The organism is Kribbella sp. NPDC043289 (assembly GCF_056436705.1).
This window is the reverse complement of sequence record NZ_JBWKCB010000008.1, coordinates 57,672-115,342: the sequence shown is the minus strand read 5'-3', so window position 1 is coordinate 115,342 and position 57,671 is coordinate 57,672. Positions and strand designations below refer to the sequence as shown.

The window sequence follows — 57,671 nt, the reverse complement described above, 5'->3', positions numbered from 1 at the left end:
GCTTCAGCACGAGCAACACGACCGGCCTGACCGCGGTGCGGCTGGACGCCGACGGCACCGGCACGTTCACGTTCGAGGACCTGCAGGGTGGGTCCCACGAGCTGGTCTGCGCGGCCGGCGACTGGCGCGAGCAGCGCGCGACAGGCCCGATCGACGACGCCGGTCCCGACACCGGTGAGCGGGTCCTGACCAGCGCGTACGGCGACGGCGACGCGTTCGTCGCGACGTTCCGCTGGGTCGAGACGCCGTTCGTGGCCCGCCTCGCCTGCCGGACCGACGGCGACACGATGACCATCGAGGGCGAACTGAACGTCTCGTTCGGTCCCACCAGCATCTCGCTGACGTCGGACAAGTGATCCACGTCATGTCACACAGCAGGGGGTGGGCCGTGTCCTCCGGGTCGTAATCACGGACGACGGAGGAATGACATGAAGGTCTTGGTGGCAGGGGCGACCGGCGGGATGGGCCGGTCGCTGGTACCGCAGCTGATCGCGGCCGGGCACGACGTGACCGGGATGACCCGGTCCGAGTCCGGCGCGGCCGGGGTGCGGGCGTTCGGCGCGGACGCCGTTCTCGCGGACGGTCTGGACGCCGCCGCGGTCCGCGCTGCCGTCGAGTCGGTGCGCCCGGAGGTCGTGGTCCACCAGATGACCGCGCTCAAGGGCGGGATCGACTTCAAGCACTTCGACGAGAGTTTCGCGACGACGAACCGGTTGCGGACCGAGGGCACCGACAACCTGCTCGCCGCGGCCCGAGCGGCCGGCGTACGACGGTTCGTCGTCCAGTCGTACGCCGGCTGGAACCTGCAGCACGGTGGATCCGCGACGAAGACCGAGGCGGACCCGCTGGACCCGAACCCGGTGCCCGCGCAGCGGGAGACGATGGCCGGTATCAAGCACCTCGAGTCGGCGGTCACAGAAGCCGACGACATCGAGGGCGTCGCGCTCCGGTACGGGAGCTTCTACGGCCCGACCGGTGACATCGGCAAGGGCGGCTCGATGGTGGAGCTGGTCCAGAAGCGCCGGCTGCCGGTGATCGGCAACGGCACCGGCGTCTGGTCGTTCATCCACTACGACGACGCGGCCGCGGCGACCGTGAAGGCGGTCGACAGCGACGTGACGGGCGTGTTCCAGGTCGCGGACGACGACCCGGCGCAGGTCGCGGTGTGGCTGCCGGAGCTCGCGAAGATCCTCGGAGCCAAGCCGCCGCGACACATCCCGACCTGGATCGGCCGGCTCGCGGTCGGCGATGTCGGGGTGGCGGCGTTCACCGAGATCCGCGGCGCCGACAACACGCTGGCCAAGCGCACGTTCGGATGGCAACCGCGGTACGCGTCCTGGCGCGAAGGCTTCCGTGACGGCCTCTGACTGACCCTAAGGTTGGTGGGCATGAGCCTGACACCCACCGAACAGCAGGTGCTGGACCGGATCGACGAGGAGTTGCTGGTCCGGATCACCACGGACCTGGTCCGGGCGACCGGGCAGAACCCGCCGGGTGAGGAGGCCGCCACGGTGGCTGTCCTCACCGCGGCGGCCCGCGACCTCGGCCTCGACGTCAAGACGGCGGCCGTCGAACCGGACCGGGACAACGTCTCGATCACGCTTGCCGGCGGCAACGACCCCGGGCTGTTGCTGCTCGGCCATACCGACGTCGTCCCGGTCGGCGACGGCTGGACGGTCGATCCGTTCGGCGGCCTGGTCCGGGACGGCCGGATCTACGGGCGCGGCGCGACCGACATGAAGGGCGGCCTGGCCGCGGCCCTCGCCGCGCTCGCCGCCCTCCGCGGCAGCGCACTCGCCGGACCGGTCGAGCTGGCCGCGGTGGTCGACGAGGAGGAGACCGGCAAGGGCATCCGCGCGTACATCGCGGGCAACCAGGGACGGTACGCCGGGTGCATCACCGCCGAGCCGACCGATCTGCAGACGATCGTCGCGGCCCGTGGTGATTCCTACCTGCAGGTCTCGGTGCACGGTCGCGCCGCGCACTCGGGCAACCCGAACGATGGCGTCAACGCGATCTACGGCGCGGCCGCGGTGGTCGCCGAGATCGAGCGTCTGCACGACGAACTGGCGAAGACCCCGCATCCCCTGCTCGGCCCGGCGACCTGGAGCGTCGGCCAGATCAACGGCGGCACCGGCGGTTCGATCGTCCCGGCCGACTGTGTCGTCGTCGCCGACAGGCGGCTGCTGCCCGGCGAGTCCCCCGCCGAGGTGCTCGCGGATCTCGGCCGCCGGGTCGCCGCGCTCCGCCTGGAAGACCGCGGCCTGACCGTCGAGCTCGCGATGCCGATGGAGATGCCCGCGTTCGAGACCGCCGAGGACGACGACCTGGTCCGCATCACCGAGGCGGCCCGGTTCGACGCCGGTGGTGAGCCGATGCCGTTGGCCGGCTGGTCCGCGGCGTGCGACGGCGGGTACGTCGCGCGCGATCTCGGCGTACCGGTGGTGGTCGTCGGCCCGGGCTCGGTCACGTCCCAGGCGCATCGTGCCGACGAGTCGGTCGCGATCGCCGAACTCGTCATCGCCGCCCGGACCTACGCCCTCACCGCGCTGCGGATGCTCGGGTGAGCCGCCGGCTCCTGCTCCGCGCGGGTTCGGTCCTCGACGTCGACTCCGGCGCGGTGCGGCCGGCGGACGTCGTACTGGAAGGCGCTCGGATCGTCGGCGTCGGGAGCGGGCTGGACGGTGACGACGCGATCGACTGCTCGGGCGGGCTGATACTGCCCGGCTTGATCGACTGTCACACGCACGTATGCATCACGCAGACGCGCCGCGATCCGTTCGGGCTGCCGCGATCGGTCCGGCCGTTGTCCGCCGTACCGGTGTTGCGGACGTTGCTGCGGCTCGGTGTCACGACCGTGCGGGACGCGTGGGGCGCGGATGCCGGCGTACGGATGGCTGTGGAGAAGGGCTGGATCGACGGGCCGCAGATCCTGCTCAGTCTTCGGCAGGTAGGTACGACGGGTGGCATCGGCGACCTGTGGGCGCCGCGGACCGGGCCGCTCGATTTCTTCGACGATCCCTCGCTCCCGGATCCGATCTTCGACGGGCCGGACGGAGCCCGAGCCGTGGTACGGCGGATGGTCCGGGCCGGCGCCGACTGGATCAAGGCGACCGCCACCGGATCGATGGCGATCGGGACCGGGGTTCACGACATCGAGCTGACCGCCGACGAGATGACCGCGCTGGTGGACGAGGCCCAGCGGCGCGGCGGGCGCAAGGTGATGATCCACGCGCACGGAGCGCGGGCCGCCGAGTTGGCCGCCCGTGCCGGCGCCGGAAGCATCGAGCACGGGACATACCTCGACGAGACCGCGGTACGGGCGATGGCGGAATCCGGAACCTGGTTCGTGCCGACGCTCTCCGTCACGCAGTCGGATCCGGAGCACGCACCAGACGGTGCGGCCGAGGCGCACCGGGAGTCGATGCGGCTCGCCATCGACGCGGGCGTGCGGATCGCGATGGGCACCGACAACCCGGTCCGGCCGCACACCGAGGTGCTCTGGGAACTCCGGCACCTGTCCGACGCCGGGCTGGGCGACGCGGGCGCCCTGCGCGCGGCGACGATCGAGGCGGCCAGGCTGCTCGGGCTCGCCGACGACCGCGGCGAGATCGCGGTCGGTAAGCGCGCGGACCTCCTCGTGCTCGCGGGCACCGACCTGGATTGCGCCTCGATCGAGGAACGCATCCGACGGGTTTTCCACAACGGCATCGAGGTCGCGCCTTGACTCTCACACCATGTCAGACCGTAGACCGGAGGTATGACAACAGCGGAAGAGATCGCAGAGCGGATCCGCACCGGTCAGGTCACGTCGCGTGAGGTGACCGAGCAGTTGCTCGCGCGGATCGCGGCCGACACGGAACTGAACGCCGTGGTCGAGGTCCGGCCGGAGTACGCACTCGCCGCAGCCGATGCAGCCGACGCCCACGACCCGGTCGGCCCGCTGCACGGCGTACCGATGACGATCAAGGACTGCTTCGACGTCGCCGGTCTGCACACGACGTGGGGCAATCCTGCCTTCGCGGAGTACGTCGCCACGAGGGACGCGACCGTGGTCGAGCGGCTGCGACGGGCCGGCGCGATCATCGTCGGGAAGAGCAACGTGCACACGATGCTCGCCGACTTCGGCCAGACCACGAACAAGGTCTACGGCCGGACCAACAACCCGGCCGACCCGACCCGCACGCCAGGCGGCTCGGGTGGCGGCGCCGCGGCAGCCGTCGCCGCTGACCTGAGCTACCTGGAGTACGGCTCCGACCTGGTCGGTTCGATCCGCCTACCCGCTGCGTACTGCGGGGTCTACGGTCTCAAGCCCACCAACGGTCTGGTCCCGCAGCGCGGCTTCCAGGTGCCGTTCACGCCAGACGTACCGAGCGAGCTTCCGAACCTTTCCACCATCGGTCCGCTGGCGCGCTCCGCCGGTGATCTGCGCCTGGCTCTCCGCGTGACCGCCGGCCCCGAAGCGCCGTACTCCTGGGAGCTCCGGCCGCCGCGTCACCAGCAGTTGAAGGACTTCCGCGTCGGCGTCGTCACTGATCACCTGGCCGCGCGAGTGACCGGCGAGGTGGGCGACGTACTGTCCGGCACGATCGATCGCCTCGCCCGGAGCGGCGCGAAGATCGTCGAGGGCTGGCCGGACGGGGTCGATCCGGGTGCGCAGGCCGAGGAGTTCGGCCGTCAGGTCGAGCTGTTCTTCGCACTGTACGGCGGCTCTCACAGCGAGCTGACCCTTCACGACCTGCTCGAACGCGAGCGGCGCCGGCTGGAGGCGCGCGCGACGTGGCAGCGGTACTTCGCGGACGTCGACGTGTTCCTCTGCCCGACCAGCTTCACCGTCGCGTTCCCGCACGGCTCGACGACCATCGACGGGCAGCCCTACGAGGCGCAGGCGTTCTGGGTCTCGCACGCGTCGCTGACCGGTCACCCCGCGCTGAACATACCGATCGGGTCGACGCCGGGCGGTTTGCCGGTCGGTGCCCAGATGATCGGCCCCTGGCACGAGGACGACACCGCGATCACTTTCGCAGAACTCCTCGCTGGTTGACTGGCGGCATGTTCGCAATCGGCGAGTTCGCGCGGCACGGCCGGGTGTCCATCAGGATGCTGCGGCACTACGACGCGCTCGGTCTACTGCGGCCGGCGCACGTCGACCCCGCGACCGGCTACCGCAGCTACACGGCCGCGCAACTCGCCGATCTGAACCGGATCGTCGCGCTGAAGGATCTGGGTTTCTCGCTCGACCAGATCGGCACGATGATCGCCGACGACCTCGGCCCCGACGAGCTGCGGACCATGCTGAAGCTGCGGCAGGCCGAGCTGGAGACCTCGGTGGCCGAGAGCTACGCGCGGCTCGCGCAGGTCGAGTCCCGGCTACGCGGTCTGGAGAGCGATGCACCGGCCGCGGACGTGGTCGTGAAGGAGCTGCCCGCCGTACGGCTGGTCGGGCTGACCGCGACCGCGGCGAGCTTCACGCCCGACGACATCACTCCGGTGGTGCGACCGCTCTGCGCGGAGCTCGGCCGCCGGTTGCCGGACGCCGACGTCCGACCGTCCGGCCGGCTGACCTGTCTGTACGAACGGAACCACGCATCCGAGGAGGAGGACGAGGTCGTCGTCCGCGCGACCGTGCCGGCCGCGGTCGATGCCGGGGGCAACATCGAGGGACTCGAGGTGATCGACCTGCCGGTGATGCGGGCCGCGACGCTCGTGCACCGCGGCCCGATCGACCAGGTCCTACCGGCCTGGCAGGCGCTGGCCCGCTGGCTCGACGACAACGGGCGCCGAGCCGGCGAGCCCGCGCGCGAGCTCTACCTCGACACTCCCGACGACCCGAACGGCTGGGTCACCGAACTCCAGGAGCCGTTCACAGCCGACTGAACGACAGCGTCTCGCCGCGGGCGCCGCCCATCCACAGGTCCTGGCAGGCCGCCGCGAACTCGTCGAGGTTCTCGGTGATCGCCCCGAACACGTTGCCCGGCACCCAGCCCTGGTCGCCGTTGATCAGCAGGTTGTTCCGCCCGTAGAACACCGCGAGGTCGACGATCGCGCCGGTCGTCCCGGTCCCGGTCGTGTTCTCGTACCCGTACGCCGGGTTGCCCAGGTCGTCGGAGTCGAACGAGAACCAGCACAGGTCGCCCGGGATCGGCGTGATCGTGGTGTTCTCCTTCCCCGGGTCGGTCGGCGCGAACTCGGGCAGCAGCGTGTAGATCTCGTTCCGCGCGTACTTGCCGTGGAACACCGGTGCCGACAATGGCAACGCGTCCCACACGGCCGCGCAGGTCCGCGGCGCCACGTCGTCGAGCAACTTCGCGACGCAGCTCACGCCACGCTTGTCCAAGCTGACGGTGATGAACTTGCTCATCGGGCCTCCAAAGTCGGGGTACGGCGATGCCAGTCGGTCGCGGCCTGGTACGCCTGACCGACCCGCAGCGTCAGCGCGTCGGCGTGCCGCGGACCGACCACCTGCAGGCCAACCGGCAGTCCGGCCTTCGTGAACCCGCAGGGCACACTGAGCGCCGGCTGCTGGGTGAGGTTGAACGGATACGTGTACGGCGTCCAGTCGGTCCAGTCCGGCGACCTGGAGCCGTCCGGCACGTCCTGCCCGACCGGGAACGCCGTGATCGGCAGCGTCGGCGAGATCAGGACGTCGTACCGCTCGTGGAAGCGGCCCATCAGCGTCCCGAGTTCCATCCGAACGTTGGTGGCGTCGAGGAAGTCCGAGGCAGAGTACGCCGATCCGAGCTCGGCGACGCGGCGCAGTCCCGGGTCCACCCGGTCGTCGACGTCGTACGCCGAGAGCACCTTCGCGGCACCGGACCACCACAGCACGTTGAACGCGTCGATCGGATCCGCGAACCCGGGATCGACCTCGGTCACCTCGGCGCCGGCGTCGGCAAGGACACCGACCGCAGCGCGGACCAGCGCCTCCACCTCGGGGTCGTTGCGGACGAACCCAAAATCGGCCGAGAACCCGACCCGCAGCCCGGCGACACCGTCGTCGATGCCGTGCAGGAACGAGGTCGGCGGCGTCGGCATCGCGGACCAGTCGCGCGGGTCGAACCCGGTGACCACGTCCAGCAACGCGGCCGCGTCGCGCACCGTCCGCGTCATCGGTCCGGCGTGCGACAAGGTGCCGAACGCACTCGGCGGGAACAACGGGATCAGCCCGTACGTCGGTTTCAGCGCGACCGTACCGGTGAAGGCGGCCGGGATCCGGACGGACCCGCCACCGTCGGTGCCGAGCGACCACACGCCCATCCCCAGCCCGACCGCGGTCGCCGAACCACCACTCGATCCGCCGGAGGTCTTGCCCGGGTCCCACGGGTTGCCGGTGGCGCCGTACGTGGTGGAGTCGGTGACGCCCTTCCACGAGTACTCCGGGGTGGTCGTCTTACCCAGGAAGACGGCGCCGGTCTCCCGCAGTCGCGCGACGGACGGAGCGTCCTGGTCCCACGGCCCGGCGGGGTCGATCATCGTGCTGCCGCGCAGCGTCGGCCAGCCCTTGGTCCACAGCGCGTCCTTGATGGATGTCGGTACGCCGTCGCCGGGGCCCAGTGGCTCCCCTGAGTGCCACCGGGCCTCCGACTCCTTCGCCGCGGCCAGCGCACCCTCGGCGTCCACCAGCACGAACGCGTTCACCTGGCCGTCGTACCGCTCGATCGCGTCCAACGCCTCCTGCGTGGCCTCGACCGGCGAGATCTGCTTGGTCCGATACCCCTCGACCAACTCGGTTGCCTGCGTCATCGATCTCCTGTCGGGATGTAGCCGAGTTTCTTGTCCACCACGTTCACCAGCGGTTCGCCGGACAGCCAGCGCCGGACGTTGCCGGCGAACTGGGCCGCCAAGGTGTCGCGCCAGCCGATCACGTCACCGGACATGTGCGCCGTGACGGTCACGTTCGGCGCGTCCCACAGTGGGTGGTCCGGCGGCAGCGGTTCGCTGTCGAAGACGTCCAGCGTGGCCGCGATCCGGCCGTCGGCGACGGCCGCGAGCAGCGCCGTCTCGTCGACGATCGGACCACGGGCGACGTTGACGAGATGCGTGCCCGGCCGCATCGCCGCGAGGACGCCGGCGTCGACGAGGCCGCGGGTCGCGGCGGTCAGCGGGGCAGCGAGCACCAGGTGATCGGCCCACTCCACCTCGGCCGCCAGATTGCCGCTGGCAACGACCTCGCCGAAGTCCGGGTCGCCCGATCGCACCGTCCGGCCGGCGCCGCGCACCTCGAGGCCGGCCGCGCGCAGCAGCCGAGCGGTCTCCCGCCCGATCGCGCCAGTGCCGACGACGAGTGCTCTCGCGCCGTTTATGCTCCGGGTCTCGCGGTGCTGCCACTCGTGGCCGCGCTGCAGGTCGAAGCTGCGGAGGCTGTCCTTGGCGTGCGCGATCACCGCACCGAGCACGTACTCGGCGATCGGCCGGTCGAACACGCCGTGCGCGTTGGTGACCACGACCGCGGAGTCCCGCAGCTCGTCGAAGAGCAGGGTGTCGACACCCGCCGCGGTCACATGGATCCACTCCAACGACCCGGCGTCCGGCCAGACGTCCCGGACCGCCGTCGAGAAGAAGTCCCACAGCATCAGCGCCTGGGCACCTCGGACCGCCTCGGGCAGTCCATCGGCGGCGCAGTACCGGAAATCGACCGGCAGGTCGGCGAGGCCGGGTGGGCGGTCGGTCGCGCGCTCACAGAGGACCGCGATCACGGGGCGTTGAGGGGTGGCTGGCACGGCTTCGAGGCTAGGAACTCGCTAGTAGGATTGTCAACAATCCTTTGTGGGTCGCACACTGACCGCATGAGTTCGCGTCCTTCCACTCATCCCCTGCCGGCGGCGGTGCCGCCACTGCTCCAGACCGGCATCGGGATCGTCGCGCCGTACGACTTCGCGCTCGACCGGGAACTGTGGCGCTGGGTCCCCGATGACGTGACCCTGCACTTCACCCGACTGCCCTACGCACCGCTGGCGGCCACTGTCGAGATGGCCGTGCACATCTCGGACCCGGAGCTGGTCGCCCGGGCCACCTACGACGTCCTGGCGGTGGCCCCGCTCGCGGTCGTCTACGCCTGTACGTTCGGGAGCTTCGTGTCCGGGCTGGAGGGCGAGCTGCGGCTCGTCGACGCCATGGTCGGCGCCGGGGCTCCGGCCGCGGTCACCACCAGCGGCGCCCTGCTGCTCGCGCTGCGCCGGCTCGGGATCTCCCGGATCGCCATCGTCACGCCGTACACGAACGACCTGACCGCCGGGCTGGGCACGTTCCTCGCCGAGTCCGGTGTCGAGGTCGTCGCGACCGCCGGACTCGGCCTGATCGCGCAGATCTGGGCCGTCCCCTACGAGACCACCGTCGAACTCGTCCGGAGCGTCGACAGCGACGACGCCCAGGCGATCTTCATCAGCTGTACGAACCTTCCGACGTACGACGTCATCGCCGGGCTGGAGGCCACCTTGGGTAAACCTGTTCTGACCGCGAACCAGGTCACGATGTGGGCGGTGCTGGAACTCGCCGGCCACACCGGGATCGGGCCCGGGCAGCATCTGCTGAGTGCCGGATGAACGCCGCCGAGTACGCCGTCCGGCTGGCCAGGGTGCGCGCCATCCTGACCGAGCGCGGGCTCGGCGCGCTGGTGGTCAGCGACCCGGCGAACATCTTCTACCTGACCGGGTACGACGCCTGGTCGTTCTACACACCGCAATGTCTGCTGGTCCTCGCCGACGGTGACGCGCATCTGTTCGCGCGGGCGATGGACGCGGCCGGGGCGGCGTACACCTGCAACCTGGGGCCCGACCAGATCCACGGGTATCCCGAAGCGCTGGTGCACCGTCCGGACGTGCATCCGTTCGACTGGATCGCGAACGGCTGCCGGGAACTGCTCCCGGCGGGGGCCGACATCGCGGTCGAGACCGACGCGCACTTCTTCAGTGCTCGCGGTTACCTTGCCCTCAGCAAGGGTCTGCCCGGTCATCGCCTCGTCGACTCGGGTGAGCTGGTGAACTGGGTCCGGCTGGTCAAGTCGCCGTACGAGGTGGAGCAGTTGCGGATCGCCGGCACGATCGCCGAGCAGGCGATGCGGGTCGCGCTCGAGGAGCTCCGGCCGGGCCGCCGGCAGTGCGACCTGGTCGCCGAGATCCTCGCCGCGCAGGCCTCCGGCACCCCCGAGCACGGTGGTGACTATCCCGCCATCGTGCCGATGCTGCCGACCGGCGACGCGGCCGGTACGCCGCACCTGACCTGGACCGATCGCCCGTTCGTCAACAACGAGGCGACCACGATCGAACTGGCCGGCGTGTTCGGCCGGTACCACGCCCCACTCGCCCGCACCGCGATGCTCGGCGACCCGCCGCACCGGCTCCGGGAGACCGCCAAGATCGTTGCCGACGGCATGCAGGCGGCCCTGGCGGCGATCCGTCCCGGCGTCACCGGGAGCGGGGTGCACGCGGCGTTCAACGACGTGATCGCCGCGCACGGGATGGTGAAGGAGTCCCGGATCGGGTACTCGATCGGCATCGGGTACCCGCCGGACTGGGGGGAGCGCACCGTCAGCCTGCGCCCCGAGGAGACCACCGTGCTGACCGCGGGGATGGCGTTCCACGTCATCCTCGGGATGTGGATGGACGGCTGGGGATACGAGCTGTCCGAGCCCGTGGTGGTCACCACCGACGGAGTGGAACGTCTGACCGGACTGTCCCACGAACTGACGATCAGGAGGTAATCTCTTGCCGAGTTTCCCGTACGCCGCACGCGCCACCGGTCTGGTGGGTTCGGTGATCGACTCGAGCACATCCCTGCTGCACAAGCAGACCCACGACATCGTCCGCTTCGCGATGGGATCGCCGGCGGCCGAGGCGGTCCCCGCGAAGCTGCTGTCCGCGATCGCCGCCGACGAGCTCAGTCAGCCGGCCGCCTACGACTACGCGGCCACGGAAGGCGACCCACCGCTGCACGCCGCGCTGCTGGAGATGCTGCGCGGGACCAGTGACGAGACGACGCCGGAGCGCCTCACCGTCACCGCGGGCGGGATGCAGGGGCTCGACCTGTTCTGCAAGATCTTCGTCGACCCGGGTGATCTGGTCGTCGTCGAGTCCCCGACGTACACGAACGGCAGTGCGACCGCGCTCTCGTACGGGGCGGAACTGCTGGAGGTCCCGGTCGACGACGACGGGATGATGGTCGACGACCTGCCGCGACTGCTCGACGGCCGGACACCGAAGGCGATCTACACGATCCCGACCTTCCAGAACCCGTCCGGCGCGACGCTCTCGCTCGAGCGCCGGCACCGGCTGCTCGAGCTGGCCCGGTCCTGGGGTTCGATGGTGATCGACGACGACCCGTACGGGCTGCTGCGGTTCGCCGGCGACCCGCTGCCGACGCTGCGTGAGCTCGGCGCGGGCGATCCGTTGGTGTTCTCCGTACGGACCTTCTCGAAGATCGTCGCGCCTGGCCTGCGCGTCGGCTGGGTGGACGCGGACCCGGAGCTGCAGCAGCTGCTGATCAACGCGAAGCAGGCGATGGACACCTGCACCAACCTGCCCGCGCAGAAGCTGCTCGCCGGGTTCCTGACCGGCGGTCATCTCGAGGAGCACCTGGCCACCCAGCGGGCGGAGTACAAGCGCCGCAAGGAGGCGATGCACGCGGCGTTGACCGAGCACTTCGGTGACATCGCGCGGTGGACCGATCCGGAGGGCGGCTTCTTCCTCTGGGTGACGCTGGAGAACGGCGTGAACACCGAGGAACTGTTCGAGGTCGCACTGGCCGAAGGCGTCGCGTTCATCCCCGGCCCCGCCTTCTCCCCCACCGGCCGCTTCACCGACGCCTTCCGCGTCTGCTTCGCCTCGACCACGCCGGACCGGATCCAGGAAGGTGTCACCCGGCTCCGGCGGGCCGTCGACAAGCTCTCGTCCTAGGCCCAGCCACCACACCATCCGCCCGCCCGCCGAGGCGTACGCCGAACGGACGCCAGCGACGCACCGAGCCGTTCACGGTGGGGCGCCAAGCGACTACCCGCGGCTTGGGGAGGATCGACTGCCCGATACGGGACAGCGATCCTCCCCAACCACCGCGATGGGAGGCCGGCCGCCGCGATGGGAGGCCGGCCGCCACGGCAAGCGCCGACGTGCGGTTGGGCTACTGGGGTGGGGTGAGGGGTTGGTGTTGTAGGGCGGTGGCTAGGAGTTGGGCCAGGTGTTGGGGGCGGCGGGGGGTGGCTTGGGCGATCTGCGTGCGGCAGCTGAACCCGTCGGCGAGGACGGCGGTTGTCTCGGGCAACGACCGTACGGCGGGCAGCAGCGACTGCTCGCCGACGGCCTGGGACACCTCGTAGTGCCCCCGCTCGAACCCGAAGTTGCCGGCCAGTCCGCAGCAGCCCGGATCGGCGAGACCGGCGTCGATCCCGGCTGCCGACATCAGCTGCCGATCGGCTTCGAACCCGAGCACCGCGTGCTGGTGACAGTGCTGCTGCACGAAGGCCGCTCCCCCGACCTGCGGCGGCTTCCAGTCGGCCTCGACGAGCAGTTCGGAGAAGGTGCGCGTCGTCGAGGCGGCCGCGGCGGCGAGTGGGTTGCCGGCGAGCAGATCGGGTGCGTCGTGGCGCAGGGCCGCCGTACAGCTCGGTTCGAGGCTGACGATCGGCGTACCTGCGGTCAGGTGTGGCGCGAGCGTGTGCAGGGAGCGGTCCAGGACTCGGCGGGCGGTCGACAGCTGGCCGGTCGAGATCCAGGTCAGGCCGCAGCACACCGGCTTGTCGGGCAACACGACCTCGAAGCCGGCGGATTCCAGCACGGTGACCGCGGCGCGGCCGATCTCCGGCGCGAGGTAGTTCGTAAAGGTGTCCGGCCAGAGCACCACTTTCTGCCCGCTGGGTGATCCGCCGCGCTTCGAGAACCACTGGGTGAAGCTCTCCCTGGCGAACGCCGGTACGTCGCGCTCGACCGCGATCCCACCGAGCCGCTTCGTCAACTGCAACCCGGCGAACGCGTTCGCGACCTTCGGCGCCCGCGAGGCGAGCCGGGACCACAGCGGCAGCCAGCCCATCGACCAGTGCGACATCGGCCGGGCCCACGGCCGCCGCGCGTAGTGGTGATGCGTGAACTCGGCCTTGTACGTCGCCATGTCGACGTTCACCGGACAGTCGGACAGACAGCCCTTGCACGACAGACACAGATCGAGCCCGTCGCGTACTTCGGTCGATCGCCACCCGGCCGTGACCACATCGCCTTGGAGCATCTCCCACAACAGGTGCGCCCGGCCTCGCGTCGAATGCAATTCGTCGCGAGTGACCTGGTAACTCGGGCACATCACGCTGCCCGAGCTCTGCCGGCACTTCCCGATCCCGACGCACCGGCGTTGCGCCTGCGCGAAGTCGTGCCCGTCCTCCGGGTAGTCGAACATCGTCAGCAGCTTGCGGCCCTGCGCAGGACCGTTGTGCCGGATCGCCAGATCCATCGGCGGCGGGTCGACGATCATGCCCGGGTTCATCACCTCGGTCGGATCCCAGAGCCGCTTCAGCTCACCGAACAGCGCGACCCCGTCCGCGCCGTACATCTTGCTCAGCAGCTCGCCCCGAGCCCGCCCGTCACCGTGCTCGCCGGACACCGAACCGCCCAGCTCGACCACCAGATCCGCAGCCTGCTCGACGAAGTCCCGGTACGTCGTGAGCCCGCGCGAACTGAGCAGGTCGAAGTCGATCCGCATGTGCATGCAGCCCTCGCCGAAGTGCCCGTACGACGCCCCCGACAACCCGTGCCGCCCGAGCAACTCGTCGAGCCCCCGCAGGTACGCGCCCAACCGCTCCGGCGGTACGGCGGCGTCCTCCCACCCGCCCCACGCCTCGGCCCCGTCCGCGCGCCGTGTCGCCAGCCCCGCGGCGTCCGTACGGCAGCGCCACAACACGGCCTGCGCCTTCGGGTCGGTGACCAGCGAAGCGGTGGCGGGCGAACCGGAATCGCGCAGCTCCTCCAGCATCAAGCGGGCTGCCGACGCGGCGAGCGTCTCGTCCTCCCCGCCGATCTCGACGAGCAGCCACGCGTTCCCGGCCGGGAGACCGGCCCGGACCGCGGCGTCGCGAACCTCGGTCGGCAACCTGTCGACCAGCTCGCTGTTGATGGACTCCATCGTCAGCGGTCCGTGCCGGAGAACGACGGGCACACAGTCGGCCGACGTCACCGAGTCGACGAAGCCCAGCGCACACAGAACCTTTGCCTTGGGCAACTGCGTGAGCTGGACCGTCGCACGCAGCGTCGCGGCGAGACCGCCCTCGCTGCCGGAGAGCAGACCAGCGACGTTGTACCCGTTCTCGGGCAGCAAGCGGTGCAGCGCATAGCCCGAGATCTGCCGAGTGAACTGCCCGAACCGCCGCTGGATCAGCAGCTCGTTCCGATCGGTGAACGCCTGCAGCGCGCGGTGCAGCTCGCCCTCGCGGCCCGGGCGAGCGGCGGCTTCCGCGCGATCAGCCGCCGAGGCGACCGTCAGGCGCGTGCCGTCGGCGAGCACGACGTCGAGTGAGCGGAGGTTGTCGGCCGTCGTCCCCCAGGCGACCGAGTGGGCACCGCACGCGTTGTTGGCGATCATCCCGCCCAGCGTGGCCCGGCTCGCGGACGACGGATCGGCACCGAACGCCAGCCCGTGCGGTTTCGCGGCCGCCAGCAGATCCGTGAGTACGACGCCTGGCTCGACGACCGCGGTTCGGGACGCCGGGTCGAGGTCGAGGATCCGGTCCACGTGCCGGGACGCGTCGATGACGACCCCGCCGATCGCATTGCCGGCCATCGACGTACCGCCGCCGCGGACGACGACCGGCGCGCCGGCTGCCGCGGTCGACGCGACGGCGATCGCCAGCTCGTCGGCGTCCGCCGGGACCACGACCAGATCGGGGACAGCGCGGTAGTTCGAACCGTCGGTGGCGTAGAGCGCTCGGGTCCGCGTGTCGTCGGCCACCACGCCGTGGATTTCCCGGCGCAAGACGGCGGCCAGCCGCGGGAGGTCGTACGCGACGGATCCGGTGCCGGGGCGATCAGGGGTTAACATTGTCGACAATCTACCCATTTCGGTGTGCAACAAGCCAGGAGGCCCGATGGTCACGGTAGGACTGCTCTATCCCGGACACAGCGCGGAAGACGACTACCCGGCGCTCGAAGCGCGCCTGGACGGTTCCGTGAAGCTGCCCGTCGTCATCACCTCGGTCGGTGAGGACGCGCACCGGGTGGACGCCCTCCTCGACCTCGGCCGGGCCGAACGACTCGCCGAGGGCGCCGCCGAACTGGCGCCGTCGAGGCCGGACGCGGTCATGTGGGCCTGCACCTCGGGCAGCTTCGTCTTCGGGCGCGAGGGCGCGAACATCCAGGCGGCCGGCGTCGCGCAGGCGCTCGGCGTCCCGGCGTCGTCGACCTCGATCGCGTTCGTCGACGCCTGCCGGGAGCTCGGCATCCGGCGGGTCGCGGTCGCCGCGTCGTACCCGGAGGACGTCGCGCAGCACTTCGTCCGCTTCCTCACCGGCGGCGGCCTCGAGGTCGTGTCGATGGGCAGCAACGGGATCATCACCGCCGCGGAGGTCGGCACGCTCACCCCGGACCAGGTGGTCGCGATGGTGAAGGCCGCCGACCACCCGGACGCGGAGGCGATCCTGGTGCCGGACACCGCGATGCACACCCTCGCGATCGTCGACGAGTTGGAGACCGCGGTCGGGAAACCCATACTGACCGCGAACCAGGTGACGGTCTGGAAGGGCCTGCAACTGGCCGGGCCGGTACCGTCATTGCCAGGCCTGGGGACATTGTTCGCCGCAAGGGGGATGACGGAGTGACCAGTTACATCGAGCCGCTGGCGCAGGAGTCGACGCCGAGCATCATCGCCGACAAACTGCGCCAGGCCATCGGCCACGGGGAGCTGAAGCCCGGCGCGCAGCTCGGTGAGGCCGACCTGGCCCGCAAGCTCGGGGTCAGCCGCGGGCCGCTGCGGGAGGGCATGCAGCGGCTGACGCAGGAAGGCCTGCTGGTCTCGATCCGCAACCGCGGGCTGTTCGTCATCGACATGACGCCGGACGACGTCCGCGACATGTACCTGGCGCGCGAGGCCATCGAGCGGGCCGCGGCCCGGCAGATCCTCCGCGGCGACCCCGACGCGGCCGGTACGGCGCTGCTCGAGATCGTCGACCGGATGGCCGTCGCCGAGGGCAACCCGGCCGCGGTCGGCGAGCTCGACATCGCGTTCCACGAGCGGCTGGTGCAGCTGGCCGGCAGCCCGCGGCTGTCGCGGATGCACCGGACGTTCATCACCGAGACCCGGATGTGCATCCACGCCCTGGAGTCGACGTACTCCGCCGCCGACGTCCGCGTCCGCGAGCACTACGCGCTCGCGGACGCGATCCGCACCGGCAACGCCGAGTTCGCCGACCGGCTGCTGATCGCCCACATGGACGACGCGATCCTCCGCCTGATCAACCGCTGATTCAGCCGCTGAGTCAGACCGCGATCCCGATGTACTTGGTCTCCAGGAACTCGTCGATCCCGATCGCGCCGCCCTCGCGTCCGAGGCCGGACTGCTTGACCCCACCGAACGGCGCGGCCGGGTTCGACACCACGCCCTGGTTCAGTCCGACCATGCCGGTGTCGATCGACTCCGCCACCCGCAGCGCCCGCCGCAGGTCGTTGGTGAACACGTACGCGACCAGCCCGTACTCCGTGTCGTTGGCCGCCGCAACGACCTCGTCCTCGGTACTGAACGGCGTCAGCGGAGCCACCGGCCCGAAGATCTCCTGGTCGGCCATCGCAGCCTCCCGCGGTACGCCGGTCAGCACCGTCGGCGGGTAGAAGTACCCGTTCCCCGGCGCAACCTCTCCCCCGGTGAGCACGGTCGCGCCACGGCCGACGGCGTCCGCCACGAGCGAGCGCACCTTCTCCCGCCCGGCCTCGTCGATCAGCGGCCCGACGTTGACGTCCGGTTCGGTCCCCCGCCCGACGGTCAGCGCCGCCATCCGGTCCGCGAGCCGGCGACCGAAGTCGTCGATCACCGATGCGTGCACGAAGATCCGGTTGGCCGCCGTACAGGCCTCGCCCATGTTCCGCATCTTCGCCGCGATCGCGCCGGTCACGGCCTCGTCCAGGTCCGCGTCCTCGAAGACGATGAACGGCGCATTGCCACCGAGCTCGAGGGATGTCCGCAGCACCTTCTCCGCGCACTGCTCGAGCAGGATCCGCCCGACCTTCGTGGACCCGGTGAAGGACAGCTTCCGGGCCAGCCCGGACCGGATGAGCGGCTCCATCACGCCACCCGCGTCCATCGCGGTGACACAGTTCACCGCCCCCGCCGGGACGCCGGCCTCGGTCAGGATCCCCATCAGCGCGAGCATCGACAGCGGGGTCTGGTGCGCGGGCTTGATCACGCTCGTACAGCCGGCCGCGATGGCCGGCCCGAGCTTGCGGGTCCCCATCGCCATCGGGAAGTTCCACGGGGTGACCAGCAGGCACGGTCCGACCGGCCGCTTGGTGATCAGGAAGCGCGCGTTCCCGGCCGGAGCGGTCTGGTACCCGCCGTCGATCCGCAGCGCCTCCCCGGCGAAGTGCCGGAAGAACTCCGCCGCGTACGCGATCTCGCCACGGGCCTCAGGCAACGGTTTGCCCATCTCCAGCGTCATCAGCAGCGCGAGGTCGTCGACCCGCTCCATCAGCAGCTCGTACGCCGCCGTGAGCATGTCGGCCCGTTCGCGCGGTGAGGTCCGGGCGAAGTCCGGCTGCGCCGCGACCGCCGCTTCGAGCGCCGCACGCCCGTCGGCGGGTGACGCGTCGGCGACGGCGCACAGCACCTCGCCGGTCGACGGGTCGACGACGTCGAACGTCGCACCCCGCGTCGCGTCGGTCCACTTCCCTTCGATGAACAGCCGCTTCTCGACGGCCTCGATCACCCTGGACTCGTCGTGCACGCTCATTCGCACCCCTTCACCGGCCTCGACACGTGAGATACGCTGATTGTCAACAATCTACCATTCACCGCAGTGAGGGGAAGTCGTGGCCGAGCTCTCGCAGATCCTGAAACAGGCGACCGGCGTGGTCGCCGCGCGCGGTACGGGCGTACAGCTGTTCGACGAGGACGATCGCCGGTACCTGGACTTCACGGCCGGCATCGGCGTCACGTCGACCGGCCACTGCCACCCGCGCGTGGTGGCGGCCGCCCAGGAACAGGTCGGCCGGATCATCCACGCGCAGTACACGACCGTCATGCACCGGCCGCTGCTGAACCTGGTGGAGCGGCTCGGTGAGGTCCTGCCCCGCGGCCTCGACCGGATGTTCTTCGCGAACTCCGGCAGCGAGGCGATCGAGGCGGCGCTGCGCCTCACCCGGCAGGCGACCGGACGGCCGAACGTGATCGTCTTCCACGGCGGCTTCCACGGCCGGACCGTGGCCGCGGGTTCGATGACGACCTCCGGTACCAAGTTCCGCTCCGGCTTCAGCCCGCTGATGGCCGGCGTCCACGTCTCGCCGTTCCCCGACCCGGGCCACTTCGGCTGGCCGGTCGAGCAGGCGACCGACTTCGCGCTCAGCCAGCTGGACTACGTGCTGCAGACGCTGAGCTCGCCGGCCGACACCGCGGCGTTCTTCGTCGAGCCGGTCCTCGGTGAGGGCGGCTACGTCCCTGCCAACGAGCGGTTCTTCGCCGGGCTCCGCGAGCGCGCCGACAAGCACGGGATCCTGCTCGTGGTCGACGAGGTGCAGACCGGCTTCGGGCGGACCGGGAAGTTCTGGGGCGGCGACCACTTCGGCTCCCGTCCTGATGTCCTGGTCACCGCCAAGGGCCTCGCGTCCGGCTTCCCGCTGTCCGGGATCGCCGCGTCGTCGGAGCTGATGGAGAAGGCCTGGCCGGGCTCCCAGGGCGGCACGTACGGCGCGAACGCGGTGGCTTGCGCGGCCGCGCTGGCGACCCTCGACGTGATCCAGGACGAAGGCCTCGTCCAGAACTCCGCCGACCGCGGCGCACAGCTCAAGCAGTCGCTGCAGCTGGTCGCCGACAAGCACGAGCAGATCACCGACGTCCGCGGGCTCGGCCTGATGATCGGCAACGAGTTCCGCGACGCCGACGGCAAGCCCGACGGGGCGACCGCGAGCGCGGTCCAGCAGGAGGCCGCGCGCCGCGGTCTGCTGCTGCTCACCTGCGGCGCCTGGGGCCAGGTCGTCCGCTTCATCCCGGCCCTGGTCGTCTCCCCCGACGAGATTGACGAGGCCGCCGGGCTCTGGTCCGACGCGGTCACCGCAGTCATCGGCTGACACACAAACAACAGAAGGCCGGTCCGCGGGATCCGCGGACCGGCCTTCTGCTTGCGATTACGCCTTCGCCGCTTCAGGCTCCAGCGCGACCGGCGGCGGAGCCTCGTCGGTCCCCGGGATCTCGGTGCCGTTCAGCGGGCACCGCGTCGTCTCCGGGACCTTGGCCAGCGCGATCGCGCCGACCACACAGGCCGCCATCATGTAGTACGCCGGCACCAGCGAATCCCCGAGTTTCGCCGTCAGCCAGTCGTTGACCGCGGGCGCCGTACCACCGAACAGCGAGGTGGAGACGTTGTACGCGATCGCGAACCCGGCGTACCGGACGTGGGTCGGGAACATCGCCGGGAAGGTCGCCGAGATCGTCGCGAGCTGCGGGACGTAGAGCAGACCCAGGACCGCGAAGCCGATGATGGCCCCGGCCAGGTTCGTCCCCATCAGCAGGAACATCGGTACGCCGAACACGAACAGCCCGGCCAGCGATGCCCACCACAACGGTTTCCGCCCGACCCGGTCCGACATCCGGCCCGCGAACGGGACGAACACCATCATCGCCAGCATGCCGATGATCGGCACCACCAGTGACAGATCGGAACTCATCCCGATCTCCTTCTCCAGGTACGTCGGCATGTAGGTGAGCAGCGTGTAGTTCACCACGTTCAGCGCGATCACCATGCCACCGAGGCGCAGGATCGGACCCATGTAGCCGGACAGCAGATCCTTGAACTGCGCCGAGGTCTGCTCTTCCTTCTGGCCCTTCGCCTCGAGCTCCCGGAAGATCGGGGTGTCCTCGAGCTTGGACCGCAGGTAGACGCCGACCAGACCGAGCGGCGCGGCGACCAGGAACGGCAGCCGCCAGCCCCACGAATGCATGGCGTCGTCACCGAGCACCAGCGAGAAGAACAGCATCAGCAGCGCACCGAGCGAGAAGCCCGCCAGCGTCCCGAACTCCAGGAAGCTGCCGAGGAACCCGCGCTTGCGGCTCGGCGCGTACTCGGCCATGAAGGTCGCGGCACCGCCGTACTCACCACCGGTCGAGAAGCCCTGGACCATCCGGAGCAGCACCAGCAGCACCGGAGCCCAGTAGCCGATCGTGTCGAACGACGGCACGAGTCCGGCGAGCAGGGTCGCGCCGGACATCATGATGATGGTGATCGCCAGTACGTGCTTGCGGCCGAGCCGGTCGCCGAGCGGGCCCCAGACCAGGCCGCCGAGCGGCCGGACCAGGAACGAGACGGCGAACGTCATCAGTGCGAGCAGGGTCTGACTCTCGGTGTCGCCCGGGAAGATGGCGGCCGAGATATAGGTCACGCCGTAGGCGTAGATGCCGTAGTCGAACCACTCGGTGGCGTTCCCGATGGCCGAGGCGGCGATGGCTTTCTTGAGCACTCCGGGCGGCGGCTCCGTGTCGACAGAGGTCGCGGGCGGCCGGTCCTGCTGATGTCCACCTCCGGGTGGCTGATCGCTCACTGGCGGCTGGGTCTCGGAGTCCACATTTCCTCCTGGGTCGGATACGGCCTCACCCGTGTGCCCACCTCCACGTATTCAACACGCCGCGCGGGTCGGTCGTAGTTTTGTTGACAATCCGAAGGTTAACCATGTGCATTCGTGAACGGCAAGCGATGACTACCGGTGGATCAAGGTTTCCCGGAGAGTGCCGCCAGTCCCGCGGTGATCACGGCGATCCCGAAGCGGGCCCGGGAGGAGAGCGTCAGCCACGGCTGACGAACCCCTCCTTCACCAACCAATCCATGGCGACGTCGGCGGGCTCACGTCCGTCGACGTCGACCTGGGCGTTCAGCTCGATCAGCACCGGGTCGGTGAGCTTGTCCGAGACCGGCTGGAGCAGGTCCCGCAGCTGCGGGTACTTGTCCAGGACCTTCTTGCTGATCACCGGAGCCACGTTGTACGCCGGGAAGTACTTCTTGTCGTCCTGCAGCACCTGCAGATCGAGCGACTTGATCCGGCCGTCGGTGGTGAAGATCTCACCGAACCGGCAGTCCCCCTTGCTGGTCGCGGCGTACACCGCACCAGTGTCCAGGGTCCGGATGTTGTTCCGCGGTACGCCGCTCCCCAGCGGGATCCCGTAGTGCTTCAGCATCGGCTCGAAGCCGTCGTTGCGGTTCGCGAACTCGGACTCGACGCAGAACGTGCGTTCCTTCACCGGCAGCGACGCGATCTGCGACAGCTTGGTGACGTGCGTCTTCTCGGACTCCTTGCGGGTCATCGCGAAGCCGTAGCTGTTGTTCATCGGCGCCGGCTTCAGCCACACCAGGTTGTACTTCTCCAGGTCTTCCTTGGCGACCGCGTCGTACTGCTTCTGCTTGTCCGGGATGCCGGTGTCGTGGCCGAGGTACGAGATCCAGGCCGTTCCGGTGTACTCCCAGGCCATCTGGATCTGGCCGCCGAGCATCGCCTGCCGGGAGGTGTCACTGCCCGGCATGTTCGTGAGGTCCTGGACGTTCGCGCCGGCCGACCGCATCAGGATCGCGGCGATCTTGCCGAGGATCAGCTGCTCCTGGAAGCTCTTCGAGCCGATCCCGATGGTCAGCCCGTCGAGGCTCTTCACCGACTTCAGGTCACCCTGCAGCGCACCGGTCGGCACGAAGCCGCCGCTCGTACCCAGACCGCAGCCCGAGAGCAGCAGCGTGAGCGCCGCCGTTGTCGCTGTCAGACCTGCTACCAGCCGCTTCATCCGAGTCCTCTCGGTCGGGTCACTTCTTCGAGTACTCGGCCCGCCCAGTCGATCAGCAGCGCCAGCGCCGCGACCAGGATGGCGCCGCTGATCAGCACCGGGTAGCGCAGCAGGCGGATGCCGGTGGTGATCAGGCTGCCCAGTCCCCCGGCATCGATGAACGTGGCGAGGGTCGCCGTACCGACGACCAGGACGAGCGCGGTGCGGATACCGGCCATGATCACCGGCACCGCGAGCGGCAGCTCGATCCGGCCGAGGACGGCCAGGTTGGACATGCCCATGCCGCGACCGGCCTCGACCAGCGTCCGGTCGACACCCTGCAGGCCGACGATGGTGTTCCGTAGTACCGGCAGGATCGCGTACAGGCAGAGCGCGACGATCGCGGTCCAGAAGCCGAAGCCGAGCCAGATCGCGAGCAGCACGATCAGGCCGATCACCGGCGCGGCCTGGCCGGCGTTCGCGACCGCGACGACGACCGGGGCGGCCCGCCGGGCCCGCGGCCGGGTCAGCATGATGCCGAGCGGTACGGCGACCAGCAGCACGATGATCGTGGCGACCGCCGTGAGTTCGAGATGTTCCACGGTCAGCCGGCCGATCAGTTTCCAGTCCAGCTGACGTTGCTCGATCGAGTCGAGTTCGGCCTGCGAGCGCCAGATCGCCCAGACCAGGATGACCAGCGCGACGAACAGCGGCTGGCCGATCAGCAGGCCCCAGGACGGGCGCCGGGCGCGACTGGTCGCGAGGCCGGCCGCGGTCGCCTTCGCGTCGGCGAGATTCTCTTGTGGTTTCTTGGTGTCCGGTCCGGGATCGAGCGTGGTCACGGCGCGACCTCCGCCTCCGGGCCGGAACCGTTCGCCGTACCCTCCTGGATCCGCGCGAGCACCGACTGGAAGTCGACGACACCCAGGTACTCGTCGCGCCGGCCGGTGACGACCGCGCTGCCGTGGCTGGACATCAGCATCGTGTCGAGCGCGTCGTTCAGCGTCGCGCGCCGGTCGATCGTGACCAGGTCGGTGTCCTCGTGCGGCGCCGGGACCTTGTCGACATCCGACAGGTCGTTGGTCCACATCCAGTCCACCGGGCGCTTGCGCCGGTCGAGGACGACGACCGAGTCGTCGCCCGCCTCGTTCGCGGCCCGCAGTACCGCCGGTGCCGGGTCGCCGATCTCGGCGACCGTCGGCTGGTTCAGCTCGATCTCGCTGACCCGGCTCAGGGTCAGCTGCTTGAGCGCGGCGCCGGCGCCGACGAAGTCCGCGACGAACCGGTTCGCCGGGTTCGCCAGGATCGCCTCGGGGGTGTCGTACTGCGCGATCTTCGCGCCCTCGGTGAGGATCAGGATCCGGTCACCGAGTTTCACCGCCTCGTCGAAGTCGTGGGTGACGCAGACGATCGTCTTGCGCAGCTCCTCCTGGATGCTGAGCAGTTCGTCCTGCAGCCGCTGCCGGGTGATCGGGTCGACCGCGCCGAACGGCTCGTCCATCAGGATCACCGGCGGGTCCGCCGCGAGTCCGCGCGCGACACCGACCCGCTGCTGCTGCCCACCGGACAGCTCGCGCGGGTAGCGGCCGCGGTACCGGTCGGGGTCCAGGCCGACGAGTTCGAGCAGTTCGTCGACGCGTTCCGCCGTACGGCGTTTGTCCCAGCCGAGCAGGCCCGGGACCAGGGCGATGTTCTGCGTGACGGTCATGTGCGGGAACAGGCTGCCGCCCTGGATCACGTAGCCGATCCGGCGGCGCAGGTCGTCGTCGTCCTGCTTGCTGATGTCCTCGCCGCCGATCTTGATGCCGCCCGACGTCGGCTCGATCAGCCGGTTGATCATCTTCAGCGACGTGGTCTTGCCACAGCCGGACGGGCCGACGAACATCACGATCTCACCGGCCGGGATGTGCAGCGAGAGACCCTCGACGGCGGGCTTCTTCTGGCCCGGGTACCGCTTGACGACGTTGGTCAGCTCGATGTCGACGCCGCTGATCTCCTCGGCGGGGGTGTCGGTGCTGCTCTCGGTCAACGTGGATTCAGACACGGATACCCCTCGAGGTGGTCAGGCGGCCGACGAGCAGCAGCAGTGCGTCCAGGACAAGTGCGAGCAGTACGACGCCGATCGTGCCGACCAGCGCGGAGTTCAGCGCGTTCGCGCCACCGATCTGGGTCAGGCCGGTGAAGATGAAGCTGCCCAGGCCGGGCCCGAGCACATAGGCGGCGATGGCCGCGATCCCCATCGACATCTGGGCCGAGACCCGGACGCCGGCCAGGATCACCGGCCAGGCGAGTGGCAGCTCGATCCGGAGCAGCGTCCGGATCGCACCCATTCCCATCCCGCGCGCCGACTCGATCAGGGTCGCGTCGACGCCGGCCAGGCCGACGACGGCGTTCCGCAGGATCGGCAGGCAGGCGTAGAAGGTGACGGCCACCACCGACGTCGCCGTACCGATGCCCGCCAACGGGATCATCAGGCCGAGCAACGCGAACGACGGGATGGTCAGACCTACCGCACTGACGGCGCCGGCCAGTGACGCGATCCGCGGGTTGCGGTGCACGACGACTGCCAGGCCGACCGCGATCACGGTGGCCAGCAGCACGCACTGGATGACCAGGCTCAGGTGCTGGTAACTCTGATAGAGCAATTGCGAGTGACGCTCAGTTATGTAATCCCACACGAATCAAGCCGTACCCAACAAGCGTTGGAACCAATCTTGACGATCTGATGACGACGCCCGAAAACGACAAAACCCCTGGTCACGGGCGTGATCAGGGGTTTGTTTTTGTCTAGATCAGATCAGTTGAACGAGTCGCCGCACGCGCACGAGCCGGTCGCGTTCGGGTTGTCGATCGTGAAGCCCTGCTTCTCGATGGTGTCGACGAAGTCGATCGAGGCGCCCTTCAGGTACGGCGCGCTCATCCGGTCCGTGACGACGCTCACGCCACCGAAGTCGGCCACCACGTCACCGTCGAGCTGACGCTCGTCGAAGAACAGCTGGTACCGCAGTCCGGAGCAACCACCGGGCTGTACGGCGACCCGCAGCGCGAGATCGTCGCGGCCTTCCTGGTCGAGCAGCGCCTTCACCTTGGCGGCGGCTCCGTCGGTGAGGAGAACACCAGTGGCTGCCGTCTGCTCGGTCTGCGCTTCAGTCATCCCTGACTCCAGTCATCTCTCAAGTGCCGCCGTACAGCTTCCGGGCGGCACGGAAGTCTCATGTCAACACGGGTCAACAGCTGGCGTCCCGCGCTCATTCCCATGGTCGCACACCAATTTCACAGATCAACCATTCCGGTCACGGGCCGGTCAGCGGCTGGTCGGGGCCCGGTCAGCGGGCCCAGGTCCTCGCGACCCGCTCGGCGACCGTGGCGAGGGAGCCGCTCGGGTCCGCGAACGCCTGCTCCTCGCCGACCACGTCGACCAGCGCGTACGCCGACTCGACGCCCATCGTGCGCATCTCGCGGGACCCGATCAGCACCTTCCCGGCGAGCACCACGCACGGCCGCATCGCGTCGTTCGCGACCTTCGCGACGCCGGCGATCACCTTGCCCTCGCGGGACTGGAAGTCGAACGCGCCCTCGCCGCTGAGCACCAGGTCCACCTGCGACGCCTTCTGCTTCAGTCCGGTGAGCTCGGCGACCAGGTCGATCCCGGAGACCCGCTCGGCGCCGAGCAGCAGCAGCGCGTACCCGAGCCCGCCCGCGGCGCCCGCGCCCTTCTGGTCGGCGGTCTTCCGGTCGGCGAGCTCCGCGAAGTGCGTCAGCCAGCCGTCGACCGCGGGCTTCCGCTCGTCCGTGATGCCCTTCTGGCTGCCGAAGATATTGGTCGCGCCGCGCAGCCCGAGCATCGGGTTCTCCACGTCACTGGCCGCGACGAATTCGACACCGGCGACCCGTTCCCGAGCGGCAGTGAGGTCGACCGAGGTCAGTCCGGCGAGCCCGGCGGCACCGGCGTCGAGCTGGCCCGAATCCCCCGTCGCCCCGAGCGCCGCGAGCAGACCCGCGCCCGCGTCGTTCGTCCCCGACCCACCGAGACCGAGGATGATCCGCTTCGCACCGGAGTCCACCGCCGCCACGATCAGCTGCCCGACGCCGTACGTCGACGCGTCCTCGGGCCGGCGCTGCTTCGGCTCCACCAGGTGCAGCCCGCACGCCTGCGCGGTCTCGACGTACGCCGTCTCACCCGCGAGCAGGACCGTCGCGGGAGTCTCCTCGCCGAGCGGACCACGGACGGTGACCGCGAGTAGTTTCCCGTCGACGACCGCCGACAGTACGTCGATGAACCCCGGACCACCGTCCGCCATCGGTGCGACCAGCACCTCCGCGTTCGGGTCGCGGCGCCGCCAGCCCTTTTCGATGGCCGCCGCCGCCTCGACGGCGGTCAACGTCCCGGCGAACTTGTCCGGCGCAATCAGAATCCGCATGGCGACATCCTCTCCCACCCACGACCGTTGACGTCGCCGAGTGCCGCCAGTTGGATCGTTGGGCATGAAGTCGATCCTCTTCGCACTCCGCGTGACCGACCTGGAACGCTCGCTCACCTTCTATAAAGCAGTCGGGTACGTCGACCTCAGCACGATCCCGTTCGACGACGGCTCGAGCCTGGTGTGGCTGCGGCTGCCCGGCGAGGAGTCGGTGTCGCTCGAACTCGTGCACCGCCCCGCCGACGGTCCGGTCGAGATCGGCGGCTTCCAGCACTTCGCCATCGAGGTCGACTCGCTGGCCGGCACCATCGCGCGGCTGACCGAATCCGGCCTGCACCCCGCGGACGCGGAACTGCCCGGCGGGCCCGACGGTCCGAAGGCGTCCTGGCTCACCGACCCGGACGGCTACCGCATCGAACTCGTCGAGTGGCCTCCCGGTGGCGCGCCGAACGTGGAGGGCTCGTGATGCAGTGGCCGACTACACCGGCTGAGGCGATCGCGCTCCAGGAGCAGTTGCGTGGACTGGTCGACATCACGGACGCCGACGCGCCGCCGCAGTACGTCGCGGGTCTGGATGTCGCGTACGACGGGGATCGGCTGGCGGCTGCGGTTGTGGTGCTGGAGCGCGAGACGCTCAGCGAGGTCGACCGCGAGGTCGTGCGCGGGGAGACGACGTTCCCGTACGTGCCCGGGTTGTTCGCGTTCCGCGAGATCCCGGCGTTGCTGGACGCGTTGGAACGGCTGACGATCACTCCCGAGTTGCTGGTGTGCGACGGGCAGGGGCTGGCCCATCCGCGCCGTTTCGGTCTCGCGTGCCATCTCGGCGTACTGACCGGGATCCCGGCGATCGGCGCGGCGAAGACCACGTTCGTCGGATCGCACGCGGACCTGGCCCACGAACGCGGCGCAACAGCGGACCTGGTGGATGACGGCGAAGTAGTAGGCGCCGCAGTCCGAACGCAAGCCGGCGTCAAGCCGGTCTACGTCTCAATAGGCCACCGAGTAATGCTGCCAACCGCCATCAACCACGTACTCCACCTGGCACCCCACTACCGCTTACCGGAAACAACCCGCCTAGCAGACCAAGCCTGCCGAAAAAACCTGACAGATGGTTGACCAAACCCCACGCGTCCCGGGCTACACCCACCACGAGTACGGCGACCGGATCGGCACCACCGCCCGCCTCAGAGTCGGCGCCGCCGCGGCGGTCATGGACGGCGACCGCCTACTCCTCACCAAGCGCACCGACAACGGCGAATGGTGCCTGCCCGGCGGCGCGATCGACCCCGGCGAACGACCAGCCGAAGCCGCGGAGCGCGAGACCTTCGAGGAGACCGGCCTCACGGTGCGCGTCACCGGGCTGGTCGGCGTGTACTCCGACCCCGACGTTGTCACCGTCTACCCCGACGGCAACCGCGTCCAACTCCTCGGCATCGTCTTCCGCGCCGAGCCAGTCGATGGAAAGCCGCGCCGCTCCGCCGAGGTGAGCGAGGTCGGGTGGTTCTTGGCGGCGGAGGCCGCCGGGCTGACGGTGGTTGCGGGGCATCGGCTGGTGTTGCCTGCGGTGTTCGGGGGTGGGCTGTACTTCGACGTCAGCGGCGGATCGGTCGTCTGATCAGCAACGCCAGGACGGTGGCGGGTAATGCGACCGCCGGCGTGTTGTAGGGGGCCGGTGGTGAAACAACCCGCTAGTGGGTCAGCGGCGGATCAGGCGTCTGATCAGCAGCGCCAGCACAGCACCGATCAGGTACGGCGCTGCGCGGCGAGCGAGCACCGGGAGGACCGTGCTCCCGAGATCCAGCGCGAGGGCATCGGGTGAATCTGCCGTCGGCCCGTCGGCGGCAGGCGCTTCAGCAGGAGGCCGCTCGGCGGCGGGCTGGGTGGCGTCGGTCGGGCGGCCGTCAGGGGATGTTGGCTCGGCTGGGGCCGGTGCCGTGTCGAGCTTGGTTTTGAGGCAGGCGGTGAACTGGTCGAGGAGTTTGTTCGAGACGTCCTGGATCAGTCCGCGGCCGAACTGCGCCGGCCGGCCGGTGATCGTCAGGTCGGTGTCGACGGCGACTTCCGTCGTACCGTCCGCGGCTCCGGTGAGACGAGCCGTCACGCGCGCCGTCGCCGTACCGTTGCCGCGACGGTCCTTGCCCTTGGCCTCGATCACCGCGTGATGATCGGTCTCGTCGCGTTCGAGGAAGGTGCCGTTGCCGTTGTACTGCAGCGACACCGGCCCGAGTTTCACCTTGCACGCGCCGGTGAAGTCGTCACCTTCGTACGACTCCAGGGTGGCGCCGGGGAAACACGGCACCACCCGTTCGAGGTCGTTGAACGCGGCCCAGGTCTGCTCGACAGGCGCCGGGACGACGAACCTGTGCTCGAGTTTCACGCCGTACCTGCCGCCGCGAGGACTGCCCGTCGGGTGAGGACCGTCGCGAGGTGCCGCCGGTAGTCCGCGTCACCGTCGGCGTCGCTGATCGGAGACGTCCCGTCCGCGGCCCGCGCAGCGGCGGCCCGTACCGCCTCGGCGGTGGCCGGTTGCCCGACGAGCGCCTGCTCGACCGCGGTCGCCCGGACCGGCGTCGCGCCCATGTTGCCGAGCCCGACCCGCGCCTCCGCGATCGAGTCGCCGTCCAACCGGACGGTCGCCGCGACGGACACGATCGACCAGCCCTGCGCGACCCGGTTGAACTTCTCGTAGTGTGCGCCCCACCCGGTGTACTTCGGCACCCGCACCTCGACCAGCAACTCGTCGTCTTCCAGCGCGGTGTCGAACACGCCCTGGAAGAACTCCGACGCCGGCACGGTACGGCGTCCGTCGGCGCCCGCGATCACGAACGACGCATCCAGGGCGACCGCGACCGCGGGCAGGTCCGCGGCCGGGTCAGCGTGCGCCAGCGACCCACCGAACGTCCCGCGGTGCCGGATCTGCGGATCGCCGACCGTTGCCGTGGCCAACGAAATCAGCCGCGCGTGCTCAGCGACCAGCGGATCGGCCTGCACCGTGCTGTGCGGCGTCATCGCGCCGATCACCAGCGCGTCGCCGTCGTCCCGGACACCCCGCAGTTCGTCGATCTTCCCGAGGTCGACGATCGATTCCGGGGCCGCGAGCCGCAGCCGCAACGCCGGCATCAGGCTCTGCCCGCCGGCCAGCACCTTCGCGTCGGAGTGCTCGCGCAGCAACGCCAGCGCCTCGTCGACGGTCTCCGGGCCGTAGTACTCGAACGCCACCGGGATCATGACTTCGCTCCGTCCTGGATCGCCTTCCACACCCGGTACGGCGTACACGGCATCGGTACGTCGGTCACCCCGAGCGGTCGCAGCGCGTCGACGATCGCGTTGACGACAGCCGGCGTGGACGCGATCGTCCCGGCCTCGCCGACCCCCTTGACGCCGAGCTGGTTCGTGGTCGCCGGCGTCTCGGTCCGCGCGGTCTCGAACCGCGGCAGATCAGGGGCCCCAGGCAACGTGTACTGATCGAACGAGGCGGTGACCAGCGTCCCGGCCTCGTCGTACACCGCTTCCTCGTAGAGCGCCTGCGCGATGCCCTGCGCGAGACCGCCGTGCACCTGCCCCTCGACGATCAGCGGGTTCACCACCACGCCGACATCGTCGACGCTGACGTACGAACGGATCGTCGTCGCCCCGGTCTCGGTGTCGACCTCGACCGCGCACAGGTGCGTGCCGTGCGGGAACGAGAAGTCGTCCGGGTCCAGGGTCGCGTCAGCGTCCAGGCACCCCTCGGCCGATCCGTCGAGCTTGTGCCCCTGGAAGACCGCGAACGCCAGCTCGGCCAGTGTCATCCCGGCGTCGGTCCCGCGGACGCCGTACCGGCCGGCGGAGAACTCCAGGTCGTCGGCGTTCGCCTCGAGCAGCTGCGCCGCGATCGGTTTCGCCTTCTCGATGACCTTGTCCGCCGCGGCCAGCACCGCCATCCCGCCGACGGCCAGCGACCGCGAGCCGTAGGTGTCCAGGCCGCGAACGGCGACCTGCGTGTCACCGTGCAGCACTTCGACGTCCTCGAAGGCGACACCCAACCGGTCCGCGACGAGCTGACTCCACGCCGTCTCGTGGCCCTGCCCGTGCGGACTCGTCCCGCTGACGACCTCGACCTTGCCGGTCGGCAGCATCCGGACCGCCGCGTGCTCCCAGCCACCACCGACGTACCCCATCGAGCCCAGCCAGCGCGACGGCGCCAGCCCGCACATCTCGGTGTACGTCGACACGCCGATCCCGAGCTGTACCGGGTCGCCGGACTCGCGCCGCTTGCCTTGCTCGGCGCGCAACTCGTCGTACCGGAAGAGCTCGCGCGCCTTCGCGGTCGCGGCCTCGTAGTTGCCGGAGTCGTACTGCAGCCCGGCCACCGTGGAGAACGGGAACTCCTCGTGCTTGATCCAGTTCCGCTCGCGGATCTCCAGCGGGTCGGCACCGACCCGCGCGGCGAGCTCGTCCATCGAACGCTCGATCGCGTACGTCGCCTCCGGCCGGCCGGCGCCGCGGTACGCATCGGTCCAGGTCAGGTTGGTGAAGACGTTCGTGATCCCGAGGTGGTACGCCGGGAACTTGTAGATCCCGTTGTACATGAACGCCCCGAGCAACGGGATCGCCGACGTCACCAGGCCGAGGTACGCCCCCATGTTGACGATCAGCTCGACCTTGAGTCCGGTGACCGTGCCATCGGCGTTCGCGGCCAGCGTGACGTGCTGCCATTGGTCCCGGCCGTGGTGCGCGGCCATCAACGACTCGGACCGGGTCTCGGTGTATTTACAGGGCTTCCCGGTCCGCCGGGCCGCGATCACCGTGAGCACCTCTTCGGGCGTGAACTGCAGCTTGCCGCCGAACCCGCCGCCGACGTCCGGCGCGATCACCCGGATCTTGCTCTCGGGGATGCCGAGTACGAGCGCGAGGAAGATCTTCACGAAGTGCGGCACCTGCGTCGACGTCCACACGGTCATCTGTTCGGTCGTCGGATCGACGACGATCGACCGCGGCTCCATGAACGCCGGGATCAGCCGCTGCTGGCGGAAGTCCTCCTCGATCACGATGCCGCCGTCCCGGGCCGCCGCGATCGCGGCCTCGACGTCGCCGCCGGTGCCGGACTCGGCCGAGTCGTACGACCAGACCGCGGACACGTTCGTCCCGAGATCCGGATGCGCGAGCACCTCGTCACGGGCCGCGGCGCGCAGGTCGAGGGCCGGCGGGAGTTCGTCGTAGTCCACGTCGACGAGGTCCGCCGCGTCGTTCGCCTCGGCGGCGGTCCGGGCGACGACCATCGCAACGATCTCGCCGGCGAACGCGACGTGGTCGACCGCCATCGACGGGTGGTTGGGGGCCTGCTGGTCGGAGACGACGGCCCACGCGTTCGGCAGCGCGCCCTGCTCGTCGGCGATGTCGGCACCGGTGATCACGGCAACGACTCCGCTCGACGCCTTCGCCGCGGCGGTGTCGGTCCCGGTGATCCGGGCGTGCGCGAACGGGCTGCGCACCATTGCGAGGTGCAGCATCCCCGGCAGCACGATGTTGTCGGTCCAACGGGTCCGGCCGGTGATCAGCCGGGCGTCCTCCTTGCGCTTGCGCGGGTTGCCGATCTCGGAGGCCGGGCGCTGCTCGGTCGTGGTCATTGCGCACCCCCGCCCGCTGCCGCGGCGCGAACCGCCTTGACGATGTTCTGGTAGCCGGTGCAGCGGCAGAGGTTGCCCTCGATGCCGAGCCGCACGTCTTCCTCGCTCGGATCCGGGTTGTCGGCCAGCAGATCGATCGACTGCATGATCATGCCGGGTGTGCAGAAACCGCACTGCAGCGCGTGGTTCTCGTGGAACGCCTGCTGCATCGGGTGCAACTGACCGTTGGTCGCGAGCCCCTCGATCGTGGTGATCTCGTGGCCGTCGGCCTGGACCGCGAGGAGCGAGCAGGACTTCACGCTGCGCCCGTCGAGATGGACCGTGCAGGCACCGCAGTTCCCGGTGTCGCAACCGATCACGGTGCCCGTCTTTCCCAGCTGCTCGCGCAGGTAATGCACCAGCAGCGTGCGCGGCTCCACCTCGTCCGTGAAGCTGCTTCCGTCGACCATCACCGTGATCCGGCTCATCGCCCCGCCTCCCGATGTCAGCTATCGCCGTACTTTCGATCCTGCGCTCGTGTGACAGCGACCACAAGGGTCGGCCTGGGATGGATCAGTGGTGGATCGGGCCGGCCGCGCTCGACAGTCGTTGCCCGGCGCCACCCCAGCGTTGCGCGATGATCTCGGCCGCGATGCTGACCGCGGTCTCCTCCGGCGTCCGCGCGCCGAGGTCCAGCCCGATCGGACTCGCCAGTCGCGCGACCTCGGCCTCGCTCAAACCCGCCTCCCGCAGGCGTTTCAGCCGATCGTCGTGCGTCCGCCGCGACCCCATCGCCCCGATGTACGCGACCTGTGGCAACCGCAACGCCACCTCCAGCAGCGGTACGTCGAACTTCGGGTCGTGGGTCAGGACGCAGATCACCGTCCGGTCGTCGATCCGCCCGGCCGCGGCCTCGCCGCCCAGGTAGCGATGCGGCCAGTCGACGACGACCTCGTCCGCGGACGGGAAGCGGGACGCGGTCGCGAACACCGCCCGCGCATCGCACACCGTCACGCGATAACCGAGGAACGAGCCAAGCCGAGCAACCGCAGCTGCGAAGTCGATCGCCCCGAACACCAGCAAACGCGGCACTGGTGCGTACGACGAGACGAAAACGCGCATCCCCTCGCCACGCCGCTGACCTTCCGGTCCGTACTCCAACGTCTCCGTGCGCCCGTTCGCCAACAGGCCGCGCGCGTCGTCGAGCACCGCGTCGTCGGCCCGCTCCGAACCGAGACCGCCGGCCGTTGGTTGCCCCTCCGGACGAATCACCAACCGCATCCCGATCCGGGCCGTGTCCGGATGCGCCACCACGGTCGCCACCGCGACCGGGCGGCCCGCCGCGATGTCCGCCGCCACGTCACCGAGTTCCGGGAACGACGTACGGTCGACGCGTTCGACGAACACGTCGATGATCCCGCCGCAGGTGAGCCCGACCGCGAACGCCGACTCGTCGCTGACGCCGTACCGCTGCAGGACGGGTTCACCGGACTCCAGGATCTCCTCGCCGAGCTGGTACACCGCGCCCTCGACGCAGCCGCCCGACACGCTGCCGACCGCCTCCAGGCCGGGGCCGACCAGCATCACCGCACCCGGCGGCCGGGGCGCCGATTGGAATGTCGCCACGACGGTGCCGACGGCAACCGTCTCCCCCGCCTGCCACCAGGTCAGCAACCGATCGAGCACGTCACGCATCGGCCACCACCTCCAGAAGCTCACCGAAACTGGCCAGGCTGTGCCCCGCCACGAGATCGTCCAGATGCGGGAGCACCGCGACGATCCCGGCCTGCACCGGCTCGTACCCGGGTTTCCCGCGATGCGGGTTCAACCAGACGACGCGGTGCGCGAGCGCGGCCAGCCGCCGCATCTGCTCGCCGAGCAACCCCGCGTCACCCCGCTCCCACCCGTCACTGCACACCACCACGACGGCCCGCCGCGCGGTCCCCCGCTGACCCCACCGATCCAGGAACACCTTGAGCACCTCCCCCAACCGCGTTCCACCCGACCAATCCGGTACGACGTCACCCGCCGCCCGCAGCGCGAACTCGGGATCACGTCGCCGCAGCGCCGGCGTCACCCGGGTCAGACGCGTACCGATCGTGAAGACCTCGACCGAGCGGGGCGCCCGCTGGACCAAGGAGTGCGCGAGCCGCAACAGACTGTCGGCGTACGGGTGCATCGAGCCTGAGACGTCGATGAGTACGACGACCCGGCGCGGCCGGACGCCGCGGCGCCGGTAGCGCACGCGGCCCGGTTCGCCGACCTGGCGGAGTTGGGCGCGGAGGGTACGGCGCGGGTCGATCTCGCCGCGGTGCGACGGGCGGCGACGGTTCGCGCGCCGTACCGGGACCTTCGGGCGGAGGGTGCCGAAGAGGCGGGCCAGTTCGGCGCGGTCGGTCGCGGAGAGTTCGGCGACATCACGGTGTCTGAGGACTTCCGTCGTACTCGCGGAGACGTTCAGCGTGCGGTCGCCAGTCTCGACCTCGACGCCGTCGCCGAGCGCGGCCTGCGCGGACGGTTGCGAGGTGCGGCGTGGCACGACGCCGCCCGCGCGGTCCCCGGTGAACCAGGCCGCGAACACCTCGTCGTACCTTGCGGTGTCGTCCGGGCCGGTGCAGAGCGCGGCGCGACCGGCCCAGTAGACGTCGGCCGTCCGGGTGGGATCGAGCGCCGCGACTGCTTGCAGGAAGAGGTGCACCCGGTCGGCGGTCACCGCGAGGCCGGCGTGCCGAAGGGCAGCTGCGAAACCAACCAGGGCGACATCCGGATGGTCTGTGTCGGGGTGCGCGGTCATCGTCAGCTCGCCAGGAGTCGGTCGAGGGACTCGCGGACCCGGTCGGTGTCCTCGCGGTACTTCAGGACCGCGCCGAGGGTCGCGGCCGCGGTCTCGACGTCCAGGATGTCGGTGCCGAGCGCGCCGAGCGCCCGGGCCCAGTCGAGGGTCTCGGCGACTCCCGGCGGCTTGAGCAGGTCGAGCTCGCGCATCCGCTGCACCGAACGCGCGACCTGCTCGGCGAGCCGGGCCGAGACCTCGGGCAGCCGGGTGCGAACGATCTCGACCTCCCGGGCCAGCCCCGGGTGGTCGATCCAGTGGTAGAGGCAGCGCCGCTTGAGCGCGTCGTGCACCTCGCGGGTGCGGTTCGAGGTCAGGACGACGATCGGCGGCACCTCGGCGGTGATCGTGCCGAGCTCCGGAATCGTCACCTCGTACGTCGACAGCACCTCGAGCAGGAACGCCTCGAACTCGTCGTCGGCCCGGTCGATCTCGTCGACGAGCAGTACGGCGGGGCTCTCGCGGAGGGCCCGCAGTACCGGGCGGGAGAGCAGGAAACGCTCGTCGAACAGGCTCTTCTCCACCTCTTCGACGGCCGCGTCGGACGTCGTCGCCTCCACGGTGCGCAGGTGCAGGATCTGGCGCGGGAAGTCCCAGTCGTAGAGCGCCTGGGAGGCGTCGATGCCCTCGTAACATTGCAGCCGGATCAGCTGCAGATCGAGAGCCTCGGCCAGCGCCGCGGCGAGCGAGGTCTTGCCGGTGCCCGGTTCGCCTTCGAGCAGCAGCGGGCGGTGCAGGGCGAGCGCGAGATACCCGACCGTGGCCAAGCCTTCTCCGGCGAGGTACCCGGTCGTCCGTAGACACTCGGCGAGCTCCGCCGCCGAGCCGACGGCATTCACTCCTTCAGCATTCACCTACTCAGCCGCGCTGCCAACCCTCACCCATGGCCCGGCGGCAGGTCGTCGACTGTATCCACGTCCACTCCGTCCGCGAGGTCATCGCATTCGACCCTCACGACGGCACGGGCCCGCAGGTACGGCCGAGCCCCCTCGTCGGCGCGCGCGGACGCGATCACGCCGTCCCAATGCTCCCTCCCGATCAGCACCGGATGCCCGACCCGCCCGCCGTACGTCGCCCGGGCCAGAACGCCACTCTCCGCCAGCGCGCCGACCCGCCGTACAACCTCGGCTGTCAGACCTGGCACATCCACCGTCACCACCGAGACGGCCTCGGCCCCGGTCGTGCGCAGGAAGGTCAGACCGGTTCGAAGGGAGGCCCCCATGCCCTCGACCCAATCGGTCGCCTCGACGATGATGACCGGCTCTGGGGACAGCTCGGCGCGCACGTCATCGGCGGCGGCTCCGACGACCACCACGACCGGCGAGCAACCCGCCTCGATCAGCAACCGCGCCGTACGGACCACCCACGCGACCCCGTCGGCGTCGCGGATCAGCGCCTTCGGCCGTCCCATCCGGCGCCCGGCACCCGCGGCGAGCACCAGCCCCGCGATCGTCCCCTCCGAGCGGACTGCGTTCTGCACAGCAGCAGCGTACTGATTTCACACTCTGAGCAGTGACGGGTGCCACGCGAGACCAGGCAGCGGGCGTGGCACGATATCTGACGTGACGACGATCGCAGACGGCTCGAAGTCCCTTCCGTTGCTCTTCCTCGGGCAGAACACCGACCCGCACTCCGAGCGCGGCGTCGAGTGCCCGGGCGCCCTCCCGCCGGCCTCCGACCCGGACCTGGTCGAGCGGGCGCTGAAGGCGAAGCAGACGCTGGGCGATCAGGTGTTCGTGCTCGGGCACCACTACCAGCGCGACGAGGTGATCCAGTTCGCGGACGTCACCGGTGACTCGTTCAAACTCGCCCGCGACGCGGCCAACCGGCCCGACGCGCCGTACATCGTCTTCTGCGGTGTGCACTTCATGGCCGAGTCCGCCGACATCCTCACCAACGACGGCCAGACCGTGATCCTGCCGGACCTCGCCGCCGGGTGCTCGATGGCCGACATGGCCCGCATCCAGCAGGTCGAGGCCGCCTGGGACGCGCTCGCCGACGCCGGCGTCGCGGACGTCACGGTGCCGGTCACCTACATGAACTCGAGCGCGGACATCAAGGCGTTCTGCGGCCGCAACGGCGGCGTCGTGTGTACGTCGAGCAACGCCGAGACCGCGCTCGGTTGGGCGTTCGAACAGGGCGAGAAGGTGCTCTTCCTCCCCGACCAGCACCTCGGGCGGAACACCGCCGTACTGCAGATGGGTCTGTCACTCGAGGACTGCGTGGTGTACGACCCGCACAAGCCGGACGGTGGACTGACCCGCGAACAGCTCGCCGCGGCCAAGATGATCCTGTGGCGCGGCCACTGCTCGGTCCACGGCCGCTTCACCGCCGAATCCGTCGACGACGTCCGCGCGCGGGTCCCCGGGGTCAACGTCATCGTGCACCCCGAGTGCCGCCACGAGGTCGTCACGAAGGCAGATCTGGTGGGCTCGACGGAATACATCATCCAGACCCTCGAAACCGCCGAACCCGGCACGTCGTGGGCCGTCGGCACCGAACTCAACCTCGTCCAGCGCCTCGCGAAGCAGCACACCGACAAGAACATCGTCTTCCTCGACAAAACGGTCTGCTACTGCGCCACGATGAACCGCATCGACCTCCCCCACTTCGTCTGGACCCTCGAAAACCTGGTAGCCGGCCACGTCGTCAACCCCATCCACGTAGACGCCGACACGGAGAAGCACGCGAAGCTGGCCCTGGACCGCATGCTCGCCCTCCCCGGCAAAACCACCCGCGACTAACCCCTCCCCGCACCCGCACCCGCACCCGCACCCGCCCTCGCCCCGCCCCGCGCCTCGGCCACCTTCCCACCCGCGCCTCCGCCCCCGCCCCAGGTCCGCGCCTCATTCACCTCCCCGCCTCGTCTCCCGCCTCCGCCCCTCCTCCCGCCTCTCCCGCGAGGGGTTAACCCTTCGCGTCGGGGGTTCTTCGTCCGTATACCGACAGATAAGCCCCCACACCAGCGGATAACCCCTCGAAGGCAGCCCGGTCAGGCGGTCAGGCGGTGCGGCGGGATCGGGCGAAGGTGTTGTGCAGGGTTTCTGCTAGGTGGTCGGGGTCGTCGAGGTGCGACCAGCCGGCTCGGACCACGGTCAGGCCGAGGGCGCGGAGCCTGTCCTCGCGGCGCTTCTCGTGGATGAGTACGTCGGGCGAGCCTTCGGCGTACTTCAGCAAACCGTCGAACTCGAGCACGACGCCGTACCCCGGGAAGTGGAAGTCCACGCGCCCGATCAGACCGGCCCGATCGCGGAACTCGGCCTGCAACACCGGCGCGGGAAACCCGTACTCGTGCAGCCACACACGCATCCGCGACTCGCCGACGGATTCCGAGCGCCCATCACCGAAGCGCAAAGCCGCTCGCGCCACCGCACTCCCGGGCCAGAACTCGGTCGGCTCGAGCAGACGCTGCATCTCCGCCGTACCAAGACCACCCGCTCGGAGTACCGCGTCAACTCCAACGACAGCCACCTCGAAGGATGTCGTACACGCGGTCTCGAAGGCCGCCCTGCTCGCCGTGGTCGTCAACCGTCCCTCGATCACGGTCAGGTCTTGCGGAGTCAACGCGCCAAGATGATGCTGTACGCCGGCGACGACGCCGCCCGACCGCCCGTGCACCCGGCTCACATGTACCCGGCTGAGATCCAGCCCCCAGATCGGCAGGCCGTGCAACGTCAACGCCGACTGGTGGCTCACGGCCACCGAACCTGATCGCAGCGAGTTCATCGCAGCGTGGACCTTCCGGCGGTGCAGCAACCTGGCTCGGGCCCAGACTTCCAGTGCGCGGAGGTCGGTCTTCTCGACGTACTGCCCGCGCCGGATCCGCTCCCACCGACCGTCCCGGAGGAGCGCAACGATCTGGTCAGGCGTAAAGCCGCTCGCCATCGCCTGGCGGCGGCTGAACACACCACCTTGAGCTTCCGCAATCAGTCCGAGTCGTCCATGCACTCCCCAACCCTCCCTCACCCACGCCCGCTTCGCCCCACCCAATCCCCGCCCCTGTGGACAACCCCGCGAGGGGTTATCCCTTCGTGTCGGGGGTTCTGTCCTGGTGTACCAACGAAGAACCCCCAACACCCACGGATAACCCTTCGCGTGGGGTCAGACATCGGCGCGGCTGAGCCGGTGCAGCGGGTGGGCCGGCGGGACGGCAGGCGCGGCGGGACGGCAGGCGCGGCGGCCGCACCGGGGACAGCGGGGGGCCGACGGGCGGCAACAGTAGGCGGGAGCGGCAGATCGCGCGAGGGCCGGTAGTACGGCGGCCGGCAGGAGGCGGGTACGGCGGCGCGCAGCGGACACGGCATTTCCTCACCTACGCGAGGGGTTAACCCGTCGCGTCAGGGGTTCTCTGCTCCCACACCAACGCAGAACCCCCAACACCCACAGATAACCCCTCGCGTGGGGTCAGACAAAAAGCGCTGCTGGCGCCGGCGCAGCGGGTAGGGCCGACGAGGTGCGACGGTAAGCGGAGCGGCCGGACGAGCGGGGGCCGGTCGAGCGGCGGCCGGTCGAGCGGCGGCCAGCAGGAGGCGGGTACGGCGGCCCGCGGCGGACACGGCATTTCCTCACCCTCGCGAGGGGTTAACCCGTCGCGTCAGGGGTTCTCTGCTCCCACACCAACGCAGAACCCCCAACACCCACGGATAACCCCTCGTCGGTCAGGCAAGACCGGTTGGCGCCGGCGCAGCAGGTGGGGCCAACGGGACGGCAGGCGCCACGGGCGCCACGGGCGCCACGGGCGGTGCGGTGCGGTGCGGCGGGCGATGCGGTGCGGCGGGCTGTGGGCGGGCGGCTACGGGTAAGGCGGGGCGGTGGGGCCGCGGGGCGCGGGCGTCGGGTTAGGGGTGGGGGACTCGGGCTGGGGTGTACCAGGTGGTTAGGAGGTCGGGGAGGCGGTCGGGGCCCCAGCGGTCTACGGGGGTGATTCGGGTGTGGAGGGAGGCGAGGCCGCGGGCCAGGTCGCCGACTACGTCGCCCTTCCACGGGACCGTGACGCCCTCGTCGGGGCCGACGATGACCGCAGGCCCGCCGCGGTCGACGCAGACGACCGGGCAGCCGGAGGCCAGTGCCTCGGTGACGGCCCAGCCGGCTGCCTCGCGGAAGGCGGGGGCCAGTAGCGCGTCGGCGCGGAACATCGCGGCGAGTACTTCCTCCCGCGGCAAAGCACCCATGAACTCGACCCGATCCCGGACCCCCAGCTCCCACGCCAGTCGCTCGGCGCGGCCCCAGTCCGGTCCGTCGCCGATGATCCGGAGCTCCCAGTTCGCGGCCTCCGGGCGGGCCAGTGCGCTGATCGCCAGCAGCACGCCCTTCCACGGGATCAACCGGCCGACGAACAGCGCGGTCTTGATGCCCGGAGCACCGAACGGCTCGTACGGACCGGACGCGGTGAAGCGCCGGATCGCGACGTTCGGCTGGACGACGATCTCTCGGGCGTACGGGCGGAACGCGTCGGCGACGTCGTTGTTCTGCGCAACCATGAGGTCCGCGGTCCGGGCCATCCGGCGTCCGGTCACGCGGCGCCGCAGTCCGGTGTACGCGCGGCGTACCAACTCCCCCATGACGCCCTGCGGACCGAGCCAATGGGCCATCGCCAGCGGCGCGTCGGTGGACCCGCCGACCGGACCCCAGATCACCTTCGCCGAGGACTCCTCGACCACCCCGGCGCCCATCCAGTCCACCGCGAACGTCAGATGGTGGATCACGTCGAAGTTGTGCTCAGCATGCAACCGCCGCGCCGTCCGCTGGGCCAACCCCTGCCACAACGGGTAGTACCAGTACACGTCCGAAGGTCGCCGCCGCAGCCGCAGGATCCAGCGCGGCATCTCCAGCGGTACGACGGTCAGCCCGGGCACCGGCCGGACCGCGAGTTCCTCGTGGATCTCGTGCACGAACTTGCCGCGGGTCAGCAACCAGACGTCGTGATCGCGCGCCGCGGCCTTCGCCCACGCCCATCCGGCGCCGGGCTCCGACCCGCCGGTCGGCCGGCAGGCGTAGGCGCTGAGCAGTACCTTCGGCCGGCCAGGCATCAGTTCATCCCCTCCAGAAGCCTGCGCAGATCGGTGCTCGAGGTGGAGGCGGTGTACGGGAAGTAGTGCACCTGTGCGCCGACTTCACCCAACAGCCTCTCCAGTCTGGTCCCCTTCTCGGTTCCCTTCCAGTCGTCGCCCTTGAAAAGAACGTCGTACCGGAGCTGTTGCCACATCTCGAACTTGTCGCTGGACCAGTCGCTGACCACCTCGTCGACGAGGTCGAGCGCCCGGATCACGTCCATCCGCTCCTGGTGCGGCACCACGGGCGGGCGACCCTTGATCCGGGCCACCACGTCGTCCTCGACGACGCCGGCGATCAGGTGGTCGCAGTGCTCGCGGGCGCGGCGCAGGATGTTCAGGTGCCCGATGTGGAACATGTCGTACACCCCGGGCGCGTACCCGACGACCGCCATCAGGCCCGCACCCCCAGCGTCGCCATCTCGCGGTACCACTTCGCGACCGCGGCGGCGAGGAACAGCAGGTTCAGCGCGAGCAGGACGCCGTACAGCGCGACGAACACCGACGGGACGCCGAAGGTCAGGAACACCAGGCAGAGTACGCCGTAGTCGGTCGGTGCGATCAGCAACGACTTGACCACGGAATCGCCACGCTCGTTGGGCTGCGCGGCCGCACCGTGCCGCCGGCGCAGCTGGTCGATCAGAATCAGCCCGAAGAACAGCACCGACGACATGCACACGTACGCGAGCGGTACGAGCAGCACCAGGTCGTTGTCAAAGGCATCGAACCGGTAGAACGAGATCAGAACGGCGCTATGCAGCAGCACGATCTTCACCGCGTCGATCATGTGGTCGAGCCACTCGCCGAGCGGTGAGCCGCCGCCCCGCAACCGGGCCAGCTGCCCGTCTGCCGAGTCCAGCCCGTACCCGAGCACGAGCAGCACGGTCACCGCCAGCGCGAGCCCGAACGACGGCCGGAACGTTGCCACCAGCACGATCCCGATCAGCGAGCAGAAGCCGCTGGCCAGGCTCACCTGGTTCGGCGTCCGGCCGCCGAGGAACGCGGCCGCCGCGAACACCCGCCCGATCCGCCGGTTCACGAACCGCGAGTACGCCGGCGTACCGGCGGACGGCTTCTGCGCCTGGGAGAGCTGCGCGACCGTCTCCCGCAGCGTCGTCATGCGACCGACCGGCGCGACTGCCGCTGATCGATCGCGGCGCGCAGGATCGGACTCGTGGACTCGCGCCCCGCGGGCAGGACGGTGATCAGCTCGGCCGGGATCCCGTCGAGCTCGGTCACGCTCAGGACACCGTCCGCGGCGCTCGCGGCGAACACGGTCCGCACCCCGAGTACGCCGGTCAGCCACTCGGGCCGAACGTCGTCCACGGCAACGACCTCGTCGACGCAGCGCAGGTGCTCGATGATCTGTACGCGCTCGGGCAACGGCACGAACGGCCGCCCGCCCCACGCGTTCAGCGCCCAATCGTCGGACAACACGGCCACCACCAGCCGGTCACAGTGCCGACGGGCGCGCTCGAGCACGTCGACATGACCGACGTGGAACAGGTCGAAGACCCCCGCCACGCACCCGATCCGCGGCAAACTGCCATCCCCCACAGCGCACTCCTGGATTCCCTCCGACGGAACGCCGCCCCCTGCGTCCGCCGCGACTTTATACCTGCCGGGCACGGCCCGCCCAACGTCCCGCGCGCGGCCGGCCGCGGGTGGCGTGCCGGGCGATCGCATCGGTGTAGATCCTTTCGGTGGCCTGCACGTCACGCTCCGGGGTGAAGCGCTTCAGGTAGACCTGTCGGGCTCGTTCGCCGAAGGCTATCGAAGTCACGGGATCAGCCACCAACCCGATCGCCTTCCGCAATTCCTCCGGATCGCCAGGCGCGGTCAGCGCCCCGGTCTCGCCGTCGTCGACGAGCTCCGCGAGCGCCCCGAGCCTGGACGCGACCACCGGGACCCCGTGCGCGAAGGCCTCGACCACCACGAGTCCGAAGCTCTCATACGAACGGGCCGGTACGACGGCGACGCGCGCGGATCGCAGGACATCCATCCCGGCCGCCCACGGCAGTTGACCGAGCACCTGAACCGAGGCGTCCGTCCGGGCCCGCTCCTCGGCCGCCGCCCGCAGCGAGCCGTCACCGACGACGACCAACCGCCCGAGCGACGAGTCCCACGCCTGCAGCAGGTCGGCGAACCCCTTGTCCTCTTCCAACCGCCCGAGGAACACCACGCCGTCGCCCGCGCCACTGCGGGTCTCCCCCGAGTGCGGTACGGCGTGCGGCTTCACCACGAACCGCTCCGGGTCGAACCCCGCCGCGACGTACCGATCGCGCACGAACGCCGACGGTACGACGAACGTATCGACGTACCGCTCCCACGTATGAAGGGTGTTGTGTACGCCGATGCTCGTCGCCAGCGGCAGCGTCTGGACGCGCGACTCGCGGTAGCAACCGTGCCGCACAGCCGCGAGCGGGAGCTTGCCGATGCACGACTCGCACGGCCGCCCGTCGCGCTGCAAAACCGCGTTCGCACAGAGCAGCCGGAAGTTGTGCAGCGTCGCCACCACCGGCAGGTCCAGCCGGTACGCCGCCCGCAGCACCGAGGCACTGAACAGCGGGAACGTGTTGTGCACATGCACCACGTCGGGCCGTTGCGCCTGCAATAGCTGTGTTAAATCGCGTTCCGCCGAGAATGACCAAACGGAGCGGAACGGTAACAGCGCGCGATCTTTTCGGCTCAATCCAGCGATATCGTCACTGTTTCGCGCGTAAAGGTCGATCTCATGTCCTGAGTTACGCAACAAATCAATCGTTTGGGCGACAACGGTGTTCTCGCCGCTGGGTTGACCGGTCCGGTAACGGTTGTGCAGCATTGCGACCCGCATGGCACTACCTTAAGTCTCGCAATGGCTACACCTGGTCCTCCCCGCTCCCAGGAGAGTGCATTGAGGAAGTCGTGGTTCGCAGCGCTCGGCGCTGCGGGGCTGGCCGTCGTCGCGGTCGCCGTTCCGGTGGTCGCGAACGAGAACAAGGCGACGACCGCGGCCAAGGGACCGGACGCCGAACAGGCCGCGGCCCGCGCGCTGCCGTCGCACCGGCCCGGCAAGGCCCCGAGCGCGACGCCACCCGGCAAGTCCCAGCCGAAGACCACGGCGCCCTCGAACACCACCGCGACGCCGAAGAAGCCCGGCACCCCGGTCCACCCCACCAAGAAGCCGAGCACGCCGGCGACCCCGACCAAGCCGGTCGAGCCCGTCCTTCCGAAGCCGCCGTCGGTCAGCTCCGACGAGGCCGGTCCGGCCGTCGCGGGTTCGTGCAGCGGCGTGGTGATCAAGCCCGGCCAGGACGCGCAGTCGATCGTGAACTCCAAGCCGGCCGGTACGACGTTCTGTTTCGCAGCGGGACTGCACCGCGTCAGCAGCACGATCCGCCCGAAGGCCAACCAGGTGCTCGCGAGTGCGCAGCGCGCCGTACTCACCGGGTCGGTTCCGCTGACCGGGTGGACGGCGTCGGGGTCCCGTTGGGTACTGCGGGGCGCGCTGCCGGCGGCGTACGGCAAGAGTGGTGAGTGCGAGGACAACGCGGCGAACATCTGCTACCTGCGCGAGCAGCTCTTCCTCGACGACGCGCACCTGACCCGGGTCGCGAGCGCGTCCGCGGTAAAGGCCGGCACGTTCTACGCCGACTACGCGGCCGACACGATCTATCTCGGCAGCAACCCGACCGGGCACGACGTCGAGATGTCGAAGACGGCGACCGCGATCGAGTCCAGCGCGAGCGGTGTGGTCGTCCGCGGCCTGACCATCGAGCATTTCGCCAGCGCACCGCAGGCCGGCGCGCTGGTGTCCGGCCCGGGCTGGAAGGTGACCGCGAACGACGTCCGCTGGAACCACGCGGTCGGCGTGATGCTGGTGAACGCGAACAGCACGAAGGTGGACAAGAACCTGATCCACCACAACGGCCAGCTCGGCCTCGGGCAGTACAGCTCGGCCGCGGCGGCCGTCACCCGCAACGTGATCAGCTCGAACAACACCGACGGCTTCTGGATCGCCGACTGGGAGTCCGGCGGCATCAAGTCCACCCGTTCCTCGGGCACGGTCAGCGGCAACGTGATCAAGTCCAACAAGGGCATCGGGATGTGGGCCGACGTCGCGGACGACGGTCGCGTGATCACCGGCAACCAGATCGTCGGCAACGCCGCGGACGGCATCCGGTACGAGATCAGCCGGAACGGCACCATCGAGGGCAACACGGTCACCGGCAACGGCTTCGGCACCGGCCGCGGCTCCGGTACGTCGCTGTGGGACGGCGGCGGGATCAACGTGAACACGTCGTCCGGCGTCACGATCAAGGGCAACAAGGTGTCGGGCAACGTGAACGGCGTGACGATCCAGTCGCGGACCCGCGGCACCGGCCCGTGGGGCACGTACCTGCTGCGCGACGTGCAGGTCAGCGGGAACACCATCGAGATGACCAGCGGCACCCAGGCGACCGGCATGGTGCAGAACTCCGGCGCCGAGGTCCCGGCCGGCGAGGTCGTTTTCAGCGGCAACAAGTACGTCCTCGACGATCTCGGCACGCAGCGCTTCTCGCGCTTCGGCACCAAGCTGACGGCGGCCGGGTGGCGCTCGGCCGGTCTGGACGCGATCGGGACCCTCTTCTCGGACTGATCGGTCTCGCAAGCTCATCGCTTGCTCTTCGCAACATACTTGTGCGCTACGTATTGCCATGACTACGTGGCGTAGAGGTAACGTACGAAGCGAAGCCGCGCCATGGGGGGTGCGCCCAGGTCTACCTGTGCCACCGGAGGCTCCGCTATGAAGACTGCACTTCTGGTAGTTGCAAGCTTGATTGCCTACAGCATCGTGCCGACGCACGCGGTCGCCGCACCGCCTGCCGACGGGACGCTCCGGACCGGTCCCGCGCTCGCGCCCGCGTGCAGCGGCGTCACCATCCGGACCACCGACAACGCCGCGGCGGTCGTCGCCAAGTGGCCCACCGGTACGACGTTCTGCTTCGCCTCCGGCCTGCACCGGATCAGCGAGACCATCCACCCGAAGTCCAACCAGGTGCTCGCCAGCGACAAGGGCGCCGTACTCACGGGGTCGGTCCGGCTGACCCGGTGGACCGCCTCGAACGGTGCGTGGACGACCACGGGCGCGCTGCCGCCGGCGTACGCGCAGACCGGGCAGTGTGAGGACAACAAGGCGAACATCTGTTATCTCCGGGAGCAGGTGTTCCGCGACGGCAAGCACCTGACGCGGGTCGCGTCCCGCGACAAGGTTGCCCCCGGCACCTTCTACGCCGACTACGCGGCGAACGCGATCTACCTCGGCGACTCTCCCGTCGGCCGCACGATCGAGATGTCCAGTACACCCACCGCGATCGAACCCGGCGGCACCGGCGTGACGGTGCGCGGGCTGACCGTGGAGCACTTCGCCACGCCGCCGCAGGCCGGCGCGGTCGTGCTCGGGCTGGGCTGGCACGTGGTCGCCAACGACATCCGCTGGAACCACGCGGTCGGCGCGATGCTGGTGAACGCGGACGGCGCGGTGCTGGAGCAGAACCGGATCCACGACAACGGCCAGCTCGGCGTCGGGCAGTACAGCACGCTGAACGGCTCGATCACGGCCAACGAGGTGAGCGGCAACAACACCGACGGGTTCTGGATCGCCGACTGGGAGTCCGGCGGTGTGAAGACGACCTGGTCGAGCGGCGGCCGGGTGAGCGGCAACCTGATCGAGGACAACGTGGGCATCGGGCTGTGGAGCGACGCGTACGACGACAACCGGACGTTCAGCGACAACCAGATCGTCGACAACGCGGCCGACGGGATCCGCTACGAGATCGGCCGCAACGGCCTGATCGCGAACAACACGGTCAGCGGCAACGGCTTCGGCACCGGCCGCGGCTCCGGTACGTCGCTGTGGGACGGCGGCGGGATCAACGTCAACACGTCCCGCGGCGTGCAGGTCCGCGACAACGTGGTCGCGAACAACGTGAACGGCATCGCGATCCAGTCCCGGACCCGCGGCTCGGGCCCGTGGGGAACCAACGTGCTCCGCGACATCGTTGTCTCCGGCAACCAGGTGACGATGCGCGGCGGGACCACCGCGACCGGTTTGGTGCAGAACTCCGGTGCGGTGATCCCGGCGGGCGAGGTCACGCTGAACAACAACGTCTACATCCTGGACAGCCTGACCGCCCAGCGGTTCCAGAAGGCCGGCAAGTGGTACACCGCGCAGCAGTGGCGGACGACCGGTCAGGACACCGCGAGCACGTTCACCCTCGGCAGGACGGTGCTCGACGACGTGACCGGCGTACTCACGATCCTGCCGTTAGTGCGCTGACGTGCTCGACCAGCAGTTCGCGGAACACGGCTGAGTCGCGCAGGTCCGGCGTGAACACGGAGTCCACCCCGAGCAGGGCATCGACCACCTTGGCGGGCTCCGAGACACCGGCGACCGCGGCCTTCAGCCGGTCCGCCTGCGGGTCGTCGAGGTCCGGCGTACGGAGGACGTAGACCATCCAGGCGGCGACCGCGAGGGAGATCATCCGCGGCTCGGCGCCGGCCGCCAGTCGGTCGCTGACCGTGCCGAGCATCCGGACCGGCAGCTTGACCGAGCCGTCCATCGCGACCTGCACGGTCTTGTGCTTGAGCGCCGGGTTCGCGAACCGCTCCAGCACGGTCGCGCCGTACGCCGCCAGGTCCAGCCCGTCGGGCGGCGTCAGAGTGGGTACGACGTCGTCGGTCATCAACCGCCGCGCGAGCCCACCGAGTTCCTCGTCCCGCACCGTTTCGGCGATCGTCTCGTAGCCGCGCAGCGCCCCGAGGTACGCGAGCATCGAGTGGGTCGCGTTGAGCATCCGCAGTTTGGCCTGCTCCCACGGCGCGACGTCCGCGGTGAGGACCGCACCGCCGCGCTCCCAGGCCGGCCGGTCGCCGGCGAAGTCGTTCTCGATCACCCACTGGAGGAACGGCTCGGCGACCACCACGGCCTCGTCGCGGACGCCGAGCAGGCGGGCGGCCTCCTCGCGGTCCGCCTCGGTCGTGGCGGGCACGATCCGGTCCACCATGCTGGCCGGGAACCGGGTCGCCTCGAAGACCTCCGGCACCTTGCCGAGGGCGTCGAAGTAGTCGGTCACCAGCTTGCGCAGAAACGGTCCGTTGGCGACCAGGTTGTCGCAGGACACGATCGTCAGCGGCTCGGCGCGGCGGGCGATCGCGGCGGCCAACTGGCCGACCACGGTCCGCGGCGGGCGACCGGTCAGGTCGGCCTGGATCTCCGGGTCGTCCAGGTTCAGCCCGGTCCCGGTCGCGCGGTAGCCCTTCTCGGTGACGGTCAGTGTCACGACCGACACCGCCGGGTCCGCGATCCGGGCGACCACCGCCTCCGGGTCCTCGGGAACGGTCAGCACCTCGCGGACGCTGCCGATCACCTGGACCGTCGGCGCGCCGAGCCCGCGCTCGAGGACGGAGTACAGACCGTCCTGCGGGGCGAGCTGGTCGCGGACCGTGGTGGAGCGCTGGCTCACCCCGGTGATCCCCCAGCGGGTGTCGCCGGTTTCGACCGCCGCCCGCTCGGTGACGACGGCCTGGTGGGCGCGGTGGAAGGCACCGATCCCGAGATGCACGATGCCGACCGACACCGCGCTCGGGTCCACCGCCGGTGCGACGGGGAGATTGGTGAGACTCAGCCTGCTCAAACCAGAACACCTCTCATTCGGATGGTTCTTCCTTCACACGGGCGACCAGTTGCGTCGGGTTGACGAACCGCAGCGCCACCACCAGCAGTACCAGCATCATCGCCGTGTACATGATCGCCATCGCGTCCACGGACTGCTGCGCCCGGATTCCGGCCGCGGACATCGAGTAGTAGAGCGCGACGACGAGCGTCTGGGAATCCGGACCGGCGGTCAGGAACGTCAGCTCGAACATGCCGACGGTCCGGACCAGCACCAGGATCCCCGACGCCAGCAGCCCGGGGACGAGCAGCGGCGCGAGGATCTTCAGGAACACCGCGCGGGTGCCGGCCCCGAGCATCCGGGCCGCGTCCTCGACCCGCGGGTCGACCTGCTCGATGAACGGCGTCATCGTCAGGATCACGAACGGCACCGACGGCACCAGGTTCGCCAGCACGACGCCGGACAGGTGCCCCGCGAAGCCGAACTTGTACAGCACGGTCGCGAGCGGGATGCCGTACGTGATCGGCGGCATCAGGATCGGCAGCAGGAACGTCAGGTACACCAGCCGCTTGCCCGGGAAGTTCTTCCGCGCCAGCACGTACGCCGCGGGCGCGCCGACGAGGACCGACAGGACGACGACCAGCGCCGATACGAGCAGCGTCACGAGGATGACGTGGAGCAGCGTGAACTCGTGCCACGCGTCGCCGTACCACTTGGTGGTGAAGCCGCTCGGGAGCCAGGTGTCGAACCACTGCGTGCCGAACGAGCTGACCAGCACCGAGAACACGACGCCGGCCAGGTTGACGAAGAAGAACACCACGACGGCCCAGATGACCCACCCCAACGGGGTTGTCCGCAGTCTCATCCCTTGCCTCCCGTCGAACCGGTGTAGAGCCGGGACCGCCAGATCAACACGATCGCCACCACGATCAGCTCGACCGCACCCATCACCATCGCGATCGCGGACGCATACGAGTAGTCGTACTGCTCGTACGCCGCCTGGTACGCCGCCAGCGAGATCACTCGCGTGGATCCGGCCGGATTACCGACCAGAACCGCGGACGGAAACACCGAGAACGCGAGCACGAAGGTGAGCAGGAACGTCGTCGCCAGCCCGGGCGCGAGCAACGGCAGCGTGATCCGCCGGAACCGCTGCGCCCGCGACGCACCAAGCGTGGCCGCAGCCCGCTCCAGCGTCGGGTCGATGCCGCTCAAGTACGACAGCACCAGCAAGAACGCGAACGGGAACCCGGTGATCACGAGCGAGAAGAACACGCCCCAGTAGTTGTTGGTCAACCGGATCGGGTCGTCGACCAGATGCAGCGCACGCAGGAAGCGGTTGAACCACCCGGTCGGGCCGAGGTAGTTCAGAAGGCCCTGCGCGGTGAGCACGGTCCCGAGCGTGATCGGGACGACGAGGATCGTGGTCAGCAGCCGCTTGCCGCGGAACCGGCCGCGCAGGCGGAAGGCAATCGGTACGGCGGCCAGCACGTTCAGCAACGCCGCGGGCAGGGCGATCTTCAGCGTGGTCATGATCGTGTCGCGCTGGTACGCGTCGCCGAAGAACTTGGTGTAGTTGGCCAGCACGCCGCCGCCCTTCATCGGCTGGAACGACAGGCTGAGCCCGTAGAGGAACGGATAGACGAACAGCAGCAGGACGAAGATCGTGGCCGGGAGCAACAACCACAACCGCCGGTCCACGCCGCGCTCGGCGAGCCGGTGCTGCCAGGTCGCGCTCATGACGGGTACACCAGGAGCCGTCCGGGCGTGACCGACAGGGCCACCTGCTCCCCCGGCTCGACCCGCTGCTCGGTCCGCAGGTGGATCCGGATCTCGCCGTCCAGCACGACCTCGACCGCGCGCTCGCGGCCTTGGTACTCGACGACCTCGACGAGACCCTTCACGCCCTGGTCCCCGAGCTTCACGTCCTCGGGTCGCACGGCCGCGATCACGTCGTCCCCCGGCGCGACGGCACCTTGCGCCGCGCCGCGGATCGCCGTACCGCCGAGGTCGACGGTCACCTGGTCGCCATTCATCGCGGACGCCTTCAGGGGCAGCAGGTTGCGGTAGCCCATGAAGTCGGCGACGTGCCAGGTCGACGGCCTGGTGTGCACCTCCTCCGGCGTACCGATCTGCTGGACCTTGCCTTGCCGCATGACGACCAGGCGGTCGGCCATGCTGAGCGCCTCTTCCTGGTCGTGCGTCACGTACACGGTCGTGAGCCCGAGCGACTGGTGCAGCCGGCGGATCTCGGTGCGCATTTCCAGGCGGAGCTTGGCGTCCAGGTTGCTGAGCGGCTCGTCCATCAGCACCAGCGAAGGCTCGAGCACGGTCGCGCGGGCGATCGCCACGCGTTGCTGCTGACCACCGGACAACTGGCCGGGCAGCTTGCTCGCGTGTTCGGCCAGCTGCACCATCTCGATCGCCTCGCCGGTCCGCCGCCGTACGTCGGCCTTCGGGAGGTTACGCATCCGCAGCCCGAAGGCGATGTTGTCGCGGACGGTCAGGTGCGGGAAGAGCGCGTAGTTCTGGAACACCATCCCGAAGCCGCGCTTCTCCGGCGGCAACGTGTCGATCTGCTGGTCGTCCAGCCAGATCGACCCCGCGGTGAGCGGCAGCAGGCCGGCGAGACAGTTCAGTGCGGTCGACTTGCCGCAGCCCGACGGGCCGAGCAGGGCGATGAACTCGCCCCGCTCGATCGTCAGGTCGAGCCCCGACAACGCCGCCGGCGCGTCCGCCGTACCGAACCGGCGGGTGACACCGTCGAGCCGGAGCTGGTCGAACCCGCTCACTGGCCCTTCACCTTGCTGCCGCCGACCTCGCGGTCCCACTTGTCGAAGGCTGCCACCAGCGCCTTCGCGTCCAGCGGTACCTCGGTCGGGTTGTCGGCGATCAGCTTGTCGTACTCCGGCCGGCCGAACTCCTTGATCGCGTCCTGGCTCTCCTGCGGTGCCTGCGACAGCTCGACGCCCTTGATCGCCGGGCCCGGGTAGAAGTAGCCCTTGTCGTAAGCCTTCGCCTGCTGCTCGGGCGTCAGCATGAACTGCAGCAGCTGCAGGATCGCCGCCTGCTTGTCGGTCGACACACCCTTCGGTACGACGGCGTAGTGCGCGTCGGTGACCCAGTGGAACCCGGTCATCGGCGTGATCGCGGCCTCCTTCGGGACCGTGCCGAGGACGCGCGGGTTGATGTCCCAGCCCGTCGTACTCGCGATGATGTTGGCCGAGCCGTTGGCCAGCGCCTTCATCGTGTCGGAGGTGCCGGACGGGTAGAAGTCGACGTACTGGTTGAGTTCCTTGAGATAGGCCCAGGTCTTGTCCCAGCCGTTCACCGGGTCCTTCGGGTCCTTGTCGCCGAGGATGTACGGCAGCCCCATCAGGAACGTCCGGCCGGGACCGGAGTTCGCGGGCCGGGCGTACATGACCTTGCCCTTGTTGGCCTTCGCGTACGCCAACAGGTCCTCGGCCGACTTCGGCGGGGTCGGGACCTTGGACGGCATGTACTCGAGCAACGGGCCGGACGGGTAGTAGGTGACCGTCACGCCCTCCTTACCGGCCAGCTCCTGCATCTTCGCCGCGGGCGGCAGGTAGTCCTTCATGCCGGGCAGCCGCTCGGAGTACTTCGTCAGCAGGTCGGTCCACAGGCCCTGTTCACGACCGGCCGCGAGTCCGTCGGTGCCGGTGAGAACGAGGTCGATGTCGACCCGGTTCGCGTCCTGCTGGGCCTTGATCTTGCCGGCCAGCTCGGGTGCCGGTCCCTTCGAGTAGGTGACCTTCGAGATCACGTCCTGGTGCTGCTGGACGAAGGCGTCGATCATCCCCTGCGTCAGCTGCAGGTTCCCGGCCACGTCGAGGATGTTCAGCGTCACCGCCTTGGCCGGCTTGTCGGGTACGTCGCCACCGCTGTCGGTGGCGGGTTTGTTCGGCGTCGGAGCGCCGCACGCGACCAGCAGGGCACCGAGGCCCAGCGTCGCGATCATCTTCCGCTGCAAGTGCATCGGGTGTCTCTCCTTGGATCAAGGCGGGCCCGGCACTGCGTTGAAGCTGGCCGGGTTGATCACCGGTGGAGTGTTCAGTTCTCTTAGTTGCGTGGTGCAGGTCCGGTCGATTCCCGGACGATCAGTTCCCCGTGGAGTTCCCCCTGCGTAAGAACCGCACTGTCAGCGCTGTCGGGCTCGTCGAGCATCGCCAGCAGCAGCTCGACCGCGATCCGGCCGGCTTCCTGCTTCGGCAGCCGGACCGTGGTCAGCGCCGGCCGCGCCATCCGCGACATCGCGATGTCGTCGACCCCGACCACGCTCAGGTCGCCGGGCACCGAGATGCCGCGCCCGTGCAGCCGGGCCAGCAGCCCGATCGCGACCAGGTCGTTGTAGGACACCACCGCGGTCGCACCGGTCGCGATGACCTGATCCGCGGCGGCCATTCCACCCTCGTACGTCGGCGCGAAGTTGCCGACCGGTGCGAGCTCGGCACGCAGTTCCTCGACGGCGTTCCGCAGCCCGAGGCCGCGGTGCTGGGTCGACCAGGAGGTGGCCGGTCCGCCGACCCAGGCGATCCGACGGTGACCGAGGGCAACCAGATGGGCCACGGCCTGCCGCATGCCGTCCTCGTTGTCGTAGGTGACCCCGGGGATCCCGGCAGCGGCGCGGTTGACCAGGACGACCGTGGTGTCCTGCGCGATCGCGGTCAGCTCCTCGTCGCTGGCGCGCGGCGAGCAGAGCACGACACCGTCGACCTGCTTGGACAGCGCCCGGACCAGTCCGGCCTCGGCCGCCGGGTCCTCGTCGGTGTCCGCGACGAACACCGCGACGTCGTGCCGGCGGGCACGGGCCTGCACGCCTTTGGTCAGGCTCGCGAAGAACGGGTTGGCGAGATCGGGGACGACCAGTCCGATGGTGCCGGTCCGGCCGGTGATCAGGCCGCGGGCGGCGCGGTTCGGTTCGTACCCGAGTTGCTCGACCGCGGCGGCCACCCGGGCGCGGGTCGCCGCGTTCACCATGCCGGGCAGGGACAACGCCCGCGACACCGTGGACGGCGATACGCCGGCCAGCCGTGCCACGTCCCGGATCGTCGCCGCCACAGTCATCTCCTTGAGAGGGCCTCTCCTCGAGAGGGTCGCGACGAGTCTGCAATCGGTTGCAGTTTGTGTCAAGCGGTCGCCCCGTGGACGGTCCCTTGTGCTGACAAGCGCGGACTGCAATCCTTTGCAGCGTCGTTTCAGCCCATCCATCGGAGGATTCATGCCGAAGGCCCTGCAGCCTCATCCGGACCGCGCCCTGCCGGCCGGCGCAGCACGTGACGTCGCGCGCCGGATCCATGCCTCGACGAAGGACCTGCCGCTGCTCTGCCTGCACGGTCACGTCGACATCGGGCTGTTCGCGACCGACGCCCCGTTCGGCGACCCGGCCGAGCTGCTGGTCGTTCCGGACCACTACGTGACCCGGATGCTGGTCTCCCAGGGCGTCTCCCCCGACAAGCTCGGCCTCCCCCGCCGCGACGGCAAGCAGACCGCCGAACCGCGGGAGATCTGGCGCGAGTTCTGCGCGAACTGGCACCTGTTCCTCGGCACCCCGAGCCGGTACTGGCTGGAGCACGAGTTCGCCGAGGTGCTCGGACTCACCGCGCACCCGTCGGCCGAGACCGCCGACGAGCTGTACGACCAGATCTCGGCCCGGATCGCGGAGCCGGAGTTCCGGCCGCGGGCGCTGCTCGACCGCTTCAACATCGAGCTGATCTCCACGACCGACGCGGCCACCGACGACCTCGCCCAGCACGCGAAGCTCGCGGCGGACCTGCCCGGCCGGGTCGTCCCGACCTTCCGGCCGGACGCGATCGCGCACGTCGACCGCGACGGCTGGCCCGCACTGATCACCCAGCTCGGTGCGCTCGCCGACGTCGACACCTCGACGTACGACGGCTATCTGGAAGCACTCCGGCAGCGCAGGCAGGCCTTCGTCGCGGCAGGCGCCCGCGCCACCGACCACGGTCACCTCAGCACAGCCGCCGTACCGCTGTCGGACGCGGAGGCGGCGCGCATCTACGCCGGTGCGTTGAAGGGTGACGTGACCGCCGAGGACGCGGAGGCGTTCGCGGGTCACATGCTCTACCAGTCCGCGGTGATGTCGGCCGAGGACGGGCTCGTGATGCAGTTGCACCCGGGCGTCCTGCGCGACCACGATCCGGCGATCTTCGCGACGTACGGTCCGGACCAGGGGCACGACATCCCGGTCGCGACCGAGTTCACCCGGTCGCTGCGGCCGCTGCTCGAGCGGTTCGGTCATGCGGACGGGTTCCGCCTGGTGCTGTTCACCGTCGACGAGACCGTGTACTCGCGGGAGCTCGCGCCGCTGGCCGGTGTGTACCCGGCGGTGCGGCTCGGTGCGCCGTGGTGGTTCCTCGACAGCCCGGACGGCATGCGCCGCTTCCGTGAGCTCGTCACCGAGACGGCGGGCTTCTACAACATGTCGGGCTTCGTCGACGACACCCGTGCGTACCTGTCGATCCCGGCCCGGCACGACCTGGCCCGCCGCATCGACGCGGGGTACCTGGCGAACCTCGTCGTACAGCACCGGCTGGACGAGGACGACGCGGTGCAGGTCGCCAAGGCGCTCGCGTACGACCTCGCGCGGGACACGTACCTCTGAACCGGTACCCTCGCGCAGATGAGGCGTGAGGCTCTCGCGACGATCGGTGTCGCGCTGCTACTGATTTCGGGATGCTCGGACACGAGCGGTTCGCCCGAACCGTCGAAACCGGCCGCGACAACCACGGTGACCGTCCCCACCGCTCCACCGGCCGCGGCCGTCGCCGTACTCGGACCAACCGGCCCGAGTACGGCGAAGCCGTGCCAGGGGACCGCGATCCCGGTCGGCACGGATCCGCAGCCGGTGATCGAGGCCGCGCCGCAAGGCACCACGTTCTGCTTCGCGAAGGGCGTGCACCGGCTGACGCGCGCCGTCCAGCCGCGCAAGGGCGACACGCTCGCCGGTGACCCCGGCGCGGTGTTGAGCGGAGCCGTCCGACTCAGCGGATGGCAGCGGGCGGGCAGCGCTTGGGTGGTGCGTGGTGCACTGCCGACGGCGTACCCACTCAAGGGTCAATGCGAGGACAACAAGACCAAGCCGTGCCAGCTCGGCGAGCAACTGTTCGTCGACGGCAAGCACCTGACCCGCGTGATGAGCCTGACCCAACTGAAGCCAGGCACCTTCTACGGCGACTACCGCACCAACAGCCTGTACGCCGCTGACGATCCCACTGGGCACGTCGTCGAGATGTCGCGCACCCAAACCGCGATCGACAAGTCCGCGGACGATGTCACGGTGACCGGTCTGACCATCGAGCACTTCGCCAGCCGCCCGCAGGCCGGTGCGCTGCAGGCCGGCCGTGGCTGGAAGGTGACCGCGAACGAGGTGCGCTGGAACCACGCGGTCGGAATCATGGTGATCGAGGGCGACAACGCCGAGGTCAGCCGGAACACCGTCGCGAACAACGGCCAGCTCGGCATCGGCCAGTACAAGTCGGCCGACGTCCGGATCACCGCGAACCTGGTGACCGGCAACAACACCGACGGCTTCTGGATCGCGGACTGGGAGTCCGGCGGGATCAAGTCCACCCGGTCGTCCGGCGAGGTGAGCGGCAACGACATCGTCGCGAACCGGGGTATCGGGATGTGGAGCGACATCGCGGAGTACGACCGCACGATCACCGGGAACCGGATCCGGGACAACGCGGCGGACGGCATCCGGTACGAGATCAGTTTCGCCGGCGTCATCGATCAGAACGTCGTCGAGCACAACGGGTACGGCACCGGTCGCGGCTCCGGCGGCTCGCTCTGGGACGGCGGCGGCATCAACGTCAACACGTCCTCCGACGTCCAGGTCCGCGGCAACCTGATCAAGAACAACCGCAACGCGCTGTCCATCCAGTCCCGGACCCGCGGCGACGGTCCGCGCGGTACGTACGTCCTGCGCAACGTCCTCGTCGAGGGCAACCTGGTCGTGATGAGCGACGCCACCTCGACGCTCGGGGTCGTCGAGAACAAGCGCTCCCCCGCGCAGCCCGGCGCGATCACGTTCCGCCGGAACAGCTATCAGGTGGCCGACGGCCAGGACCGCTTCGCGTACCACGGCAAGTCGATGACCTGGTCCGAATGGCAGCAGTCCGGCTTCGACCAGGACTCAGTGAGCAGCTAGCGAAAGTTCCTGGGTACGTCTTCGGTGCCGCAGCCGGTCGGCGTCGCAAATCGCAGCAGCCACCAACAGGTGCACGGTCATCGAGGACAGGTCGGAAAGTCCACTCTCGTTCAACGACGCCGCGGTGACATAGCCGAGCAGCAACGCACCACAAGCCCGGATGTACGGCGTGGGCGCGCGGAGCACCGAGATCCACGCGATGATCAGCGCGAACGCGACGATCGCGACGGCGAGCAGCCCGGTCTCCCAGTACAGACCCAGCCAGCTGTTGTCGATCGCCATCACGTCGATGTCGCCCTCACCACGGCGGAGCAGTACTCGCTTGTTGCCGAGGCCGTGGCCGATGATCGCGGTCTGGATCGACACCTTCTCGTCGAGGACCGCCTGCCAACTCGTCGTACGGCCGCTCAGTGAGCTGATCTGCCGCGTGCCCTGACCGCGCAGCAGCCAGTTGTGCAGCGACCCGATGGTCAGGAACGCGAGGCCGAGCAGCCCGGGAACCACGAGGCAGGCGATCCGGCCGAGCCAGGTCTTCCGGGTGATGATCAGGCCGATCACCAGACCGAAGGCGACGGCCGCGGCCGAGGTACGCGTGCGGCTGGCCGCGATCAGGACGCCGCCCAGCCCGATCAAGGCGAACGCGGGCAGGGCCGACAGCTTCCGGCAGACCAGCCCGATCAGCGCGAGCCCGAGCAGGATCGCGCCGACCTCACCGACGCGCGGCGGCAGCATCGGGATGATCACGCCCTGCAGGCGGGACCCGGTACCGAGCGAGCTCAGCGGCCGCCACGCCTGGGACGGCGAATAGGCGAGGCTCAGGATGACGGTTGCCCCGAGCAACAGGTGGGCCCACAGGTGAGCGCGGACCAGCCGCTCCGGAACCTGCACCAGCGGCCGCCAGAGCAGGAAGACGAACACCAGCCCGATCAGGAACCGCGCCAATCGGGTCAGGGGACCCATCGGTTCGGCGAGCAGGAACGCCGTCGCGCACGCGAACAGCACGTACATCACGTAGAGCCAGCTGGCCGGATTCACCCGGGTC

Annotated in this window: 53 protein-coding genes (2 of these 53 cut by a window edge); 20 read left to right on the top strand and 33 right to left on the bottom strand. The window is 69.7% G+C overall.

The window, feature by feature from the left end; all coding sequences use genetic code 11:
* The 6 genes from AC0662_RS35575 to AC0662_RS35550 all read left to right on the top strand — a co-directional run.
* Positions 1-356 carry the end of a serine hydrolase domain-containing protein gene (locus AC0662_RS35575; protein ID WP_452204715.1) on the top strand. The gene continues 1,042 nt to the left of window position 1, outside the view, so the window shows 356 of its 1,398 coding nt (coding positions 1,043-1,398); the start codon falls outside the window, past its left edge; its stop codon occupies positions 354-356.
* 72 nt (positions 357-428) lie between these two features.
* The gene (locus AC0662_RS35570; RefSeq protein WP_452204714.1) at positions 429-1,367 is read left to right on the top strand and encodes an NAD-dependent epimerase/dehydratase family protein; all 939 of its coding nucleotides are present in this window, start codon (positions 429-431) and stop codon (positions 1,365-1,367) included.
* 21 nt (positions 1,368-1,388) lie between these two features.
* Entirely contained in the window at positions 1,389-2,567 is a 1,179-nt protein-coding gene (locus tag AC0662_RS35565; protein ID WP_452204713.1) for a M20 family metallopeptidase, read from the top strand.
* Entirely contained in the window at positions 2,564-3,727 is a 1,164-nt protein-coding gene (locus AC0662_RS35560; protein WP_478306183.1) for an amidohydrolase family protein, read from the top strand. Before AC0662_RS35565 ends, AC0662_RS35560 begins: the two co-directional genes overlap by 4 nt.
* 33 nt (positions 3,728-3,760) lie before the next feature.
* Positions 3,761-5,044 (top strand): amidase family protein, encoded by a 1,284-nt coding sequence (locus AC0662_RS35555; RefSeq protein WP_478306181.1) that lies wholly within the window; start codon positions 3,761-3,763, stop codon positions 5,042-5,044.
* An 8-nt stretch (positions 5,045-5,052) separates the two neighbouring features.
* A complete protein-coding gene (locus AC0662_RS35550) occupies positions 5,053-5,877 on the top strand; it encodes a MerR family transcriptional regulator (protein WP_452204710.1) in 825 nt (274 codons plus the stop codon).
* Here the strand turns inward: AC0662_RS35550 and AC0662_RS35545 are convergent.
* From AC0662_RS35545 to AC0662_RS35535, 3 genes are read right to left on the bottom strand one after another with little or no spacing between them, the layout of a single operon-like run.
* Positions 5,864-6,361: a DUF3830 family protein gene (locus tag AC0662_RS35545; RefSeq protein ID WP_452204709.1), complete on the bottom strand. Its 498-nt coding sequence runs from the start codon at positions 6,359-6,361 to the stop codon at positions 5,864-5,866. The two genes, AC0662_RS35550 and AC0662_RS35545, sit on opposite strands and share 14 nt — an antisense overlap.
* Entirely contained in the window at positions 6,358-7,743 is a 1,386-nt protein-coding gene (locus AC0662_RS35540; RefSeq protein ID WP_478306179.1) for an amidase, read from the bottom strand. The genes AC0662_RS35545 and AC0662_RS35540 overlap by 4 nt, the downstream gene beginning before the upstream one ends.
* Positions 7,740-8,720, bottom strand: a complete 981-nt coding sequence (locus AC0662_RS35535; RefSeq protein ID WP_478306177.1) for a D-2-hydroxyacid dehydrogenase — start codon at positions 8,718-8,720, stop codon at positions 7,740-7,742. The genes AC0662_RS35540 and AC0662_RS35535 overlap by 4 nt, the downstream gene beginning before the upstream one ends.
* Before the next feature lie 66 nt (positions 8,721-8,786).
* Between AC0662_RS35535 and AC0662_RS35530 the strand changes: the two genes are divergently transcribed.
* The 3 genes from AC0662_RS35530 to AC0662_RS35520 are packed head-to-tail and all read left to right on the top strand — an operon-like array spanning position 8,787 to position 11,891.
* Positions 8,787-9,542, top strand: coding sequence for a maleate cis-trans isomerase family protein (locus tag AC0662_RS35530; RefSeq protein WP_452204706.1), 756 nt, complete (start codon positions 8,787-8,789; stop codon positions 9,540-9,542).
* Entirely contained in the window at positions 9,539-10,699 is a 1,161-nt protein-coding gene (locus AC0662_RS35525) for a M24 family metallopeptidase (RefSeq protein WP_452204705.1), read from the top strand. The genes AC0662_RS35530 and AC0662_RS35525 overlap by 4 nt, the downstream gene beginning before the upstream one ends.
* Positions 10,700-10,703: 4 nt before the next feature.
* On the top strand, positions 10,704-11,891 hold the full coding sequence (locus AC0662_RS35520) for an aminotransferase-like domain-containing protein (RefSeq protein WP_452204704.1): 1,188 nt from the start codon (positions 10,704-10,706) through the stop codon (positions 11,889-11,891).
* Between the two features lie 220 nt (positions 11,892-12,111).
* Here AC0662_RS35520 and AC0662_RS35515 read toward each other — a convergent pair whose 3' ends face one another.
* On the bottom strand, positions 12,112-15,009 hold the full coding sequence (locus AC0662_RS35515) for an FAD-binding and (Fe-S)-binding domain-containing protein (RefSeq protein WP_478306174.1): 2,898 nt from the start codon (positions 15,007-15,009) through the stop codon (positions 12,112-12,114).
* Positions 15,010-15,055: 46 nt separating this feature from the next.
* Here AC0662_RS35515 and AC0662_RS35510 point away from each other — a divergent pair, with 46 nt between their 5' ends.
* A complete protein-coding gene (locus AC0662_RS35510; RefSeq protein WP_478306172.1) occupies positions 15,056-15,784 on the top strand; it encodes a maleate cis-trans isomerase family protein in 729 nt (242 codons plus the stop codon).
* Positions 15,781-16,428 (top strand): GntR family transcriptional regulator, encoded by a 648-nt coding sequence (locus tag AC0662_RS35505; protein WP_478306170.1) that lies wholly within the window; start codon positions 15,781-15,783, stop codon positions 16,426-16,428. The genes AC0662_RS35510 and AC0662_RS35505 overlap by 4 nt, the downstream gene beginning before the upstream one ends.
* A gap of 13 nt (positions 16,429-16,441) precedes the next feature.
* Here the strand turns inward: AC0662_RS35505 and AC0662_RS35500 are convergent, their stop codons facing one another.
* Positions 16,442-17,905, bottom strand: a complete 1,464-nt coding sequence (locus tag AC0662_RS35500) for an NAD-dependent succinate-semialdehyde dehydrogenase (protein ID WP_478306168.1) — start codon at positions 17,903-17,905, stop codon at positions 16,442-16,444.
* A 79-nt stretch (positions 17,906-17,984) separates the two neighbouring features.
* On the opposite strand from AC0662_RS35500, the gene AC0662_RS35495 reads away from it, so the two are divergent.
* Entirely contained in the window at positions 17,985-19,238 is a 1,254-nt protein-coding gene (locus tag AC0662_RS35495; protein WP_452203425.1) for an aspartate aminotransferase family protein, read from the top strand.
* A 57-nt stretch (positions 19,239-19,295) separates the two neighbouring features.
* On the opposite strand, the gene AC0662_RS35490 is transcribed toward AC0662_RS35495, so the two are convergent.
* From AC0662_RS35490 to AC0662_RS35460, 7 genes are all read right to left on the bottom strand, one after another.
* On the bottom strand, positions 19,296-20,729 hold the full coding sequence (locus AC0662_RS35490) for an MFS transporter (RefSeq protein ID WP_478306166.1): 1,434 nt from the start codon (positions 20,727-20,729) through the stop codon (positions 19,296-19,298).
* Between the two features lie 217 nt (positions 20,730-20,946).
* The gene (locus AC0662_RS35485) at positions 20,947-21,930 is read right to left on the bottom strand and encodes a glycine betaine ABC transporter substrate-binding protein (RefSeq protein WP_452203427.1); all 984 of its coding nucleotides are present in this window, start codon (positions 21,928-21,930) and stop codon (positions 20,947-20,949) included.
* On the bottom strand, positions 21,927-22,751 hold the full coding sequence (locus AC0662_RS35480; protein WP_478306164.1) for an ABC transporter permease: 825 nt from the start codon (positions 22,749-22,751) through the stop codon (positions 21,927-21,929). The genes AC0662_RS35485 and AC0662_RS35480 overlap by 4 nt, the downstream gene beginning before the upstream one ends.
* Positions 22,748-23,953 carry an ABC transporter ATP-binding protein gene (locus AC0662_RS35475; RefSeq protein ID WP_452203429.1) on the bottom strand — a complete coding sequence of 402 codons (1,206 nt, stop codon included), beginning with the start codon at positions 23,951-23,953 and terminating at the stop codon, positions 22,748-22,750. The genes AC0662_RS35480 and AC0662_RS35475 overlap by 4 nt, the downstream gene beginning before the upstream one ends.
* The gene (locus tag AC0662_RS35470) at positions 23,946-24,554 is read right to left on the bottom strand and encodes an ABC transporter permease (protein WP_452203430.1); all 609 of its coding nucleotides are present in this window, start codon (positions 24,552-24,554) and stop codon (positions 23,946-23,948) included. Before AC0662_RS35470 ends, AC0662_RS35475 begins: the two co-directional genes overlap by 8 nt.
* A gap of 152 nt (positions 24,555-24,706) precedes the next feature.
* Positions 24,707-25,063 (bottom strand): HesB/IscA family protein, encoded by a 357-nt coding sequence (locus AC0662_RS35465; RefSeq protein ID WP_387772454.1) that lies wholly within the window; start codon positions 25,061-25,063, stop codon positions 24,707-24,709.
* Between the two features lie 172 nt (positions 25,064-25,235).
* Complete coding sequence (locus tag AC0662_RS35460) at positions 25,236-26,330, bottom strand: glycerate kinase family protein (protein ID WP_452203431.1); 1,095 nt, start codon at positions 26,328-26,330, stop codon at positions 25,236-25,238.
* 64 nt (positions 26,331-26,394) lie between these two features.
* Between AC0662_RS35460 and AC0662_RS35455 the strand changes: the two genes are divergently transcribed.
* From AC0662_RS35455 to AC0662_RS35445, 3 genes are read left to right on the top strand one after another with little or no spacing between them, the layout of a single operon-like run.
* Complete coding sequence (locus tag AC0662_RS35455; RefSeq protein WP_478306161.1) at positions 26,395-26,796, top strand: VOC family protein; 402 nt, start codon at positions 26,395-26,397, stop codon at positions 26,794-26,796.
* Positions 26,796-27,446, top strand: coding sequence for a deoxyribonuclease V (gene nfi / locus AC0662_RS35450; RefSeq protein WP_478306159.1), 651 nt, complete (start codon positions 26,796-26,798; stop codon positions 27,444-27,446). Before AC0662_RS35455 ends, nfi begins: the two co-directional genes overlap by 1 nt.
* Positions 27,439-27,945, top strand: coding sequence for an NUDIX domain-containing protein (locus AC0662_RS35445; RefSeq protein WP_478306157.1), 507 nt, complete (start codon positions 27,439-27,441; stop codon positions 27,943-27,945). The genes nfi and AC0662_RS35445 overlap by 8 nt, the downstream gene beginning before the upstream one ends.
* A gap of 81 nt (positions 27,946-28,026) precedes the next feature.
* On the opposite strand, the gene AC0662_RS35440 is transcribed toward AC0662_RS35445, so the two are convergent.
* The 8 genes from AC0662_RS35440 to AC0662_RS35405 all read right to left on the bottom strand — a co-directional run bounded on the left by AC0662_RS35440 (position 28,027) and on the right by AC0662_RS35405 (position 36,231).
* Complete coding sequence (locus AC0662_RS35440) at positions 28,027-28,707, bottom strand: SRPBCC family protein (RefSeq protein ID WP_478306155.1); 681 nt, start codon at positions 28,705-28,707, stop codon at positions 28,027-28,029.
* The gene (locus tag AC0662_RS35435) at positions 28,704-29,558 is read right to left on the bottom strand and encodes an FAD binding domain-containing protein (protein WP_478306153.1); all 855 of its coding nucleotides are present in this window, start codon (positions 29,556-29,558) and stop codon (positions 28,704-28,706) included. Before AC0662_RS35435 ends, AC0662_RS35440 begins: the two co-directional genes overlap by 4 nt.
* The gene (locus AC0662_RS35430) at positions 29,555-31,939 is read right to left on the bottom strand and encodes a xanthine dehydrogenase family protein molybdopterin-binding subunit (protein WP_452203439.1); all 2,385 of its coding nucleotides are present in this window, start codon (positions 31,937-31,939) and stop codon (positions 29,555-29,557) included. The genes AC0662_RS35435 and AC0662_RS35430 overlap by 4 nt, the downstream gene beginning before the upstream one ends.
* Entirely contained in the window at positions 31,936-32,406 is a 471-nt protein-coding gene (locus tag AC0662_RS35425; protein ID WP_387772427.1) for a (2Fe-2S)-binding protein, read from the bottom strand. Before AC0662_RS35425 ends, AC0662_RS35430 begins: the two co-directional genes overlap by 4 nt.
* A gap of 85 nt (positions 32,407-32,491) precedes the next feature.
* Positions 32,492-33,613 carry an XdhC family protein gene (locus AC0662_RS35420; protein WP_452203441.1) on the bottom strand — a complete coding sequence of 374 codons (1,122 nt, stop codon included), beginning with the start codon at positions 33,611-33,613 and terminating at the stop codon, positions 32,492-32,494.
* The gene (locus AC0662_RS35415; protein ID WP_452203442.1) at positions 33,606-34,712 is read right to left on the bottom strand and encodes a vWA domain-containing protein; all 1,107 of its coding nucleotides are present in this window, start codon (positions 34,710-34,712) and stop codon (positions 33,606-33,608) included. Before AC0662_RS35415 ends, AC0662_RS35420 begins: the two co-directional genes overlap by 8 nt.
* A gap of 2 nt (positions 34,713-34,714) precedes the next feature.
* Complete coding sequence (locus tag AC0662_RS35410) at positions 34,715-35,590, bottom strand: AAA family ATPase (protein ID WP_452203443.1); 876 nt, start codon at positions 35,588-35,590, stop codon at positions 34,715-34,717.
* A gap of 38 nt (positions 35,591-35,628) precedes the next feature.
* The gene (locus AC0662_RS35405) at positions 35,629-36,231 is read right to left on the bottom strand and encodes a nucleotidyltransferase family protein (RefSeq protein ID WP_452203444.1); all 603 of its coding nucleotides are present in this window, start codon (positions 36,229-36,231) and stop codon (positions 35,629-35,631) included.
* Between the two features lie 82 nt (positions 36,232-36,313).
* On the opposite strand from AC0662_RS35405, the gene nadA reads away from it, so the two are divergent.
* On the top strand, positions 36,314-37,495 hold the full coding sequence (gene nadA, locus AC0662_RS35400; RefSeq protein WP_452203445.1) for a quinolinate synthase NadA: 1,182 nt from the start codon (positions 36,314-36,316) through the stop codon (positions 37,493-37,495).
* Between the two features lie 256 nt (positions 37,496-37,751).
* Here nadA and AC0662_RS35395 read toward each other — a convergent pair whose 3' ends face one another.
* The 6 genes from AC0662_RS35395 to AC0662_RS35370 all read right to left on the bottom strand — a co-directional run bounded on the left by AC0662_RS35395 (position 37,752) and on the right by AC0662_RS35370 (position 43,625).
* On the bottom strand, positions 37,752-38,699 hold the full coding sequence (locus tag AC0662_RS35395; protein WP_478306149.1) for a type IV toxin-antitoxin system AbiEi family antitoxin domain-containing protein: 948 nt from the start codon (positions 38,697-38,699) through the stop codon (positions 37,752-37,754).
* Positions 38,700-39,589: 890 nt separating this feature from the next.
* Positions 39,590-40,780: a glycosyltransferase family 4 protein gene (locus AC0662_RS35390; RefSeq protein WP_478306147.1), complete on the bottom strand. Its 1,191-nt coding sequence runs from the start codon at positions 40,778-40,780 to the stop codon at positions 39,590-39,592.
* On the bottom strand, positions 40,780-41,196 hold the full coding sequence (locus AC0662_RS35385) for an FAD synthase family protein (RefSeq protein ID WP_452203448.1): 417 nt from the start codon (positions 41,194-41,196) through the stop codon (positions 40,780-40,782). The genes AC0662_RS35390 and AC0662_RS35385 overlap by 1 nt, the downstream gene beginning before the upstream one ends.
* Positions 41,196-41,921, bottom strand: coding sequence for a CDP-alcohol phosphatidyltransferase family protein (locus AC0662_RS35380; protein ID WP_452203449.1), 726 nt, complete (start codon positions 41,919-41,921; stop codon positions 41,196-41,198). Before AC0662_RS35380 ends, AC0662_RS35385 begins: the two co-directional genes overlap by 1 nt.
* Positions 41,918-42,358: an adenylyltransferase/cytidyltransferase family protein gene (locus AC0662_RS35375; RefSeq protein ID WP_452203450.1), complete on the bottom strand. Its 441-nt coding sequence runs from the start codon at positions 42,356-42,358 to the stop codon at positions 41,918-41,920. The genes AC0662_RS35380 and AC0662_RS35375 overlap by 4 nt, the downstream gene beginning before the upstream one ends.
* 55 nt (positions 42,359-42,413) lie before the next feature.
* Entirely contained in the window at positions 42,414-43,625 is a 1,212-nt protein-coding gene (locus tag AC0662_RS35370; RefSeq protein WP_478306345.1) for a glycosyltransferase, read from the bottom strand.
* Positions 43,626-43,697: 72 nt separating this feature from the next.
* On the opposite strand from AC0662_RS35370, the gene AC0662_RS35365 reads away from it, so the two are divergent.
* Both AC0662_RS35365 and AC0662_RS35360 read left to right on the top strand, forming a co-directional pair.
* A complete protein-coding gene (locus AC0662_RS35365; protein WP_478306145.1) occupies positions 43,698-45,422 on the top strand; it encodes a right-handed parallel beta-helix repeat-containing protein in 1,725 nt (574 codons plus the stop codon).
* Positions 45,423-45,569: 147 nt separating this feature from the next.
* Positions 45,570-47,102 (top strand): right-handed parallel beta-helix repeat-containing protein, encoded by a 1,533-nt coding sequence (locus AC0662_RS35360; RefSeq protein WP_478306143.1) that lies wholly within the window; start codon positions 45,570-45,572, stop codon positions 47,100-47,102.
* Here AC0662_RS35360 and AC0662_RS35355 read toward each other — a convergent pair.
* The 6 genes from AC0662_RS35355 to AC0662_RS35330 all read right to left on the bottom strand — a co-directional run bounded on the left by AC0662_RS35355 (position 47,077) and on the right by AC0662_RS35330 (position 53,517).
* Positions 47,077-48,459 carry a mannitol dehydrogenase family protein gene (locus tag AC0662_RS35355; RefSeq protein WP_478306141.1) on the bottom strand — a complete coding sequence of 461 codons (1,383 nt, stop codon included), beginning with the start codon at positions 48,457-48,459 and terminating at the stop codon, positions 47,077-47,079. The two genes, AC0662_RS35360 and AC0662_RS35355, sit on opposite strands and share 26 nt — an antisense overlap.
* Positions 48,460-48,472: 13 nt before the next feature.
* Entirely contained in the window at positions 48,473-49,303 is an 831-nt protein-coding gene (locus AC0662_RS35350; protein WP_452203455.1) for an ABC transporter permease, read from the bottom strand.
* Positions 49,300-50,178, bottom strand: a complete 879-nt coding sequence (locus tag AC0662_RS35345; protein WP_452203456.1) for an ABC transporter permease — start codon at positions 50,176-50,178, stop codon at positions 49,300-49,302. Before AC0662_RS35345 ends, AC0662_RS35350 begins: the two co-directional genes overlap by 4 nt.
* Entirely contained in the window at positions 50,175-51,230 is a 1,056-nt protein-coding gene (locus AC0662_RS35340; protein WP_478306139.1) for an ABC transporter ATP-binding protein, read from the bottom strand. Before AC0662_RS35340 ends, AC0662_RS35345 begins: the two co-directional genes overlap by 4 nt.
* Positions 51,227-52,435, bottom strand: coding sequence for an ABC transporter substrate-binding protein (locus AC0662_RS35335; protein ID WP_452203458.1), 1,209 nt, complete (start codon positions 52,433-52,435; stop codon positions 51,227-51,229). The genes AC0662_RS35340 and AC0662_RS35335 overlap by 4 nt, the downstream gene beginning before the upstream one ends.
* Positions 52,436-52,518: 83 nt before the next feature.
* On the bottom strand, positions 52,519-53,517 hold the full coding sequence (locus AC0662_RS35330) for a LacI family DNA-binding transcriptional regulator (protein ID WP_452203459.1): 999 nt from the start codon (positions 53,515-53,517) through the stop codon (positions 52,519-52,521).
* Positions 53,518-53,677: 160 nt separating this feature from the next.
* On the opposite strand from AC0662_RS35330, the gene uxaC reads away from it, so the two are divergent.
* The gene (uxaC, locus tag AC0662_RS35325) at positions 53,678-55,081 is read left to right on the top strand and encodes a glucuronate isomerase (RefSeq protein ID WP_478306137.1); all 1,404 of its coding nucleotides are present in this window, start codon (positions 53,678-53,680) and stop codon (positions 55,079-55,081) included.
* An 18-nt stretch (positions 55,082-55,099) separates the two neighbouring features.
* Positions 55,100-56,629 carry a right-handed parallel beta-helix repeat-containing protein gene (locus AC0662_RS35320; RefSeq protein WP_478306135.1) on the top strand — a complete coding sequence of 510 codons (1,530 nt, stop codon included), beginning with the start codon at positions 55,100-55,102 and terminating at the stop codon, positions 56,627-56,629.
* Here the strand turns inward: AC0662_RS35320 and AC0662_RS35315 are convergent.
* Positions 56,615-57,671: the 3' portion of an O-antigen ligase family protein gene (locus AC0662_RS35315; protein ID WP_452203462.1), read on the bottom strand. It continues 251 nt past the right edge of the window; the window shows 1,057 of its 1,308 coding nt (coding positions 252-1,308); the start codon falls outside the window, past its right edge — the gene reads right to left on this strand; the stop codon is at positions 56,615-56,617. The genes AC0662_RS35320 and AC0662_RS35315 overlap by 15 nt on opposite strands.

Coding starts and splice junctions, on each gene's coding strand:
- AC0662_RS35335 (WP_452203458.1), bottom strand. CDS start 52,435: ATGCACTTGCAGCGGAAGATGATCGCGACGCTGGGCCTCGGTGCCCTG.
- AC0662_RS35515 (WP_478306174.1), bottom strand. CDS start 15,009: ATGTTAACCCCTGATCGCCCCGGCACCGGATCCGTCGCGTACGACCTC.
- AC0662_RS35350 (WP_452203455.1), bottom strand. CDS start 49,303: ATGAGACTGCGGACAACCCCGTTGGGGTGGGTCATCTGGGCCGTCGTG.
- AC0662_RS35545 (WP_452204709.1), bottom strand. CDS start 6,361: ATGAGCAAGTTCATCACCGTCAGCTTGGACAAGCGTGGCGTGAGCTGC.
- AC0662_RS35570 (WP_452204714.1), top strand. CDS start 429: ATGAAGGTCTTGGTGGCAGGGGCGACCGGCGGGATGGGCCGGTCGCTG.
- uxaC (WP_478306137.1), top strand. CDS start 53,678: ATGCCGAAGGCCCTGCAGCCTCATCCGGACCGCGCCCTGCCGGCCGGC.
- AC0662_RS35510 (WP_478306172.1), top strand. CDS start 15,056: ATGGTCACGGTAGGACTGCTCTATCCCGGACACAGCGCGGAAGACGAC.
- AC0662_RS35345 (WP_452203456.1), bottom strand. CDS start 50,178: ATGAGCGCGACCTGGCAGCACCGGCTCGCCGAGCGCGGCGTGGACCGG.
- AC0662_RS35370 (WP_478306345.1), bottom strand. CDS start 43,625: ATGCTGCACAACCGTTACCGGACCGGTCAACCCAGCGGCGAGAACACC.
- AC0662_RS35435 (WP_478306153.1), bottom strand. CDS start 29,558: ATGATCCCGGTGGCGTTCGAGTACTACGGCCCGGAGACCGTCGACGAG.
- AC0662_RS35485 (WP_452203427.1), bottom strand. CDS start 21,930: ATGAAGCGGCTGGTAGCAGGTCTGACAGCGACAACGGCGGCGCTCACG.
- AC0662_RS35500 (WP_478306168.1), bottom strand. CDS start 17,905: ATGAGCGTGCACGACGAGTCCAGGGTGATCGAGGCCGTCGAGAAGCGG.
- AC0662_RS35320 (WP_478306135.1), top strand. CDS start 55,100: ATGAGGCGTGAGGCTCTCGCGACGATCGGTGTCGCGCTGCTACTGATT.
- AC0662_RS35525 (WP_452204705.1), top strand. CDS start 9,539: ATGAACGCCGCCGAGTACGCCGTCCGGCTGGCCAGGGTGCGCGCCATC.
- AC0662_RS35550 (WP_452204710.1), top strand. CDS start 5,053: ATGTTCGCAATCGGCGAGTTCGCGCGGCACGGCCGGGTGTCCATCAGG.
- AC0662_RS35385 (WP_452203448.1), bottom strand. CDS start 41,196: ATGGCGGTCGTCGGGTACGCGCCCGGGGTGTACGACATGTTCCACATC.
- AC0662_RS35540 (WP_478306179.1), bottom strand. CDS start 7,743: ATGACGCAGGCAACCGAGTTGGTCGAGGGGTATCGGACCAAGCAGATC.
- AC0662_RS35465 (WP_387772454.1), bottom strand. CDS start 25,063: ATGACTGAAGCGCAGACCGAGCAGACGGCAGCCACTGGTGTTCTCCTC.
- AC0662_RS35360 (WP_478306143.1), top strand. CDS start 45,570: ATGAAGACTGCACTTCTGGTAGTTGCAAGCTTGATTGCCTACAGCATC.
- AC0662_RS35530 (WP_452204706.1), top strand. CDS start 8,787: ATGAGTTCGCGTCCTTCCACTCATCCCCTGCCGGCGGCGGTGCCGCCA.
- AC0662_RS35555 (WP_478306181.1), top strand. CDS start 3,761: ATGACAACAGCGGAAGAGATCGCAGAGCGGATCCGCACCGGTCAGGTC.
- AC0662_RS35565 (WP_452204713.1), top strand. CDS start 1,389: ATGAGCCTGACACCCACCGAACAGCAGGTGCTGGACCGGATCGACGAG.
- AC0662_RS35420 (WP_452203441.1), bottom strand. CDS start 33,613: ATGCGTGACGTGCTCGATCGGTTGCTGACCTGGTGGCAGGCGGGGGAG.
- AC0662_RS35455 (WP_478306161.1), top strand. CDS start 26,395: ATGAAGTCGATCCTCTTCGCACTCCGCGTGACCGACCTGGAACGCTCG.
- AC0662_RS35425 (WP_387772427.1), bottom strand. CDS start 32,406: ATGAGCCGGATCACGGTGATGGTCGACGGAAGCAGCTTCACGGACGAG.
- AC0662_RS35460 (WP_452203431.1), bottom strand. CDS start 26,330: ATGCGGATTCTGATTGCGCCGGACAAGTTCGCCGGGACGTTGACCGCC.
- AC0662_RS35390 (WP_478306147.1), bottom strand. CDS start 40,780: ATGCCTGGCCGGCCGAAGGTACTGCTCAGCGCCTACGCCTGCCGGCCG.
- AC0662_RS35415 (WP_452203442.1), bottom strand. CDS start 34,712: ATGACCGCGCACCCCGACACAGACCATCCGGATGTCGCCCTGGTTGGT.
- AC0662_RS35380 (WP_452203449.1), bottom strand. CDS start 41,921: ATGACGACGCTGCGGGAGACGGTCGCGCAGCTCTCCCAGGCGCAGAAG.
- AC0662_RS35445 (WP_478306157.1), top strand. CDS start 27,439: ATGGTTGACCAAACCCCACGCGTCCCGGGCTACACCCACCACGAGTAC.
- nfi (WP_478306159.1), top strand. CDS start 26,796: ATGCAGTGGCCGACTACACCGGCTGAGGCGATCGCGCTCCAGGAGCAG.
- AC0662_RS35430 (WP_452203439.1), bottom strand. CDS start 31,939: ATGACCACGACCGAGCAGCGCCCGGCCTCCGAGATCGGCAACCCGCGC.